The organism is Shewanella psychropiezotolerans, assembly GCF_007197555.1.
GTDB lineage: Bacteria > Pseudomonadota > Gammaproteobacteria > Enterobacterales > Shewanellaceae > Shewanella > Shewanella psychropiezotolerans.
In genome coordinates this window covers 2,590,145-2,647,815 of record NZ_CP041614.1, presented here as the reverse complement: position 1 = coordinate 2,647,815, position 57,671 = coordinate 2,590,145, and the positions used below count along the sequence as shown (strand labels likewise).

The following is a 57,671-nucleotide window of genomic DNA, read 5'->3' as shown; positions in this document are numbered from 1 at the left end:
TTCGGTGGCAATACCTACCTGGTATATCGGCGCTTATCTGTTTGGCCAATATGCGGGCAAGAAGTTTAATATTCCTCTCTCTAAAGCCTTCTTTAACACAGACACCATCATAGATGAGTCAAGACTGCCAAAATTCTCGACAGTTATAAGTATCTTGCTGTTACCACTCGCGCTGATATTCATGGATACCGGTCTAAATACACTCGCTGTAGCTGGCATACTCGACAGCTCATCACCTTGGGTTGAGATTTTGAGGATGTTAGGCAAAACCCCGATAGCCCTAATGATCACCCTGTTAGTCTGCCTAGCCATCTTCGCTAAAGATTTCGGCATGGCGAAACTAGAAAAACTCTGCGGTGATTCATTAGCCCCTATCTGTGCGGTTATTCTGGTGACAGGTGCAGGCGGTATGTTCGGTGGCGTGCTTCGTGCGAGCGGTATTGGTGATGCACTGGCTGGTGTCCTCTCAGATACTGGCATGCCTGTGATTCTGGCAGCCTTCGTTATCGCCACTTGTCTTCGTGTCGCTCAAGGTTCCGCCACGGTAGCCCTGACCACAACAGCGGCATTGATCGCCCCCGTCGTTGCGGCTACCTCAGGTCTGTCTGAGCTGGATCTGTGTTTCATCGTTATCGCTATCGCAGGCGGTGCGACCGTATTGTCACATTTCAATGACTCTGGATTCTGGCTGGTATCAAGACTATTGGAAATGGATGAGAAAACCACCCTGAAAACCTGGACTGTGATGGAAACTCTCTTGGGCACAATTGCCTTCATCATAGTCGCCGTGCTGAGCATGATTCTTTAAGCGACCGGTCCTGGGTGCACTCTTGTAGCTCTCACGTGATCATTAGATTTAAACAGGGATGTTTAAATCTAAAACCACCAGCTTACCTCCTCGCAACCACACTATGCAGTCTCAGATTTTTTGATGCCTATCTAGTTAACACTAATAAAAATTTAACAACCCTGACACAGGGGGACTCGCCGCGGTGAGGATTTAAGTGCCGAAAGAGTGCTTGATGTACGTCGGCCATAAAGACAGCTGATTTCCTCAATAATAAGCGCTGAAAATGGCATCAGGTAAGAGTTTTGAAATTCTCAAAACATTATAGAGCACCCAAACTTTCGAAATCGAAGAAGATTATCAAGTGAAGTTAAAAAAGCTGCTCATAAAGCATGGGAGCGTCTGAACTACGATCGTTAAAAGCCATGAAAATTATAAATTGAAAAGGCTTTGCTATTTATAGGAGAGCCTTTTGTCACTAGCAATCACCCCGCCCCCCCTTAAAGCCTAGTAATCCTTTCTTCAATACAATCCCCAACACAGAGCAAAGAACACGACATTACCACATGAAAATACATACATTTATTCTCACAACAAAAACAGAACAGTTTATAACCTACTCGCCTTTTACTAATGGACAAAGTGATGTTATCTAAAAGTTTAATCATAGCGTTACCACTATTGGTCGCAACTAACGCAAATGCCCATAGTGAATCGTTCGAGACTTATGGCGATATTGGTCAAATAGCTATCCCATTAACGGCACTGTTTATTGCTTGGTCAAAAGATGACACGGATGGAATGTGGCAACTAAGTAAGGGATGGGCTTACACACAAGGTATCACCCATACCCTGAAACACACTATAAAAGTACAACGTCCTAACTGTAGTGATTTCAACAGTTTCCCGAGTGGTCATACTTCGAGTGCTTTCAGTGGAGCAGCATTTTTACACCATAGATACGGTCTAAAGTATGGGTTACCTGCTTATATAGCTGCTACAGCCGTAGGTGCATCTAGAGTTGATGCTAGCAAGCACTGGGAAACTGATGTCCTCATGGGAGCAGCAATTGCATACACGGTGAGCTATTTCGTTACTTCAGTATATGAAAATCCTGATCTAATCATTGCACCAGCCATGATGGGTAAAGACGCCCACGGCGTTATCGTGAGTTATAGGTTTTAATCAAATGAAAACACAATGACAAAACTAATCGTTGTACTAGTCAACACCTAATCTCTAACTGGAGATGCATTCACTCACAGTGTTTTCGAATGGGATACAAATTCGAGAGCAGATGAAATGGAAGACATTACAGAGTGGTAAATTCCGATGAAAGAACTTCAGTCCCCCCAAAGCTTATCAACTAAAAGTCTTCCCGACGCATACAAGGCCATCTGATGATGGCCTTTCTTATATCTACCTAATACTAATCCCACTTTTGATGTCTAGTTATGAACGAAATGAAACAATGATCTCATTGATACGCATCAATATCACAAACGGCCAGATGTGAAATGCGTGAATTAAACGTACAAACTGATCCTGGCTAGGTTTCAACTCACCCAATCTATGCAAGCCATTAAAAATAGAGGGTTTATGAAAAAGTTAATTATCGCTTTATCAGTTTTACTCGTAACTTCTTTTGTTGCGCAAGCTACAACGCTGCACACTCCAGACCAAGAGTTTATCGACCTCGCAGGCCAATATGGTGTTACTCAAGAAAATTGGGATTCAGGTAAAAATGCTAAACTTACCATGCAAAATGCTTATCGCTTCACAAGCTATGTAGAAATGGAAAATGGCGCATTCATACACGACATGGGCAAAGCCTCAGGTCTAGATCTTAGTCGCATCTACGGCCATGATATTGATGGTCCAATAGCAATGGATATCCTCATCCGTGATCGTTTAAACCAAGAAGCTTTAGTTATTCTTAAAGACGGGAAACTAGTCGATGAGTATTACTGGAATGGGATGAGCAAATATTCTACGCACCTTATGATGTCAATCACCAAATCATTTACTTCTATGACGCTACAAACTCTAGTTGCTGAAGGTAAAGTGAAAATGGAAAACTCAATCACTGACTATTTACCAGAGTTAACATCATCCCCTTCTTTCTCTAAAGCAACTGTCCAAGAAGTTGCTGATATGCGTTCAGGTATCAAAATAGTCTTTGCTAAAGGCAAGATGTGGGATGACCGTATGACCAATGTCCAAGAGTGGAATGGTCAAAATAAGTATCCAGAACTTAAATCAATTTTAGATTTCGGCGAACTAGTTGGCAAGCGTACTGACTTCGATACTGGCGAAATGTATGACTACCAATGCACTAACACTGAAATGCTCGGTATGATCATTGCTAAAGTTACTGGCAAGCCATTAGCAGAAGCAATGGAAAATCGACTTTGGAAGAAAGTAGGTTTTTCAAGTAATGCAAAAATCCAATCAAACTCAAATGGTGAAGCTGTTGGTTCTGGTGGTTTGAATGCTACACCAAGAGATGTAGCTTTAATGATGGATGTATTAGTTAATGATGGCAAAAACCGCAATGGCGATCAAATCGTACCTAAAGCGTTTGTTGAAAGTTTACTAGCTGGCAACAAAGACGTCCGTTCAGCATGGTCTAAAGGCTCTGAATCTAAACTTGCTCCTAACCGTTGGTATAAAGACCAAATCAGAACTTTTGATATTAAAGGTCATAAATTCTTAGCTTTTGTAGGCATTCACGGTCAACTAACAATTGGAGAGCCATCTACTGGAACAGTTTTACACTTCAACGGCGCACAAGATGAAATGCAAGCTAAACGAACAGTTGCTTTGACATTCTTAAGTACCATACCGATCTTATTAGATGCAGTTAACGCTAAGTAAGTAATCAAAAGGGACTCTTTCGAGTCCTTTAATTTTTATACAAAAGACAGGACATTATGAGAAAAGTAATCGTAGCTTCATTAGTAGCTTCATTAGTATCAGTAAGCGGATGCACGATCATTAATATGGCTAAAGCAGGTGGACTAATGATGGACTATAACTTGCTCGCCGTAGGTGATGCTATCTATAACGCTAAAGACGGCAATCAATACCTAGTACCGCCAGCACAATCCAGCAATACTGAAAAGATGCTTGTGTGTTATCAAACATCAGGTTTGTTTAGTGACACCGATGAACAACCATTACGTTTGGTTGCTGATGAGATACTTAAAATTAAAAACTCATACGCTGGAGAAGGTAAAAACCGCTCTGGAGTTTGGGAGTCTCGAACTTGCTATGAATTCACGATCCAACATGATGAACAAACCTTACAACCAATTGGCGCTTATCTTGATGAGAGTACTGGAAAGGTAGTTATTGTCGGCGAAAACAACACCAACTAAGCATCTGAACAGAATAAAGGCCAATCTAGCGATCAATGTAGATCGTTTAAGAACACTTGAACAATCTTGCAGATGATTAATAATCCCTACCAGTATTCTGGTGGGGATTTTTTATGTTTGCGCAAGAGCTAGTTAGTTTATGAGTCTGTTGAAGAAAGTGAGTCCTATGACTTACAATCTCATTCGCTTAAAAATGACAGCGATAGCAAAGGAAACCGAAGCAAATGCGAGCCGATATAAAACACTTTATCCTTCCAGATAAAAGAAAGCACCAAACGTATCCACGTTCAGTGCTCTATATACCTAGCCGCTATCCACTTAAATATAAGCAATAATGCTTATCCGAGTGGCATTAATCTATAGCGGATGGCATTTTTACTTGCATCACTAAGGGCGCATGTGTGGCTTAATTATAAGTGCCTGTATAAAGTATTATCGACTCTTGTAAACATGTTCTCGCATGACAAGGCTCTCTGACTGCCAAGGACGGCAACCCTCCTATCTATATCATCACATTCAATTTATCACCCCTGACTTACCAGTAATCTTAGTGGTGTCTAGTAAAGATATACCCAATATTATGGCGTTCTCGCTGCCCGATTAGCGATATTAACAAGCAATTTTACACTCAGAGAGACACAAGAGAACATTATGAAAAAAGTATTATTGGCATGTGCCTTAACTTCAATCGTTGCTATATCTTCAATCGCTACAGCTAACGCAAGCGAGTTCACCATCAATCCTATGATTGGTGCATCACATAGCAAAGCGGGCGGCGTTAATTCTGCTATCGGTCTAGAAGCTGGTTACGGCGACTTCCTTTTCGGTTATACCTACACTGGTAACAGCAATGATTTTAGCATTAGTCATAGCGAAGATGAGCTAAATCCAGTCCCATTTGCTGATAAAGATTATTCAGCAAGTGTATATAGCAACGATAAATTCAATGCTCACGCTCTATACGTTGGTTATCAGTTTGATATGGGTTCAGGTCATCTTGCAGTTAAAGCTGGTGTAGAGCTTTCAAAGTTCAAGCAAAAGGCTGGCATGAGCTCTTCTATGGTAATTGATACCGATGGCGGCATTGGCAGAGACATAAATAGCGTTAACTTCACGAGCGAAAGTAACTACGAATACGCCCCTATGGTTGGTGTAGGTTACTACATGAACAACGGCCTAAACTTCAACCTTCATTACACTTGGCAGAACGGTACCAGAGACATGAAGAACTCTGCTCAAGGCACTTTCAATGGTGTTCAAGACAGCAAGAAGTTTGCTAATAGTGAAGTTGCTAACAAAGATTTCAGCACTGTAATGTTCACCGTCGGTTACAGATTCTAAGAATCTAATTACTCCCTGCAGAATAATGCCGATCAGTTAAGAAAAATATGATCGATTGACCGATCTTTAAAAGGCTTCAAAATCCAGTACAGACTATTGTTTGCACTGGTTTTTTTATGGAGCTCTCTGAAACTTTGGTGCGTACCTTTATTCATCGTCTCACCGAGTTTGATAGTCTTGGTAAACTTATCTGTCCTGACTTGATTCAAAGCAGCCTAAAATCCAATGATGTCGCTACACTTGTTCAATCGGATTGAGTTCTGGTGAATAGGGAGGGAGTTTGATCATCGTCAGATTATCAAAATCATCATCTAGATCCTTACTATGCCAAAATGCTTAAAAAAATATTCATTAATGTCATGACCAGATAACCTCCCGCCTGTTTCGGAGAGACTAAGTTCCTCAATAAATGTTGAAAGTTGCCTAGATTGAGCAGCGCTCAAGGCGGGAGATCGGCCTGGCGGTGTTTTGTGCTCAAGCCCAACCAAGCCTTGCTCCAGGAAGTCACTCACCCACTTATTTACACTGGTACGGCTCACCTTAAGTATATTGGTTATCTCAGAGCGATTATGTCCTCCACAGAAGTGGGCCAAGGCTAAAAGACGGATCCGCTTTTGTACATTTTTCTCTAGGCGTGCCAGACATCGGTGTTCGTGCATACTTCTAAGTTAAATCATTAATAAATTTAAGAAAGGGAGCCTGATGGCTCCCTTTCTAGCATTCACAACAATCGAATCAAATGCCTAGTTAAAGAGCGGTTGCTATTCTATATACATAAAATAAAATCAAGTTAAACCCAATGGTAAAGCCTTAAATAATCTCACTTTCATTGAAAACACTTGTTTACGCCTACGACCCGTTTTATAGAATAGGTCTAAGTTAAAAACTTAACTTAATCACTTATTCCGAAAGGGGAATTTATGGCGCAAATGATATTGAGTTTGATGTCAAAGGTTATCAAGATAATTTATTTGGCTCATGGGAAGTCACCGATAACGGTGGATGAAAATTTCGCATGCTTAAACTCGAAACTAATGCCAATATTACTCACATTGGTAATCATATTTATTTAGTCGATAATGACAATTTATTCGAAGTCGCATTTTCTTATTATTTCTAGTTTTTAAACTACGGTTCTAACAGTTTTTAGAGCCATTTTTGGTTGAGTGTTATGAAACGAAGAACATTTTTAACAGCAGCAATAGCCACAGTAATTTCAACTAAAGCTTTCGCTACTAACTTTATCGCTAATGAAGTTAAACCTTTCTCGGAGAGTAAGTTCAAAATACTAGCTCTAGTCTTCGATGATTATGAGACATTGGATTTGCATGGACCAATTGAAATGCTCGGTCATATGAAAGACGTTGAAATAAAGTTAATTGGCGCTACTGATATTGTTCCTTCTTATCAAGGACCGAGAGTTTTAACGAATCTTCCTTTAGTTATTACTGAATGCGACCTACTGATAATTCCTGGTGGTCTAGGCACTCGTAAAGAAATTGATAACGTTATCCTATTGGATTGGCTTAAAAGCCAAACAGAGGTATCAACCAAGGTCTTCTCGATATGCACAGGCTCAGTATTGCTAGCTAAAGCTGGCATCTTGGACGGCTTGAATGCTACCACCAATAAAATGGCTTATAGGTGGGTAACTAGCATTTCAAATAAAGTTAAATGGCATTCAAAATCTCGATGGGTAGATGATGGGAAATTCTTAACGTCATCAGGTGTATCTGCTGGAACTGATGCCGCCTTATACTTTATTAGCCAATTACGAGGGTTAGATGAAGCTAACCGAATAGAACGTTTAGCTGAATATAGTTGGAACTCTGACCGATTAAACGACCCATACTCAGTTAAAGAATAAAATAACAGCAGTAGCAAGTATAGTTGTTTGTTTATTAGCTTATTGGTACTGATAAACCAAGCCCATCAGCATTACCGATCCCACCATAGCCAGTGGTTGAAACTACTGACGGGTTTTACTTTACTGACTTGTCACTTATAGACGATCACCTTTTTATACGTGCAAAATAATTACTATTTACGCGTTCTGGGTTTTAGATTTTAATTTTCTTACTGTATTAATTCGCTCAAGATTAATTTAACCTCATGCAACTGGAGATCTTTCAATACAACATCGGTGGTTTTATACTCACGCTTGATGTCATAGGTCATTTGGTGGTTCACATAAATGCTTGCATTGAACTTTGGCACTACAACATCAAAATCAGTTGTGTCATTTCTGTTAACTCTACTCATACTTTCTTCTGTCAATTTGTTAGTGAAGCAATTATCATAATCGGGTAATTACTAGTCATTACTAATGGGTGTTGCTATGAATAATGAAGCACAGATTCAACTCGGTAAGCTTCTGATAAATCAAGAAAAACTTTTGGACCTACTCGCTCAGAATCCGTCTGCTCTAGATGAGTATCCAGATCTCCAATCTCATGTAATAAAGAAACACCCAAACATTATTGCTTATAATAAAATGTCTAAAGAGCAACAATCTGATTTCTATGAAGCATTTGATGAGAGATTAGCATGGTTGGCTTTTGAATTAGCACAAGATTTGAAAATTGACTTTTTGACCCAAAGAGCTGCATTGTTATGTGGTGGTAATATCCAGAAAGTATCCAGTTTAACGATATCTGAAATCGGTTATGAACCATTAGCGAAGTATTTGAACATGCTTTCTGGTGCTGTTCAAGGCCACTTAGAGCCTAAACCAAGTTATCCATTTTTGGCTGAAAAAGGTCGATTAGACCATCAGTTTTGGAAAAATGCAGATAAAGCATTTGATGCATTTATGGATGGTTATGGGTCTCATTACAAATTATCGCTCTGGTGTGAAACGAACATAGGTACAAGAGCACCACAGTCAGCGCCTAAGTTCTTTAAAACATTTAGTGATCCAAGGAACATCCCTGAATGGATTGAATACTCAGGTAAGTAAAAAAAGGGGCTCAAAATGAGTCCCTACATTAACTCGCTAAATAGACCCACTCTTGACCTCATTTTGCAATACACTTTTCGTTATCAGCAGACTCGCTAGAAGGGCTTACAACCTGCTGTAAACAGCGTTAATCCTCTAGCCAATACCACTAGCCATTGCAATTCTCCTAACCAAATTTAGTAAAAATCATTGTAATCACAGTGAATTTGGCTTTATATGGATTAAATGACGTTAGCTAAAATTCCTTTGTATACCGAGATTGATAAATGAAAAATATTATTTGCGACATCGACGGTGTTCTGCTTCACAACAACGAGTTAATCCCCGGCAGCGACAAATTCATTCACCGGGTGCTGGAACAAGGTAACCCTTTGGTTATTTTGACTAACTATCCGGTTCAAACCGGCAAAGATTTACAAAACAGACTCGGCGCGGCGGGGATAAATGTTCCTGAAGAGTGTTTTTATACATCGGCCATGGCGACGGCAGATTTCCTCAAGCACCAAACAGGCAGCAAGGCTTATGTGATCGGCGAAGGTGCCCTCACCCACGAGCTCTACAAGGCAGGCTTTACCATAACAGATATCAACCCGGACTTTGTTATCGTTGGCGAAACCCGTTCTTATAACTGGGAAATGATCCATAAGGCGGCTCGCTTCGTCGTCGAGGGCGCACGCTTTATCGCCACCAACCCTGATACCCATGGTCCAGCGCATAGTCCCGCTTGTGGTGCCTTGTGTGCCCCAATCGAACGTATCAGTGGCCGCATGCCTTTCTATGTTGGCAAACCTAGTTCATGGATCATTCGCTCGGCGCTTAACCATATTGATGGCCACTCGGACAATACAGTGATCATCGGCGATAACATGAAGACCGATATACTTGCAGGCTTTCAGGCTGGTCTGGAAACGATTCTGGTCACCAGCGGCGTGAGTCAGCTCAGCGATGTCGATAAGGAGCCTTTCCGTCCTAACCATGTGTTCGCCTGCGCTGGAGACATAGATATCGTTTAAGGCTTTCTTATGCGGTAAATATTACGAAACACATTTCCCTGAATTAAAAACAAAGCCCACTTGTCAAAGTGGGCTTTGTTCATTCATGATGTGTCACACAAATTTCGTCTATAACAATAACTATAAATAGGACAATCAATGCGATTACTGCCTCCGGTATGTGCGCTAGCACTGCTTAGTGCCTGCAGCCAACAGCCAGCTAACACTCCAACCACTGTAACACCTGAAGTTAAAACAGCCGCCAACAGCTTGGCAAACACCCCCGTGAGTTTCGATGAAGCTCGCTTCAGACAAGATATCAAAACTCTTTCTTCCGATGAGTTTGAAGGCCGCGCTCCAACCACCAAAGGTGAAACACTCACCTTAAACTTCCTAACCCAGGCCTTTAAGGAGATGGGATTGGTTGGTGCTAATCATGGCGATTACCTGCAAGCCGTGCCGATGGTGACCTATACGGCCTCAGAGCAGCAAACTATCAGCTTCGGTGCTTTGGCACTGGAACACAGAAAAGATATCGTTTTGGGTAGCCGTCACGACAATGGCGGCGTCGATATTGCTAACGCGCCTCTGGTCTTCGTCGGCTATGGCATCAATGCGCCTGAATACGACTGGAACGACTACCAAGACATAGATATGCATGGCAAGGTTGCGGTTATTTTAGTCAATGACCCCGGATTTGCTTTACCCGACTCTGGTAAGTTTAACGGTAAGGCGATGACCTACTATGGCCGCTGGGACTATAAGTTCAGTGAAGCAAGTAAACAGGGAGCTCTAGGTGCCATCATTGTTCACGATACCGCCCCGGCCTCTTATCCCTGGTCCGTGGTTGAGAACAGCTGGACAGGCCCTCAGCAAGACCTGGTGGTCGACAAAGCTGAACAAGATAAGCATATAGAAGTTGAAGGCTGGATCACCCTGGATGTGGCAACCAAGGTCTTTGAAAAATCAGGTTTAACCTTATCAGATCTTATGAATAGAGCGGCCAGTGGCCCAATGAATATTCCTCTGAAACAGACGGCTAATATTCAATTTTCCAATACGGCCAGCTATGCCAACAGTTTTAATGTTGTCGCCACCCTTCCGGGAAAAGATCGACCCGATGAACAAGTGTTATTTAGCGCCCACTGGGATCATATCGGCAAAGATGAGAGTAAAGACGGCGATCAAATTTACAACGGTGCCCTCGATAACGCCTCGGGCACCGCAGGTATACTCGAAATAGCGCGTCAGTTTGCCAATCAAGCCAAGCTAGGCCAACCTCTTTCTCGCTCGGTCACTTTCATCGCCACCACAGGTGAGGAGCAAGGCCTACTTGGCTCGCGTTTCTATGCTGCCAACCCAATTTATCCCATCGATAAATCCGTAGCCGTATTCAACTTAGACAGTACCAACATATACGGCCGCACCTTGGATTACACGATCGTCGGCAAAGGAAAATCTGAATTAGAAAATTACCTTGTAGACGCATTGAAAACACAAAACCGTGTGGCAAAGGGCGAGAGTCGACCAGAATCTGGCGGATTCTTCCGCTCAGACCATTTCAGTTTCGCTAAGCTCGGCATTCCGGCAGTATTTGCCGGCGGTGGCAATGAACCCATCGATGAGGCTACGGCCCAGTACAAGGTCATGATGAAGGAAAAAATGAAGGGCTGTTACCACAACACCTGCGATGAATACCGGGAAGATTGGGATCTTAGCGGCGCCTTACAAGATCTGGCCATCTATTACAGTGCAGCAGAAACCTTAGCCAACAGCCAAGATTGGCCTGGATACTTTGCCGGAACTGAGTTTCACTCTCTTCGAGGAGCAAACACTAAGGCCTTGAGTGAATAATACCATTCCGAGTAAGTATCTGATCATTCAGCGGGAGTTCAAAGCACTGTAGGCAAGGCGAATGTTTGAAGCTAATAGTTATTCTCGGCAACAAGCTCCTGCGTTGCTCTACCTCCTGCATCCATGCAGTCGTATATCGAAAACATTCAACGTAGCATAAATGGCTTTGAAACCCGCACTGCGTGAGGCTCTCAGTGTTTACACTTCTGTGTTACATTGACTTAAAGGGGAATAACCATTTCCTCATCAATGTGCCTTGAATTGAAAAAACTGAGAGTCTCTGAACTGACCAGATACTTATATGGAATGGTATAATACCTTAACGCCAGAGACTAGCCACCAAGTTCATGGGTCACTTAGCTTCTCTATTTCATGATGATTTAAGAATGGCTCCCGCTTTCAGGGAGCCATTGTATTAGATGTCTCTATGCCTGTTTTAACGAGGGAAAAACAACAGTTAACTCAGATACAGAGTAAAATGATATTAAGCAATTTCCACTGATAAAAAATCAATTTCAGCCACCCACCACATAGTGAAAACAAATTATCCACAACAAAAACTAACATTCACTAAATAAATCTTATTTTATTGACGGGATTAGTGAGTTAACAACCCTAAAAAACGCAATTTATCTCATGTTTTATCAATTTAGAGTTTGGCAAAAGCGTTAATTACTGGCACAGTAATACCCATTGAGATTTACAGCGATTTGTAGGAGCTAGAATATGTGTTCAATTTTTGCCATTTTAGATATTAAGTCAGACGCAACACAGCTGCGACAGGTCGCGCTGGAAATGTCGAAGTTGATGCGTCACCGTGGACCGGATTGGTCAGGGATCTACAGCTGCGACAAAGCCGTACTCGCTCATGAACGTCTTGCCATCGTCGATATCGATAACGGTGCCCAACCTCTGCTTAGTAGCGATGGAAACATTATTCTTGCGGTCAACGGTGAGATCTATAACCACAAAGAGCTTAAGGCCAAGCTAGGCGATAAATACGCTTACCAGACTCACTCGGACTGTGAAGTGATCCTATCCCTCTATCAAGAGTATGGTGTCGACTTCCTCGATAAGTTGAACGGAATATTTGCCTTCGTGCTCTACGATAAGACTAAAGACCTGTATCTGATTGGCCGAGATCACATGGGGATTATTCCTCTATACACAGGCCTAGACGCTGAAGGGAACTTCTACATAGCCTCAGAAATGAAAGCCTTGATGCCTGTGTGTAAGACCGTCGATGTATTTAAGCCGGGCCACTATTTATGTAATAAGGCGAGCACCACTGACGACGGTTATGTTCAATATTATCAACGTGAATGGCGTGATTTTGCGGCCGTGCAAGATAACCCAGCCAGTATAGATGAGATTAGAGATGCACTGGAAGCCGCGGTTAAACGTCAGCTTATGTCTGATGTACCTTATGGTGTACTGCTATCGGGTGGACTGGATTCATCGGTTATCTCGGCTATCACACAAACTTATGCTAAACGCCGTATCGAAGATGATGGCCAGAGCAATGCATGGTGGCCACAGCTTCACTCTTTTGCCGTTGGTCTTGAAGGTGCCCCTGATTTGATTGCGGCGAAAAAAGTCGCCGACGCCATAGGCACAATCCACCATGAGATCATCTTTACCTTCCAGGACGGTATCGATGCGATTAAAGATGTGATTTATCATCTGGAAACCTATGATGTCACCACCATTCGTGCCGCTACCCCTATGTACCTTATGGCGAGAAAAATTAAAGCCATGGGTATTAAGATGGTGCTATCGGGTGAAGGTGCAGATGAACTATTCGGTGGCTACTTATACTTCCATAAGGCCCCTAATGCACAGGCCTTCCATGAAGAGTTAGTGCGTAAACTGGACAAGCTGTTCATGTTCGATTGTCTTCGTGCCAACAAGTCGATGGCAGCATGGGGACTCGAGGCACGCGTGCCCTTCCTCGATAAAGAATTTATGGATGTGGCGATGCGCATCAACCCAGAAGCCAAGATGTCTAAAGATGGTCGTATCGAGAAGCATATTCTACGTCAGGCGTTCGAGCACAAATTACCCAAAGAAGTGACATGGCGTCAGAAGGAACAGTTCAGTGATGGCGTAGGCTACTCATGGATCGATGGTTTAAAGGAGCTAGCAGCCGAGAAAGTTGATGACCTTCAGCTGGCCAATGCCAAGTTTAGGTTCCCTTATAACACGCCTGATACCAAAGAAGGCTACTACTACCGCTGTTTCTTTGAAGAGCAATTTCCACTGGATACTGCCGCAAAAACCGTTCCTGGCGGCAAATCGGTGGCTTGCTCGACTCCGGAAGCACTTGCTTGGGATAAGAGCCTCCAGGATGTCATTGACCCATCGGGCCGAGCAGTACAATCGGTTCACACCAGTGCCTATTGATCCGCTGACGATTCGCTGAGTGAGTCATTTGATTTTTACCATGCCGTGAACTGCAATTCACGGCATTTTTTTATGCAGGCCGAATCCTTAATACTACTCTGAATATGCGCTGATAACCTCTTCAATATCTTTGAAAATCTATCACAAATCACTCGAAAAATACCTAATACCACTCCAGATGTTCGCTGGTAAACTCTTCAATTTTTTTGATAAATAACCCGTCTTCATAAGCTGCCTCGACTGTAGTCGAAAGCATATCAGGCTCAATAGCCAGCTGATGCTTACGGCTAAAACCGAAATAGATAATGCGCTGCGGCTTAAATCTATAGGGGTGCACCTTAAACAGACTATTAAACTGAGCAAAGTCACGCCTGATACTCGGTAAAGTCATCTCAGGTACAATCAAGAGATCGAAGCGCCGTTTTGCCAGCATTACAATCGCAGTCTTGAGATCGTTAACTACCATCTTACGTAGATCGGGATCTTGATCGAATCGGTCAAAATAATGAGTATGGCGGGACACAGCGATTGTGTAGTCAGCTAACTGCTCGTAATGCTCAATATCAATATCGGGATCACGGCTAATAAACAGATAATGGCTGTCTTCCCGATAAGGAAGAAAGCTGGCATAAGCTTGCCTTTTCGGCTTCAAAATCAAACCAGCGACCACATCCACCTGACCAACTTCAAGCATGCGAAGGCATCTGGCAAAATTGGGGCTGGTCTTGATCACCAACTCATGTCCGATAAGTTTAGCCAACAAGTTCAAAGCCACCAGACTTTCTCCCGTGATCCCATCATCAGATATAATCTGAAACGGAGGATAATGATCGATGCAGGCTCGCATAGAAGGCGCAGCCCAGACAGGTAAGCCGAACATAAGAATAAAACACAGCCAACGTCGCATTTAGCTTACTTCCAGTTAGCGATTCACAGTACTAGTATAAGCCCGATTCAGGGAGTACAACGATCTCTGTCACCTAAGTTAGTGCCAATGCCTTGAAATAGTTTTGACGATCGATATCGAGAACTTCCATCGTCACACTATTTACGCCCGCAGTGAGTGTTGAGACCTTGCTATAAACCTGCTCCAGAAGCACCGTTTTCTGCTCATGGCTGCGACCCGGCATGATAGACAGACGAATATGAATGAAGCTGTTTTTAGGGTCATCGCCAATCAAAAAGTCATCGCATCTGTGGGCTCGGGTCTTGATTGCCGAAGTTTCAAACAGGCCTGAGTCTACAGCGCCTTGGTGGGTTGCTTTGACTAGCTTAGATATATCTATCTGCTCGGCGAGGGGCGCCGAATATTCGATCACGCAATGGGGCATAAATACTTCTCTGCAAAAATGGGGAAATAACGTTTGAAAGCGCGATTATTCTGACCAGATGGCAAATTCGTTACCGCTTGGGTCTTTAAAATGAAAACGTCTTCCGCCAGGGAATGAGAATATGGCTTTAGACACCTCTCCACCAGCACCTTCGACTCTTGCCATAGAAGCCTCAAGCTGAGAAGAGTACAACACCACTAATGGTGTTCCCTTAGCCAGATCGAAAATCTGTTCAGACAAATAGAAACCACCGGCGATACCAGCGTTAGTGAAACAGGTATATTCAGGACCATAATCGACAAACTCCCAGTCAAATACCTGTTCAAAAAACTGCTTAGTGGCAGAAATATCGGCCACGGGCATCTCTATGTAGTTAATCGCATGATGCGCATTCATGGTAATGTCCTGATCTAAGTACAGAGATTGCTAAGTTAGCAAATTCCCTTAATGATTGTCTACAGGCAAGATAATGGGAGCCTATTAGCTCCCATTATCTTAAAATTAAATCTTGATAATTACGCCTGCACAAGGGCTGCTATCAAACCGATAACACCACCAAAAACGCCGCCCCACACCACGAGCCAACCTAAGTGTTCTCTGATCATCTCTTGAATGATGTCCTTCACCAACTCAGGGGTCAACTCGTTTAACCTCTGACTGACGATCTCATTGATCTTGGTCTTCATGTCGGCCAACACATCGGGCTGCTCGAGCTCATTCTTAAGTAAGGTATAAAACTCTTCACTCTGAGAAATCTCGACCAAAGAGGCCTTCATCTTCTCGATAAATGGCTCTTTTAGCGGGGTGATTGCGTCTGTACCGCCAACCATGGCCAGCATTCCACCAAAAGATGACTGCTCAACTGTGGTCACCAGGGCATCAAATGCCGGTGTCATATCAACTTGCTCGATAACCGGTTGTAGATTAATAGGAGATTGGCTGCCACCTTGATCCGACAGGAAGCGATCGATATTCTCATCGGTAAAAAACTGCTTCATCATCAGATGTGAGATGCCGGCTTTGAACTCCTCGAAACGAGATGGAATAACGCCAGAGCCATACAAGCCTGGGACTTTTTCAAATAACATATGGATGGCCAGCCAGTTTGTCAGTGCACCGGACAGCGCAAATAATCCTATGCTCAAGACGATAGCCGATGAAAAATAATAGCCTAATGCCAGCAAGAGGGCCGCGATTAGGTTTGTGATCACACTCTTATTCAATCTGTTGCTCCAAAAATTAAAACAGCTACAAAACTCCTTATGATACCAATCCCACTAATAATGTGATCTTTCAGCGGGAGTTCAAAGCGCTGTAGGCAAGGCGGATGCTTGAAGCTAATAGTTATTCTATATCGAAAGCATCTAACGCAGTATAAAGTGCTTTGAAACCCGCACTATGTGAGCCTCTCAGGCATTCCACTTCTGCGTTGCATTAACTTAAAAGGGAACAACCATTTCCTCATCAATGCGCCTTGAATTGAAAAGCCTGAATGGCTCTGAACTGAGCACCTATTTAGTGAGATTGGCATAATATCATAGCCAGCTGAGTTTTCAGTAATTATGGAGGCACATTATTTCCGACAGGGCAACAGATAGCAGAGTGAATAGCGGACGTGCTGACTCAACAAATTTAATGACTTTATACTTGAATATCACAAATACCGAACCTACAGAGTAGAAAGAAGTAAGGACTCTATAGCTTAGACTCAAATAGAGCCAGAGTATCTATAGGCAAAAATCCATCGCCTTCTATCTTCTCCCGGCGAACCGCCAACACTTGAGTCTCATCGGCAAGCTCCTTAGCTTTTTTAACCAGTTCTGTGCCTATACCTCTTTTTCTATAGGGCTCAGCTACAAACAGATCGTCAAAATACCAGAGTGATTTAAGTAATAATGATGAAAATGAGGGGTAGAGTTGAATAAATCCGACGGGAACATCCACCAAAAAGGCAATAAATATCACGGAATCATTTTCTTGTAATCGGTATTCGATAAACTCTTTACAGGCAGCTAATCGAGAGTCCTGACCTAAGCTTTTCCTGTACTCATCAAATAACGGTGTCAATGACTGTAGATCTTCATCAGTGGCGATTCTAATGTGCATTTTCATTCCTTGAAATAATGTCTATTTATATGACTTACCGAATAATGACATGGATAACTTGTCATCAACTTCCCTTTCAGTTACATAACCTTAACACATAAATATAAATATGATCGATGAATTTTTTATAACTTAGAATATTTAAAAACCACAAGCTGAACTACACTTGGAACTTAATCTTTAATAAGAAAATATTTAACAAAGGACATTCCAATGGGCTCACCATTTAAGACTACGGGTACCTTGAGTTGGCATGAGTTGACATCAAACAATTGCAAAGATTCAATGGGCTTCTACGGGGAGATTTTCGGTTGGACATTTAAAAAAATGGACATGCCACAAGGCCCTTACTACATTATAGAGAATCAGGGGACCAGTATAGGTGGGATAGCCCCGAATCCCAGCCCCAATCTGCCGAGCCACTGGACGGGATACATCACAGTAACGGATGTGGACGAGGTTGCCATCAAAGCGAAAACCTTAGGAGGAGACTTACTATACGGACCCGAAGATATTCCCAATATCGGTCGTTTTTGCTGGATACAAGATCCTGCTGGAGCCATCATAGCCGCAATCACTTATCAAAAAGTCGACAAGTAATAGAATCAAATTTCATAAACTTCTGGACATACTTCTCAGGTCTTTATAATCAAATGAAAGCACATGGATCCTATTCAGAGGCACACCATTTAGAAATACCGACGCCTGGCCTCTCATAACGAAGTCAGGTTCTCCACAGAGATACACTCGATGTCGACTCTTGTTACCAGGCAGTGTCTTCACAGGAAAGTGCATCATAGCGATGTCAAAAGGGTCACCTTGCTGTACCCGGCTCATGGGCTGAGCGTCATTTTTCTGTAATGTGGAGACACATCCGTGATAAGTAAAGTTTCTATGCTCTAACATGAGTTGTAACAGGCTTGAATGCTGATATAGGTCGGCATGATTTCTGGCACCATGATACAAGTTTATCTTTCCTCTATGGCCACTCTTAAGTGCATCGAGTGCAATTCCATATACAGGCCCTAGGCCAGTACCACAGGCAATCAAGCTGATGTCATCTTCAATATAAGCCTTAGAATAACAGCAGTGTCCCCAAGGTCCCTGTAGCAACAGTCCTTCTCCAACACTGGCATGATTAAATAACCAATCGCTGAACTGGCCATTATATTTCCTTTTAACATGAAGCTCGATAAACTCCCCAAAGGGATCATTGGTAATCGCATAACTCCGGGTTAACCCATCGAATCGGCGTAAATTGATGTATTGACCGGCACAATGATTGATCGTCTCAGATAACTTCAACTTAAGTTTTACCACAGAGTCTGATAAATATTGCTTCGAGTGAATTTGAGCCGAGATAAACAGGTCTTGCGCCAAAACAGATTTGAGTTTTAATCCTGATGTGGGCTTACATTGACACGCACAGAGATAATGATCCCGTTTCAAGGTTAAGGTTAATCCTCGCTGTGAACCTGTGGAAAGTTTACCATCCACATGCTTCACCAGACACGTTTTACATGACCCCTTCTTACATGAGTAATTAACTTGATGTCCTTCTCTGATCAAGGTGTCTAAAACTGTCTCATCAGATTGGGCATCGAAACCTTGACCATCGAAATAAAATCTTGTCATCCGTTCACTCTATATCCATTTTGGCTTACAGGGCTCAATTAGAGAGCAATAGTTTAAAACATTTATATAACACAGCCATCAAGTTAGCTAAAATACCTATTAACTGGAATATTCTTCGTGCAACTAAGTCAATAGGCCTCAAATGTCAAAACCATTCACCCAATTGGCAGTCAAATTTCGCCATCTCCCTAAGTATCAACGATACCTGGCTATTTTGTTGACTATTTACCTTATTTTCACCGCTGTACTCGGACTCTTGGTCCCCTATGTTGCTCATAAACAATTGCCCCAAGAATTATCGGCCGTGCTCAAGCGCCCGGTTATGCTTGAAGATGTCTCCATCAACCCATTAACTCTCAAGGTATCGCTGACTGGTTTTAGTGTTCAAGAGAAAGATAAGAGTAACTTCATCGGCTTCGGTAAACTGACCTTCCAGCTGGATTTCTGGCGTTCTATTATCAACGCAGCCCTCAGTGTGGATCATGTGACTCTGGACAAACCTTATGCCTTACTGGAGCGCCTCAACAAGCCTGATTCATTCACTTTTAATTTTTCAGACATCATCCAAGAACTTGCGAATAGTGGAGTCAATGAGACGGACATCGATCAACCAGAAACACCGAGCGGCCTCCCTCATATCAAGGTTAAAGATCTGTCCATCCTAGATGCTGAGCTGCTCTACACTGATAAGGTCACCGATAGCCGCCTCCACTATCCCGCCATGACTCTTCATTTGAAAGCGTTCGACACCCTAAAAAGTTTTGATAGTAATGGAAACGGCAGTAACCAATTTTCAATACGCTTTGTAGGCAAAGATGGGGGAGAAATTGCCACTCAAGGTAAGCTGCAGCTATCTCCGTTAAACATCATAGGTGAACTGCAACTCACGGCAATTCAATTGCCACAATTTTGGTCATTCATTGCCGATGATGTCCAAGCTAGGCTAGATAGCGGTCAGTTTAGTTTTAACACCCATTTCGAAGTCCTAGCTCAAGCAGATCTGGCCCTTCAACTGCTCACCCAAGATGGCCAATTCTCTTTGGAGAATATCTCTTTCGTCGATGATCAAAGCCCATTGCTGTCACTTCCTCTATTGAGCTTAAATGGCATCAGTCTCAACTTAGCCGATAAGCAGGTCAAAATTGCCAGTGTGGAGACAGAGAAATTATCTCTTAACGCTAGCCTGACAACAGAGGGGCTGGATATTCTTCCCCTATTTATGCCTGTTAACTCAGGCGAGAAGCGCTCCCCTAAGTCGTCACAATCTTACGTACAAGAAAAAACAGGCCAAGACTCTGAGGACAAACAGGCCGCCTTAGACTGGTCTGCGATCATTACCAGTGTAGCGGTTAAAGACTACGATCTAAACTTGGTAGATAATCGACTCACAGACAATACCCCTTGGCGAATATTCCCGTTCAATCTGAGCACAGGCGAGATACGCTCAAATCTCGAATCTCCTATAGAATTCCGCTTAGACTTGGCCATAAACAACAGAGGCACATTGCAATCATCTGGCTCGGTGGATGCCAAGCAAGAGACATTGAAAGCCGACATCGCCTTGTCTAAATTTGATCTTAGTCAGATCCAAGCCTACCTGCAGCCATACATTAATATCGACTTAAAGCAGGGGGAACTTAATACCAAGGGCAGCCTCACAGCTGGATCAGATAAAGCGATCTATTTCTCCGGCGATATTAAGGTCGACGAGTTATTGGTGAAAGATAATCTGCACAAAAAAACCTTAGTCAAGTGGCAATCTATGTCAGTAAATCGACTCATTCTAGATCAAGGAAAAAATAAATTATCCATAGAGAGCGTCGATTTCACCAAACCTTACGGGCGCATCATCATTGCCGAAGACAAGAGCACCAATATCCAAGCCCTGCTGGTAAAATCTTCTTCTGAACAATCAGCTAATATACCAAATAAACCAGCGTCAGAGTCTCAAGCGCCTCTCGAAATAAACATAGGCCAGATACGTTTCAATCAAGGCTCTACCTTCTTCGCCGATAACTCTTTAACACCTAACTTCGCCGCCAGTATTGAGCAATTAGAGGGCAGCATAGACAAGTTATCATCCACCGCTAAGCGTCCCGCCTCGGTGGACATCAAAGGCAAGATAGATAAGTATGCCCCGGTCACACTCAAGGGAGATCTTAACCCTCTACTGGAGATGCCCTATCTGGATCTTGCACTCAATTTCAGCAATGTTGAGCTGACATCGGTTAACCCCTATTCCGGCACCTATGCCGGTTACTATATTGATAAGGGGCAAATGTCTCTATCACTGAACTATCAACTGGAGAACAATAAGCTCAAAGGCAGTAATCACCTGGTGGTGGACCAACTCAAACTGGGCAAGCCCAGCGACAGCAGCCTGGCAACCACCCTGCCAGTCACCTTAGCCATCGCTCTACTGCAGGATAGACACGGAGTCATAGATCTAGGCTTAGATGTCTCTGGCGATCTAGACTCGCCGAGTTTCAGCTTTGGCAGCATCATCATGACGGCATTTACCAATGTGATCACTAAAGCCGTCACCGCTCCTTTCAGCTTACTGGCGGGCCTCTTTGGTGATGATGAACAGCTAGATAAGATAGCGTTTGAACCGGGTCAGACGCAGATCTCAGCCGATGAGCAAGAGAAGCTTGCCATACTGGCCAAAGCCCTACTCGACCGACCTAAATTAACCCTGAGCATAGAAGGAGCCATCGATGCAGTTACTGATGCCCGGATCCTCAAGGAGCAAATTTTACGCCAAAAACTGGCGAATTTAAGCCAAACAGAGATAGAGTCTCTGCCAAGTGACCTCTCGGCCAGTAACTTCCCAACAGAAGGGTCACTATCAGATGCACTGATAAGCCTGTATAAAAATGAGACAGGCTTGAGCGCGAGTGAACTAAAACTCAGTATTGAAAAGGAACACACAAAAGAGGCTGAACTTGACCAAGAGAAGCTGCAGACGCTATGGCACATCGCCTTATATAACTTCAGTTTAAACAAACAAGTTGTCGATGATGACATGTTAGGGACCTTGGCCAGTTCTAGAGCAAGCGCGGTAAAAACACATCTGGTCGAGATCAATAAAATACCGCCGTCGCGAATTTTCCTCCTGGACAGCCGAATCGATATTAACCACGGGGCACAGGAAGCCCTGCTTACATTAGGTGCCGATTAAACAAAGATTCAATATTGAGCAGACATGAGTTACACTCTTGCCGTTTTCAGACTTTATCAGAGGTAGCTCATGTTTGTTGTTCGTTGGCTTTTAGGCCGTATCATACTTACTCTTAATTTTATCTTCACTCCCAAGAAACGTAAGCGTCCTTCGGATGAGCAAGCAAAAATTGATAATGAAACTGAGTTGCTGACCCTGTATCAATACAAGGCTTGTCCATTTTGCGTGAAAGTTCGCCGCGCCGTGCGTCGCCAGGGCCTGAATATTGCCACAATTGATGCTAAGCAAAATGACCATCAGCAAACTCTCGTCGATCAAGGTGGTAAGGCTAAGGTGCCCTGTTTACGAATCGAAGAAAATGGTGAAACACGTTGGATGTATGAGTCTTCGGATATTATCAATTATCTAGATACCCGTTTCGCATAACCTACGGCTTCACTATCTCTTAGGCAGTAACATCATTTCAGATTGAGTTACTGCCTTAATTTTTCTCCCCCACATACCTATCAAGCTTTCTCAGCATTTAACTCACCAGTCTTAGATATTGTCCATCGCTTAAGGTCACGAGTCGCTAACGTAAAAAAGTGTATATCATGCTGCGCCCTCGGCATAATTACGCTATTCTGCCTTAACAGCTTGCTCCGCGGCTTAAATTTCTACCTTGTTTATGGATTAAGAAATCAAATATTGCCGCCGAGAAATCATACTAATAAGAACACATAAATCTGATGCGAAAATGCCTAATAAAAACCTTGTCCACCTTGTTTATCTTGAGTGTTATCGCCGGATGCGCAGGAAAAAAAACTGACCCCAGTGACTTTGAAGGCAAAGTCAAAGATAGATTAAAAACAGATATACGAAGTAACGGTACCAAGTTATTTACTTATAAAGCCAAGCTCGCCTCCTCAAGTGACTCTATCGACCAAATGCCCCATCAACAAAGAGTGGAGCAAGCCAAATGGAGTAAACGATCTCGCTCTCGTCCCTACGAAGTCGATCTGACTGATTGGACCCAACAGATAGAACTCGGCTTATCTAAGACATTAGACATGACAGGCTATTGTCGTGAGGGCTATATGGAATTAAGTCGGCTTATCGAAGCCGATCGCGGCGAAATTCGCGGCGAGTGTAACGAAGGTGCGACCCAAGCAGATAGAGACAAATTTTCCTCTTAGCTACAAGTCACCTCGTTTAAGCTGTAAGACTTCAAGCTTTAGCGGCATAAAGTGAAATGGGGTCAAGCACTATGAATTGACGAGAAACCCGTCTTTTCTAAACAAATAACATAAGTATTGATGCTGTGACTGGATTGGTGATGTAGATTAAGTTAAAATCCGCGTCCGGTTAATATCTGCCACTATGAGTGCCAGATCAGTCAAACAGTTCGGTAGAGAGCAATGAATAAAAAACAAAAGATGATCAAGCTAACGGCAAAACGTGCCAAGGCTCGTAAAAATAAGCACACAGCTCCTACGATTAAGAAATATATATCTAAGTCTGACCGAGCTAAGATGCTAGCCCAAGAGGAAGCTGATTCGGCATTGACAACCACTGCAGATAAGAATCCTGCCTCTAACAAAATAGACGCCACAGAGTCTGATGTTGAAACCCAAACTAAATAAGCGGTATTCACCAACATAGCGTTTACGCATTCATCAAAAAGGGAGCCATGGCTCCCTTTTTGTTTGTCTATAGATTAACTTGCTTTATGATCTGAAACTTTTAGTGCCTCAGTCACTTGATTACTCGCCTCGCAGTCTTGCTCTTCATTAATCTGAGCCATCTGAGCACATGATGATGAGAGAGGATTGGGACTACTCGGAAGTAACTCTTCATCTAACGGGTCTATGCCATTCGCTGATGTTTCGTTACTTATTCCTGTATCATTGAGGCAAGCCTGTTTCACTTTTTCAACCAGAGTATAGGCAGTAATAACACCCAAAATACCGAAAATAACACTACCAATAACCTGTCCTATCAATACCCCTTCGACCCCTCCCCACTTAGCGCCAAAATAGACGAAAGGTATGGTGCCTATCGTAGCCTTCCCCACGTTTAAGAAGGTCGAGTATTTAGCCTTACCCAGATTATTAAACGAAGCATTAGCCACAAAAAGAGCCCCGGAGAACACAAAAAATACCGCTATGTAAGTACAGAAGAAACGAATAAGCTCTGCACTTTCCCCCTGCATACCGAAAACAAAAATAATCTGATCTTGAAGTAACATGAGTATCACGGAAACACTGACCACATAAAGTACGCAAAATTGCAGCGCCTTGGTAAGGCTCTCCCGCACTCGTTCAAATTCATGAGCACCAAAATTCTGACCGATAATAGGCCCTACCGCCCCAGACAGCGCGAATATCATGCCAAATGACACAGGAATAATACGCCCTAATACGGCCCAGCCCGCCACATAACCATCACCGAAATCGGCGATGGCTCGAGTAACGACAGCATTACCTATAGGCGTCGCGACATTGGTCATCATGGCAGGCCCGGCGATGGCAAAAATGGGCTTTAAATCGGCGATAAAGCTATCCAATTCAAACTGACCAAAGAGCTTGTGCTTAACGATAACGCCACGTGCAGCCACCAACATAACCGCCAGCCTAGCCAGCACAGACGCCACAGCCGCGCCCTCAATCCCCATGCTCATGGCGAAGATGAAAATAGGGTCTAACACCAGATTGACACCACCGCCAGCTAAGGTAGACATCATAGATAACTTAGCGTCTCCAACGGCTCTTAGCGCCGCTCCCAGTGCCATGGCCAAACTGATGAAAGGCAATGAAGGCACCAAGGTATACAAGTAATCTGCGGCAAGCTCGGCAGTATGGCCCTTGGCACCAACCAGAGCCAAAAGTTCAGGAATAAAGAAGGTCACCACGGCAGATACGATCACCGATATTATCAGGGTGACAATGGCGCTATTAAGCAATAACCGCTTGGCGACATCCAATTGTTTAGCGCCTATGGAGCGTGATACTAATGCCCCAAGTGCGATGGAAAGTCCTATGCCTATTGATGTGGTAAAGAATGAAATGGTGCCGGCGTATCCCACAGCTGCGGCCAGTTCCAACTCACCCAACAGACTTAAGAAGAAGATATCAATCAAGTCGACCACAAAGAGCGCCGAGATCCCTACGGCCGCGGTGGAACTCATCACCAGAATATGGCGCATGATTGGGCCTTGAACAAATTTAGCTGTGGTCATTTCTATCCTTGATACTGTCTTACCGATATTAAATTAACTGGACTCGTCATTCCCATAGAAATTAAAGCTCTCTTTCTAATTCACCACCGCAGTGATCACAAAATAACGCGTCATTCTCGTGACCATTCTTCAGGCAGTTACTGCAGCGGCGCAGATCTTTGCTGCGGCTTATCTCTTGTGATATTTCGGCGGTTAATATTCCGGTAGGGATCGCAATAATGGAATAACCAAGCAACATGGTCAGGGCTGCTATCGCCTGTCCTAAGTTGGTTCCAGGGGTAATATCGCCATAGCCCACAGTAGTAATGGTCACAATCGTCCAGTAGATCGACTTAGGGATCGAAGTAAACCCGTTCTCGGGTCCCTCGACCACATACATAATGGCACTAAGCACCATGACTATCAGGCTAACTGAGAAAAAGAAGATAAATACTTTACGTCCAGACTGTAGCATAGCTCGAAGCAAAACATTGCCTTCGCTAAGATATCGTAACAATTTTAATACACGGAATATTCTAAATAGTCTTAGTATTCTGATAACCAGAGTAAAACTGGCTCCAGGGAAGAATAATGCCAGGTAACTTGGCATCACAGAGAGCAAGTCCACCACTCCGTAGAAACTTCGTGCATAGCGTACCGGATGAGCGGAGCAATAGAGCCTCAACAGATATTCGAGAGTGAAGATAATGGTAAAACCCCACTCCAGAATACCGATGATCTCGCCATACTGCTCATGAATACTGGCAACAGTATCCAGAAATACCAAGGCCACACTGAGAATGATGCAGACCATTAAGGTAATATCAAAATAGCGCCCAAGTTTAGTATCGGTACCGAATATGATCCGACGAAGTTGATGGCGTATCGAACTGCCATTATCTGATGATTTCTCTTGATACATGTAAACGAACTTTCCTCATCTGCTTAATTTGGATGTGCAGGTAATGATCACGGCGAGCTTTCCTCTGCCTCAATCACGATTATACTTAACTCTGAATAAGCTGAGTATTTTGCCACTTCTTTTTCACAATACCAAACAGATACCTCAAGTCCTGTGCTTATTGCCAGATTAAGGTATTATAAGTCCACGAAACTCAAATAATTGATGAGCTATTATTTTCCGATGCACCTATTTTTTTCTGTAGCGATACTGACACTTTTTGCAGGTATCTCTTTGCCGGCCTCGGCAGTATCTTCGATGCAAAACTCATTATCGAGCTCGACGGTTGTGAACATAGGTAAGATCGATCTCGTCGTAGTGACAAAGTCGACCTCGACCATGGCCTTGATGCGGGACGGAAAAGTGTTACGGCGCTACCACGTAGCTCTGGGAGACAGGCCCCGAGGCCATAAGCTCCAAGAGGGAGACCAAAGAACACCTGAAGGGCGTTATACCTTAGACTATAAAAAGTTGGATAGTGCTTACTACCGAGCCATACATATCTCCTACCCTAACGAAGAAGATCAATTACGTGCCAGTGCCTTAGGTATTCAGCCCGGCGGCCAGATAATGATCCACGGCCAGAATCCAGGGTCTTCTCTCAGCACCGAAGAAGCGCAACAGTACAATTGGACCGATGGTTGTATCGCCATCACTAATCCGCAAATGGATGAATTGTGGCGCGCCATAGACGAAGGCACGCCCATCGAGATCTTGCCTTAACCTATATTGCTATTGGGATCATCACTAAGCATGACAAACGCTATATCTGAGCAGGTCTTAATCGATACCTGGCCAATTTTCTGCGACAGAATAACCACTTTCCTACAGGAGCTTGGACTCAAGCAACTCAAGTTAGCCTGCGACCACACAGCATTAAGAGTCAATACAGTTGAGGCCGCCGAGGCGCTGAGTGTTTATTTCCAACGCCAGGGAAAAGTCATTTCCAACAACATCATCAATGGTCGGCCTATCTTGATTTTTGAGCTTAATACGCCACTCATCATGGGACAGATGAAGATTGATTGCGTGGAGCTTCCTTATCCGGGCAACAAGCAATACCCAATCGAAGGCTGGGAACATATCGAACTGGTATTAGCTTGCACCGCCACAACGTGTGATGAACTTAAACAGCAGCTATTAGACATGGCGCCGCAACTTGCACCTGTGTTATCCGGACAATCAGCTATCAAGGTCAAGATGAGCTCACCTCAGGGAGAACATGAACGCTTGGCAAATCCTACCATCGCCTTCAAGAAAGATGATATCTGTATCAAGATTCATCCCCACGGTATCAAGGCAGTTATCGAGTCTGAGCGTCAATAGAGTCTGGCAGGTCGTTTTAAAAATAAAGAGGTGAGCCATTGGCCCACCTCTTTATTTCACTCACTTTAATGTATCACTAACGGCTAGAACCTGTAGTGCACTGACGCCTTGATAGCACGACCGTCGCCAAACATGGCGCTGTTGTTACAGCCACCCCTGAGATAATCGGCATCAAACAGATTATCGACATTCACTCGCAAAATCGCTTCATGCTCATTGGCAAGACTAAAGGTATGGCTATAGCCCATATCGACTTTCACATAGGCTTGTTTCAAGAAGTCATTAGGTGTATCCCCATAACGCTCGCCCACATAAACGGCCCCAATGGACAGTTGGCTGCTTTCGGTCACATCGAAGTTAAACCAAGTACTGGCACTGAATTGGGGGGTATCTTTGGCTCGCTTGCCTGCATAAAGAGGATCATCGACAATCTTGGCATCGAGATACATCATAGAGGTGAGTACCGACAGTCGTGTCGTCAGCTTGCCTTCGGCCGAAAACTCTATTCCCTGGTGACGGGCCTTACCATTTTGAGTAGTAATAGGCGGCTTCCCCTTCCCATTCTTGACAGTAACCACCTTGTTACTCTTCTCAATAGAAAATAGCGCAGCAGAAAGAAACAGGCTAGCATCGAAAAACTCACCCTTAGCGCCAATTTCGAAAGACTGACCACGCTCGGCATCCAGCTTTTTTCCGTAATTGATATCGTCTGTATTAGAGACAGGATCTTTAGGCTCGAAGCTTTCACTGTATGTCGTATATATGGATGTATTCTCACTGGGATGATAAATCAAACCCAATTTCGGCAAGAGATTGTTGTGTGTAGCCTCCTGAGTCTGCTCCCTGTCAAACCTCACACCCGCTAACAGGTGCCAGCGATCACTAAACTCAATCATATCTTGTACATAAACCCCATAGGTTTTCCGCTGCACCCGGGTCAGGGCATCGCCATTTCGATAATCCAATTCATCGGGCCTGCGAATGATCTGCTCATCGTTCATACTGATCCTACCAGCTATCTTCATTTTCTTTTGTTTACCAGAGCGATCGTAATCCACCATGCTAGTTCCCATCAACAGCCTATGGTGAATATTTCCGGTATAAAATTCGCCTTTGAGATCGAAGAATGCCGTCGACACATCAAACTTCTCATAGGTATCTCGCCCACGCAGTTCATAGGTCCCTTCCGCCAAATCCATTTTCTGTATCTTGCCATAGAGACTCTCCAGGCTTTGTCTTTCATGGCGTTGCTGGTTATAGCCCATCTGTATCGACCAATCATCGTCAAGATGAGAATTTAAGCTAAAGCCCATGTTCTCAACGGTCGACTCTCGCGCGGACCAGGGCATATCCCAGATATAACCTCGTTTCCCGGCGAGTTCATACTTACCCGTTTGCTCATTTTTAAGGTGCTGGGGTCCCATGTCTAATGCGCCTTCATCTCGAGTGCGGTCGTAATTAAGACTGAGAGTGGTATCCTCGCTGAGGTCGGCCTCCAACATCAGAGCACCGACAAAGCGTTCCTGGCCCGCATAGCTGCCATCTTTGTATTTGCGCCAGCCATCTTGGGAAGACTTAGACAAAATTGCTCTCGAACGTATACTTCCTGATGCATTCAAGGCCCCGCCCACATCGAGTATTGATTGATTGAATCCAAACGAGCCAAACTCCTGCTGAAAACTAAATTGCAGTTCTTCTTGGGCCTTTTTTGTCACCATATTGATCATGCCACCGGGAGTCGACTTACCATAGAGCAAGGCTGAAGGGCCTTTCAGAACTTCGATACGCTCATATAACTCTATGGGTTGAGCGTAACGTGACAGATGAAACTGCCCATCTCGCAGATAACTTTGATCTGGCTCTAATATAAAGCCTCGCATATAGAAGCGCTCACGATTACGACGAACATTCCCAGAGGACACACTGGCATCATTTTTTAAAACTTGCCCTAAGCTTGTAGCACGCTGCGCCTCAATTAACTCCTTACTATACACAGAGATTGAGCCTGGAGTCTCCAGTTGGCTGATGTCCATCTTCATGGCCGAGCTGTTCGTAGCAATAGGCTGTTTAGTTCCCATGACGCTAATAACTTCAATATTCTGATGATCTTGATGTGCGTAGAGATAAAAAGGGCTGACTGCTGCAATTACAGCCCAAAATGACTTATTTTTAGGGAACATGAAGGAACCGTCTGTCTAGTAATGCTTATCATTCTAACTAAGCGGAAATCACTAAGCCTTTGTAGACGTCTTACAAATGCTTAGTAAAAACAGCTTAAATAGACTGCTCCCATAAACACTTTATGAAACTACATTTTATGAAACCACAGGCCATAAATACGACCATACGTAGATGTCTTATTACCTTGCTATGTTTTTCAATTTTTTACTTACTCACTCATGCACCGGCTTTCGCCAGCCCACTGGTACACTGGGACAGCCATGAAGGAATAGATAGACTCGAAAAATCTGCAGTGAAGAATGATTTTTTTGCGTTAGCGACCCATTTCGAAGGCCAGCAAAATAAGGTCTATTGTGGCGTTGCCTCTATGACAGTGATCTTAAATGCCCTGCGTGTCGGCAGAGATGAGCATGTGATCACCCCAGATGAGTCCATCATAGCGCCGCAAGACAGAGGTTATTTCCCACAAAACAACTGGAGCCCGTTATTCGAGCGATATACCCAAAATACAGTGGTTGACCTCAGCCCTAAAACCAAACTCGAAATCATGGGTAAACCCAGAAAAGAAAAAGAGAAAGAACAAGCCAGCGATTATGGACTGGGGTTATCCGATTTAGCGGGCCTAGCTAAAAACCATGGTCTCACAGCCCACGCTTATTTTGTGAAAAACGCAGTCACACATGCGGAGCAAAAGGCGAGTCTTATCGACGCACTTGCGAGTCAAGATACCTACGCCATCGTCAACTATTCACGTGTAGTATTGGACCAAGCTGGTAGCGGTCATTTCTCACCGGTGGTGGCCTACCATAAAGCTTCAGACTCATTCCTTATCATGGATGTATCTAACACCTTCCAAACCTGGGTATGGGTAGATTCAGATAAGATCTTTGAAGCTATGAGCATAAAAGATAATGGTAATTCAAGAGGATTCCTAGTGGTGTCGGAGGCTTAATAACCTTACCACTGCAGGCTATGTAACTGAGATCATAAGGTAAAGGTAAGCTGAAAATCGCGTACTGATTATCGAGTTTTGAATAATAGCCCTATTAAGTCATAAAAAATGAGCTTGCCAACAGGCAAGCTCAGACTCAATTTTACACCGCTAACCAGGGCGATAATGGAATGTCTAATCCAGGATCTAATAGCTGAGGTAATTTTTCTCGCCATTGTTTTCCTTGCTGAACAAAACCATTCACTAAGTTACAAAAACGTACACCATTCATGTCCGTGATCGCACGTTGAGTGCATAACTTTAGAGAATTATGCTCCAAAGCAAACCAACAGCCTTTCATATCACTAATGGAGAAATTTTTCGTCATTATATGTTGATACGCCTCGATAGTAAGACCCTCATTCATACTGAGCAGCTCGCAATGAAGGATTATCATCTCACTATTTTTAGGTATTTCAATAATGGCGGCCTCTTGACCATCATGATCATAGAGAGCACAAATGCCAGTTTTTATATCCAAATGACTTCCTACTGAATCACTTAATTCAGAAAAGAGTTCTTTTATCTTAGTTTCAGTATGATGCATTAACTTACTTCTTATTTAGGCTTATTGATTTACTTTTATCGCTTATATTACGCTCTGCTTTCAGTCACAATTTCCCATAAGTGGTGATTTATACTTTCACTCGTTCATGGAGATTTAGAGCTTTTTTAATTTTAGTGCCCAGATTTAGTCCTGAATCGGCAGTTTGCACGAAAGGCAGGTCGGTCCAAGAACTCATATGGTCTTCCCACCATGGGAGTGTTTGTTTCTCAAGAAACTCATTAAAATACGCTTTTGCGGAATTGAGTTTATCTTCACTAGTTGGATCCGCGTCATAATTGCTCATGGCTTGATTAAATTCATCAAATAATGACTGAGCCTTGATTTTATTAGATTCATCAGGGGCTTTATCGACCAACTCACTCAAGAAATGCTGCGCTTCTTTATGGATCTTATGTGCTGGGTCTCCAAGATGGCGGAATATTTTTTGATACTCGACTTTATTTTTACTTTCAAAAGCTTGCCATTCTTTATTGGCTGGGTCTTTGCCTGAATTACGGAAGAATCGATTGTAACGTACCATGCTATAAGTGAGATCTTCAGTGCCTAACGTTTCACTGGATACTGTGGTTTTACTGTAATTGACACCGAGATTAGCTCCGACATTGACCCCAGGTACCACCATTGCTGCAGCGCCTAATCCAGCCCCTGCCGAAACGGAACTTAAATGACGAATAAATTGACGTCGATAACCTGTATCTCCTTCAAACTCAGCTCCTTTTGCGTAGTTAGGTTTAAAGAAACGAATCAGCACAGTTCCCGATTTACCACCACTTAAATCAGGAGAAAAATCAAATTCTTGAGGCAACTGCACTCCCTCTTTTGCCGCAGCTTCATTAATTTTTGCAGTAATGCTGGCTTTATCAATAACGCCTTGTAAGGAGCCAGATACCGTCCATGTTAGATTGAGATCGACATAGCTACCTGCACGTATTCGACTAGGGTGAATACGTTCACGTTGCAATACATCTAACTGAGCAGAAAAGGGGCCAGCCGACACATTGATCCCTGTTTTACTGTCTGTGATTTTTAAATAAATTTGCTGTTTAAATGTCGCAATTTTATCTAAACGTTGCTTGGAATATTCTATTGATGGAGACTGGGTTTTCATTGCAACATTAGCAATTAACTCCATTTTACTCGTTTGTTGTTCAGTGGTTAATGCCTTTGACTGAGGATCATCTGCCATTGCTTTATGCGCTAAATAAGCATGAGATGCGTTAGCAAATTGCAAAAACTGATGACGTCCAATGGCTCCCCAACGGTTTTCAATCGTATGTTTGTCTATTCTGTGTTGCTTAAGGACGCTTGAGTCTGCATTTTTTTCTGATTTCAAATAATCATATTGTTGTACTGTTTTATAATAGCTATCAATATCTTGTGATAAAAGTTTCAAACCTTTAGTCGCACCGTTTGAACTTGAAGAATAAGCGGTGATCGCCTTTGCATGCTGAGTCAGATTGGCGGGTAATTCTTTCAATTTATCTGCATTATTTTTAATGACATCATAAAACTGACTAGGCACAAACTCATAAATATTGGTGACTGATTTTTTATGGCTTACCGTCGCCCCAGCAGCGAGTTTTAATCCCGCCTCCCCAATATTGACAGTCATCCCTGCATTAGCCTCTAATTTAACTTCTCCCGTCCAGGTATTATAATGTCCCATCAGTGGCTTACTTCTTTCAGGGGGGTGGCGTTCACGTTTGTTTTTATATCTAACACCGTTTCGAGTAAGTCATTTAAACGATGCTGACTATTTACCGCTTGTTGGCGCTCGTATTTTATATTTTTTAATTCGGATCCTAAATTAAAAGGAAGATGACTTTTAACAAAATTTTCTACCTTATGGTTTTTAGAGCTATCAATATATTCACGACGATTAGCCCGATTAAGCTGATGTCCTTTTCTATCGACGTATTGTTCGACACTATCATATTCTTTAAATTGAGTATTAGTGTGACTAAATTGAGCATTGGCTCCCAATTTTGCACCGATTTGGTCGGTGAGCTTTACTTTTGCACCCGCTGCAACACTGACGTGACTGCCCGTTGTTGAATCTTTAAAAAAAAGCGTCTCGTCGTCAGCCGATAAACCTGTTGTTCTTTGGCCTCCGACAGATAACTCAGCATAAGGGCCAACAGACCCGGTTCCCCCCAAGGCAGGCAACAAACTTACCCCAGAGCTTACGCCAACTGAAAGGCTTAGGGTTTCTGATGCTCCCGGGGTCCCCAAAGGCGCTAATTGTTGTTTTTTTTCTGCGTTTAACTCTTGATTTTTTAGTGTTATCCAGCCACTTTTCATATTTTGGCCGAGTAAGGAACAAATTTCTTTTATATCACCTTTAGGTAATGTTTTTGCCAATTTTTCAAGTTGATAGGATAACTTTGCGGTATCATCTATAGATACAATCCCTGTCGGCTGCGGGGGGTTACCCATGATAGTTAATATTGATGAAAGTGGCTTGTTCGTCGCAGTGTTTACAAGGTTTGAACTAGTGATATTCTCATGTAACTTATTAATAATATTAGCTAGTTTTTCGGTAATCAGCCTGCCATCTGCGTGTAAATCACTAGCCAATGTTGAAGACGTTAACCCAGTTAAATGCTGTTCTTGCATCCCACTTTGTTCTAGTGTTGAACTAGTGGATTGTATCGAAGCAAGTGAAAGTGGCTTTTGAAGTACCCCTGATATTTTTAGCGTACTAGCAGGCAATGCATCATGAGATGTGACACTGGTTCCAGCAGTTCCAGTTATGGTGTGCAGATTATTAGTTATATTTATAGGCATTAGCGTCTCTTCCTCCAGGTATCCGTCTTTTTTAATGATATATAACTAAAATCATGTCATTTATTGCATACAGAGCAAGAAAACAAATAAGCAACAATGAATAACACGCAAGTTATTATTTAATCACAACCCCTTTATATTTGTTTTTTTGCGGAGGGATAATCTATCAATAAAAGTTTTATATTTTTATGTTTCACATACCTGTTTATAATAAAACTGACAATACAACGAAGAGTTTACCTAGCCTTACTCAGCACTAACGACAGATACATAAGGTCCTATACTTATATTTTTAGATGCTGATAAGATTAAGTCTCAGTACACAGAAATGACACTAGGTGTTTTGTGGATCAGAAAAAAGGATTGGCAATACTTCATCGGACTCTCACTTATCAAGTATCCCATACAAAACAGGATGAGACAGACCATGATAAGCGAGTATCACTGCACCGACATTGACTCAATTTCCAGCGACTGGCCCTTTAAACCTAAATTTAAGCAAAACTAAGCCAATTAATGTCAAACTTAGCACTAAGTAATTAACGTATTAGATAACAGATGAATGGCCAAGCTTAAACATACCAGTAAACAGATTATAGATACCCAGCTGGCTATATTCGCTTTTGACATCATGACACCAACCCTTTGGGAAATAGCAAAGTCTGCTCCTCCCCAGCTACGTAACTTCAAGTCAAAGCATAAGCTCAAAAACAGTAGGTGACTGGCTGTTACTATACGGGCATGAAAGAAGTCGTCAGCCATGACAGCAACAATAAATGATGCCATATGCACCAACAAAATAGTGAGTTTAGGCAGTATATGGCGATATTCACTCAAAATAACTTGAGCAAGCCAAGCAAGATAGATACCTTTTAATTGCCAAGGTACTTGTGAGCCAAAAATCAACAAGTTCCCATCACCTAAAAGCTCGGTTTGATTGCCATTGAATATCCACACAGCAATAGCGACTGATAGGCACAGTGAACTCGGTAATGAGTGAAAGGCTTTCTTTTTAATTTGAACGGCAATAAAACCGCCAGCTTGAAGGATAAAGAAGACGACAAACAATATATCTGTCGCTCCTTGAGAGATGGATTGAGTCAGAGCAAGCACACAGATAACGTTGAAGCAGGACTCTAACATTAGGATACGTTTGATTTCTTGGTGGTTTTCTACCGTCCTGGTAAGCGGCCAAAATAAGACAGGCAAAAATAAGGTAATTAAGACTGTTATGACCACCGAAGACTGTGCAAGTTGATAGAATCCAGTTGCATAGATCAAACACAGCAATAAAAATAATCCACTGGAAAACAGGTGCGTGCGAGAAATGTGAGTCATCGCGAGTGACTCACGGTTTCTATGCGTGCACTCAGTCGCTCATGACATAAAATTGCAGTTTCAATGGTACGTTCTAATGTGGCTGGTACACGCCACGTTTGTTTGGCATCGACAATACATTCACCAGTGAAAAACAAATTGTAAAACTCGTCAGAATGAAAATCCATTTTGTTCTGATAGGTAGGATGCGCCAGAGAATGTTGCATAACCCAACAAGACCCTTTTCCATTTTCATCAAAAAACGTATTACCTTTATACCAATCGTTATACTCTGCATGTTCTGCGTCAAGTAGAGACACAAGCTTTGCTCCAGGACCAATATGGAATGACACGAAATGTGGGTCATCAAGAAGCTGTGTGTTGCCTGTGAGTTGGCTTGATAGTTCAATCAGTGTTTCCTCTTGGGTACAAAGAAATAGAGGTTTGTCGTATACACTGCCACGAGCAGTATCCATATTGGTTGCCGTGATCGACAAGCAAACCAGTCTGCTTTGTTGCTCTTTACACTCAGGATAAGTGATGCAGTAACTCAGCCCCCAAGGCGAGTCAATAACAATGCCGACCGTCTTTTCTTTAAGTGCTTCAGGTAACTGATTGAAGTGCAGTTGAAAACCATGGCTAAACACCTGGTGTAGGGCTAAATTCCCGCTAAACTTACTTGATAGTTTTTGTTGGATAACATGTGCTGGTATCGCTAATACAAAGTAGTCGGCTTGTAGCTTTTCACCATTATTGAGCCAAATATTGGCATTAGCAGGTATCTCTTCATTTTCAAGAATATTCCCCACTTCATGATTAAAATTAAATTTCACACCTAAGGTTTTAAGATATTGATACCATGGCTCAATCACGCTTTGTGAAATAGGAGCGGTGAAACCTAAGCTGTAACCATGGGGATGATCCGGGTGAAATGTTCCCTCTTTATTTCTTAATAAATCTAATACTGAAATCGCAGGAGTATCATCCGTCGCACCAATCCATGCTGTTAGCATAGGTCGTAAAAAGTTAGCAAGCTGCGGTCGTTTCCCATATTGAAAATATTCGCTAACAGGTATGTGAATGTATGAATCATTTATCTCAGCTGATAAAGCCTGTCGTTTGAACCAGTAGATATCATGCAAAGATACTTTTGCATAGAGCATCGAATAGGCAGATTTGGCGTTATCGATCCATTTTTCAATGGTCGAAAAATAGCTACGCTGAAACTGCATCGTTTTATCCGTTTTCGCCCAATGAAATTGCACTTTATTTTGCGGGTGAATATGGTCTAAACATGTACCTGTCTCGGTTGGAATATCCTTTAAAAGAGAGAGCAGACACTTATTTTTAGAGAATATTTGTCGGTGAGTCAGTTCGTGTACTTTACCATCGATAACATGACCAATACATTTTCCGCCAGCAGAAGACTCCTTCTCATAAACAGAGACTCGATAGCCCTGTTTGATGCACTGATGCGCAATAGTGAGTCCAGAGATCCCTGCACCAATCACGGCGATATGAGGCTGTTTTTGACTGTGTTCTTTTTGAGTTTTAATCATAATGACTACTTCTAAAAAATGAGCCAGAGACTGCTCTGGCTTACTAAGCATATTAATAAAACGAATGCTGGTATGTTGTGAATAAACGCTAACTTAGGCTTTAATATGTGCAGGTTATGCTAGTTAAAGGCACATCAGACTGCTACGACGAGATATCACTTCTTCACCACTAAAACTGTCATACACGCGAACATCCGGATCCGCTCGTAAGTAACGACTTGGTTTTTTGATCTCTCTGAGTTTGATAAAATTTTGATTACGAGAGTGGCGATTTATCGCCTCAATACGGTAATACGTATTAGGTTTAGCTAAGATCTCGGCTTCATAAGCTTTAAAGGTATATGCATTGATCGCTCGCCCCGCCGATTTAAGTGAGATTTTAAACTGTGCTGCCGACGCACCTTCGTATGCAGCGCTGGCTGAAAAAGTGCGAGCATAGCTCGGGATCCTTGAGGTAGAGAGAAATGCTCTCTCATGCAGAATGTCACCCACATTAATTTTCTCTAGCAGCACATTTTTGATGGTTGAGCCTCGATAAACTGTCCCCTTGTAATTGGGCAGTTTATTCAAAGCCGATTTAATGTTTTTTACACTGCGTTGTGGGGCATCGCCAAAGAGTCCGCCCAGAAAGTCTTTCGGCTCGCCAGCACGTAGGAATTCATTGATCACATCATGATCAACACGCCCATAGCGTTTGATGGCGTTATACTCTTCCGGCAACATTCTTTGCTCAGCTTTCACATGGTGAGCAACACTCCAATCCATCAATGCATCGGCTATGTTTTCTTCTTGCTGTGGACTCAGTGCGCGTCCGGTGAACTCAGTAAAGTCTTCTGCCCACGTAAACGTAGTAAAGACAATCAGTAATACTGATATCAATGTTTTTAACATGATAACTCCGTTGTCAATGTGACTCTCTCGTGGTTAAGTGACGAGAGCATCTCTGTATGTATTAAATGAAATGGCTAACGACAAAATAAGCGCTGCCATCGTGATGACGATACTTCTTCTCCTGAGAACAAATTAAAAACTCGACTGGTGTTTGAAGGCGCTCCAGCCAAGGTATCCATTGCAATGAAGTTGCCCTTTGCCGTTTTTTCAAGCGCTGTGACACGAAAGAAACGCTTAGGTGCAAGCAATACTTCTGCTTCCGGACTGTATTCTGATACCCCGCCCAAGGTATAACTGCCATGTTGTGCATTGATCTCAAAAAAGGCTTTTTCCATTGGCAAGGCTGAAGTAGGTGGTGCAACAGAGAAGCGTATTGCTATTTCAGGTAGGGTGCTGGTTGACATAAATGCCGGATCAAGTAGTACATCACCCACGTTAAGTTTCTGCGCTAATGATTTTTTCATCCAACTGCCGCGAAAAACAGTGCCTTTATAGCGTGGTAATTTCACGAGCCCTCTGCGCACCAGACGAATGTATTTTTGTGCATCACGCGCAGCTGCGCCCCATTCTGCACCATCACTGGCACGTAAATAGTCATTCGCCGTGATGTAGCCCGACACTGAAAAATCCTCAAGTGCACTTTTTTCAGTTGCGGTCAGCAGCTTATGACGCCAGCTCGTTGCTGCTACAGACCAGTCTTTGAACTGTTCTGACAGCTGCGCTAACTCTTGTTGTGTACGCATTGGTTGCTTCAGAGCATCCAATGGCAATGCGAGTAAAATTTGGGAATAAAGGCTGAACGTCAAACTGACGATAAGTGTAATGATGTACTTCATAATTTTGCCCTACATTGTCTTAGACACATTAGAAATAGCGCGAATTATTGGGACTCAACTGGCAACGAAGATGGTTATTGGCTTGTTGTTGAGCCCCCAGTTAATCACCGCCTGCAAACGCAACTGTTCACGCGTTAAGCTGTCGACCCAATCTGACATTGGATATAACCACATCAAGGTGTCGTTGCCTGATAAGTTCAGTAAGCTTTGTTTCAGGTCGGTGTAATCAATGTCACATGCCCGCCCAATCTGAGCGGCTACTGCGTCTTGCGCAGCGCTGACCTCAGTAATACGCTGGCCCAGTGATGAGCTTGGCGTATACATAGCATCGATTGATGCTCTCAGCGTACCGTCATAACCTGCGGGTAAATTGGAGATACCAGGCACCTCGGAAATGCTATAGCGCAGCAGATATGCTGGCAGAGGTTGAGAAAACAGAGTGTTATGATCGGCTTGAGCTGGGGCGTAATGACCTGTTGTCGTATGCTGAGCATGGACAATGGCAGCATAACGTTGGAAGTCCCCAATTTGTGCATTGAGCCACTCGTTGCCTCTAGTCTCAGATTGAACCATCGCATCCATAATCTTGGTCTTCACAATGCGCTTAAACACTGGCATCACCTTGTCTGATTGCGCGGGATTAACCAGTGCTGAAAAATTCAGTCCTGCACCTTTTAATGCACTATCAATCAAGGGAGCATATTGCTCAATATTGAAACTGTTTGGGTAAGCATAGCTGTGATAGCTGTGACTAAGAGCGGCTTGCCACTCACTCTCTAATGCGCGAGGCAACTCGACCTTGAGCTTGGCTAGGCGATTCTTATGCACATAACTATTTGGACTTGGGTACGCCGCCAGCCATTTAGCAATATCGGCCAATGATGAATTGTGTGACAAATTTTCTTTAGCCAAGTAGTCTTGGCTCCACCCTGCACAAGCATTATTACCACTACATTCATTGCCGAGCGAAGCAAATAGCCAGCGCTGTACTAAGAGCTTATTATCACGGGATTGTTGCTTGGTGGTTTGTTGTCTGGCGTAGTCTTTCAGTTGTGTTTCTAACCATTCATCTTCGTTATTGGCATCCCAGCCATGGGTTACTAATTGCTGCATGGCATCATCAAAGTGGCTGATGTATGTCTGCTTGCTGGGTAGGCGAATCGCGTTTACCACATCATCTTTAGTCTGATCAAACGTGCGGGTTTCCGCGGGGATCCACGTTTCCTCCAAGCACATTGGAATTTGAGGATTACGCCGTGAAACGCCAAAGTAAGTACATTTTGAGTAACCAGGCTGCAAAACTAAAGTTTTAGTGCTGAGCTCGCGACCCGTGGCAGGGCGATAAAGCACGCTGCGTGCCATTTCATCCACCGCATAGCGGCTGGCTTGCTCTTTGAAAAATTGCGTGCTTTGTTGGATGCTACCTGATGCGAATAAGGCATCAATAGTGTCATGTCCCGCTTTACGCATCTCCTGACGTAACTTTTGTTGGATCAGACTCAAGTGATTGTCGGTGGTGTCGACAATCTGTTTTTTTGCTTCTAAGGCTCTGCGATACAGATAGTGCACGGCTGGTTGCGATAATCCATCACGCTGACCTTTACTTAGCTCATCCAGCACGGCGAAAGCCGATTGCTGTAACGCAAACTGACACTGTTGCAAGCTCGAGAGGGCCCGGTTTGCCTCCTTAGTTGAAGGTAGGCGTTGTGGGGCATTGTTGTTTTCTTGGTACGCAGGATAGAGTGCTTCAAGCGCGGTCACTTGAGTTTGGCATGCACTTGAAAAGTCACTGGCAAACAGACGGGTATCTTCCCAATCAAACGCAAAATGCGTACTCAGAGTTTTGCGCACTTCCAGATCGATCGCATTAAGCAAAGTTTCCGCCATCTCAGTCTGTGCTTTCACCGCTTCTTGATAATGCAATTGGTATTTGAGGGCAAGATCTGTGGCATAACCGTTAACCACCTGCGTTAACATCGCATCTTGATTGGCTGCCAGCGCCGCCCAATGTACTTTATTGCGTACGTCTTGCTGAGTCACTAAATCATTGTGTACAGAAAAACTATAATGATCACCTGCGGCTATAGCAGCCCAACGCTTGCTCAAAATATGGCGGTCAATTTCACGTTCTGGCAACTTCAATACGCCGAACCAATCGATTAACCCCATAACCGACGTAAAGCGATCGTAACTGGTGCGTGATTCATCTTGGAAGGTATTAGCGACATCGCGTGCCCATAACCCCACGACAGCAGCATCACCAATCGGCCCCAAAGCTTCGAGTGCCCCTTTGGCTAATCCGCTGGTTGTACGACCCAAAGTTCTCATCAAACGTGCCGCTTCACCACTTTCGATAGCCAAGGTCGAGGCTGGCCCAGTTTCCAATAATAACGAGGTGCGCGCAAATATCCCCTCAGTATCGGGTAACGAAGGCTTTAGTTCAGGCAAATGTTCAGGGGCGGTCGTGAATAAGGTATCAGCAGTGATGTCTTCACTGAAGGTCTGATAATTATCTCGTTGAACGGTATTGAAAGATTCTTTGTCGAGTACCGACAGTTCATCACTCAATTGGCAGATTTCATAAGCATGCGCACTGCTTGTTATCAACGCACAAGCACATGCAAAATAGCTCATTTTCATTATCATTTCCTTGTATAATCTGTATATAGAACACTAATAGAGGATTAGAGCGGCCGAGTTTTTAGTCACGCCACTCTAAGATCCAACTGCTGCATAAAAACGGCTAGATTAAGAGGTTTTTGTAAGAAGGTAATATCGGGATAAGCATCGGCGTTGGGGATCTCACTTTTATCATTAGCCGATAAAATAAAATAGTGAACCTCACCGGTCTGAACTTGCTGCATCTCTCCTATTAAGCTGATCCCATCAGCTTTAGCTAACCGGTAATCCATAACGACAACCTGAGGCTGAGATGCTTTAAAGGCTTTGAAAGCCTGGTCTTCATCTTGAAGTGCTCTGACCACAAAACCGCAGGCCTTCAGTACGCTGCCGCATATTTGTAAATTAAATTCATCATCATCAACCAACAATAATGAGATATCGGTCCAAGGCCCACTTGGGTTAGCATGCAATTCAATCTTTTTTTTACTGTAAGCCATCTCAGAAGCCTGGCGATATGGGAAACGAAACAGGACTAATGTGCCTTTATTTTCCTTACTGCGTATACGTATGCTGCCGCCGACCTCTTCTATCACTTTCTTGCAAGTATAGAGACCTATCCCGATCCCCGATTGAATGGCCGGCTTAACATTAGGATCGGTATTGAAAGGATGGGTGATGGCTTTCTTCGACTCGACAGACATACCTTTTCCGGTATCTTTGATCGCCACACGCACAAAGTGCTGACCGGACACGGACTTTAAACTGATATCGAACACGACTTCACTGCTATTACTGTATTTAAAGGCGTTATTGATAAAATTGGTCGTTAACTGAAAAAACTTAGTGCTGTCCAGGCCAATATGTTCTGGCATGTCTGCTTGCACCTGCATCACCAGACGCTTCTCGTGAGTTTGACTAAAGTCGTTGTAATAATCATCTATGGCATTGAGTTCATCCATAAAATGGACATCCCGATAGTCTAAGCTCAGGTGCCCTGCCTCGGCTTTTGAAAAATTCAGGGTGTTTTCTGCAACACTATTGAGTAGATTTGCCGACCAGATGATCTTATCCAGTGTTTTTCGTCCGGATACATCACAGTAATCACTGTCTTTTAGCATTTGGCTGTAGCCTAGCACTGCATTGATAGGCGTGCGGATCTCATGGTTTATGCTGGACAGCAAGGCAAACTTTGACTTAGTCTCTATGGTCATCTGAATGAGACGTGTATGATTACGGATCTTAAGGTACAGGAGTGCCGATAGGCTACCTCCCATGGCTGTGATAAAGAACACCAACAGATACAGTTCGTAAGTCTGGACAGCAGGTGCAATAGACCAGGCCGAGATGCTGTATTGTTTATTGTACTCAGGCAAGTCGATAGTATCGGTACCTTGATACTTTAAAAAAGAGGTCACCCAATTAGCGGCTTCTTTATTGCAATATGCATTGTTAAACTCAGTGCCATCTAAAGTCAGTCGGGCACAGACCCCCTTATATTCATCTAACCTTTTTTGCACCCCCTGATGTGAAATGGCATACACCAGATACGGCATTTGTTGCTGTTCAATGCTAACGATGATGCTGGAAAAATTTTTCATCTGATATTCCAGCTTATCATCCTTATTAAGCTGTACCTTACCAGCTAATATCTCGGACAGAAAAACCGGATCAGATATGTATTTAACTTGGTAGTTATCGTCCAGAGTAAATGCAACCGCAGATTTTATCTTTAACAGCTCCTCGGAGAAAATATTAAATTCTTCCTTTGTAACTATATCAGAGGCATTAAATAAGGAGCGTAATGCGCTGAGCATGATTTTATGTTGCAACAACATATCGTGGGTCGAATTAAAAAATAGATCTTCTTTTCGCTGATAATCATCTTCATACGTTTTATAAAAGTGATGTAGCAGGGTCAAATTGACCAGTAAGATGGTCAACAAGCCAATGATAATACAAAGCAAGGCCGAGGTACTGGATTTCACAATTAACAACCTTAATTTAATTTTTAATCATTAAAATAATAAAAGACAAAATATAACCGCTACTAACTTAAAACAGTTAAATAAATGCACATTTTGTAAACACTTAAAGAGAAGACCACTCCACACAAAAGTGACCGCCCGATACATTAGCTACCATAAGATAGGTGAGTGTTAACTAAATCGATGTTTATCACTCAAAATAAAACAAAACGTTCACCTTAAAAAGTTAGGGCGCAGATAATGTAGAATCATCACAACCAAAACAACTGCCCAACTGGACAGCTAGCAATGAATAATAAAAATAAACTTACAAATGTTTAGTTTATGAGTTTTAATTTATGGGTTTTAATTATTTATAATAATCACTACACCTTAATCACATGAGTCGTCGGTTTTATTCCACTAGCGGACATTTTTAATACCGACCATATTTGCGGATTTATAATATCTTGTGATGGGTCAGTGGCTAAATCTAAGCCTATCTCTGCATAAAACAACACGTTATACATATCCTCACAAGATTAAAAATAACGCTATGAGAAGACTAACAATTTATATATTGCGGCACCTAGCCCCCATAAAGGATAAAACCAAATAAAACAATCAGTTGACACAAACTAAAATAATGCAAACTTGTGATTTATACATTGACCAAAATAATTTACAAAAAATAAGCCAGAGGCTATTCTGGCTTATGGGTCATATTAATAAAACAAATAAATAGTCTTACAAACCGAGGTTTACGACGTTTGCGACTTCGAGCTGGTCTAAAATGTATGTCGGTGTATTGTGAATAAACTCTGTCAGGTCAACTGAAAACGGACCAGTAAAACCGGCACGGCACATAGTGGCTGGATACGCACCGACAATAACAAGTTGAGGTGTTGCCCCGTTCCAATGTAATTTAGCTTCAATCTCAAGATCACTGATGTTAATACCACAGTTGTACGTCCTTGATGTCAAAACACCTTGCTCAATTTGATAGCCACCAACAAGTGGAACTGGTGTTTTTTCTTGTGGGAAAGTGATAGAGGCTTCTGTTACTGATGCATCACTAGTACCAGGAAATACAATTACATTGTTTGCAGATACTGTCGCTGTTGCCAAAAGAGCCACTAAGCCAATTACGTTAATTTTATTCATTATTACTCCATTTAAATTTAAATACCTCAAATGAGAATGAGAACTTATACCATGTAGGGTTTATTCACAAGAAATGAAAGCCTGATTATTTTATAAATCAACCATATTACACAGTCGAATGTATATATTTCCTCACCTCAATAACAAAAACACCAGAGAACTGTAAAGAACCTAATCGTCGTCAATTCAAAACACGAAAAAATACAATACTAAAACTATCAACAACTTACAGGAAGCAACTCGATAAAAATCTCATTTAAAATATAAAAAAAAAGAGGTGGCACTCTTATTGTAAAGAAATAGCCGACTATAAATAAGGGGGAGATGAGAGGAACAAATATAATAATTAATTTACATAAACAACCATCGATTAATACCAACTCCCTCTATTTAAATGAGTAAATACCAGACATAATCTTTCACCACAGATGAGCTAGAGGCTTAAACGACAAGAATCAGAGTATCAAATTGAATTATATTTCAGTAAACAACCTATTATTAAGCCAATATAGTCATCATAACTAAATAGCATCTCACCCCATAATATTCTCAGACATTATATATATAAAACTATGTTATTCCTCTGTTCTATGTCCCGCCAATTTTAAAAGTAGAGAATATATTTCATTTAATTTTATCTATACCATCTTGTAGTATATGCAGACCAAAGAAGTATCTCGAGTGTGTAACTATGGGTTATGAATGCAAGTGTAGCCAAACTACGCCAATGTACCCCATTAATGCTAGCTGTCTCAGGTGTAATATCCCCGCAAATAACCGAAATACTACTTGCCCATGATGCCAACAGCCGATCGGCTACACGAGAGTGACATTTAAAATAAACGGAAAGGATGATGCTCAAAGCTTAGCGCTGGAAGTATAAGGAGAATGGCAGCTATCTTGAAAAAAATAGCCGAGAAAGGTTAAATGCAACTCACTGATACAATGTAAATTTATTGATTTACATTGTTAATGGGTGCCATAGCTAGCGAAAGAGAGTCACTGACTACCACACCCTACAGATCGAATTCTACTTATTAAAGAGTCTTTTAGAGGTACAACTTCTAACTAGTTTCGATTTGCTCTCTATGGTAAAGAGTACACTCGGGATAGGGTGAAGAGTACACTCGGGATAGGGTGAAAGATTCTCGGTTCTAACATTAACAGAACACTACATTTTCTCTAATCGCTCATCTATGCATTCATTTGATCCCATGCCAAACTCTCGACAAACCCAGGGTCTATTTTCATAGATAGAACACAGTAATGTATCTCGGTCTAAAGCAGAACACCAGCCATCATCTAATCGCAACATAGATTCATTCCCATGCACATCAACATAAATATGCTGATCAGGAACACCTGTATCGGAAATAATAATGACTTCTGAACTACAACAGCATGCTTGGCAGTTTGAACATTTGACTTCGGAGACGAGTAAATTTTTTACGCTAATGGTCATAAACAACAACAATAAATTTAATGACCAATAGGATACTCTATACTGGAAGTTTTCTCGAATTTATAGAGCCCTAACGCCATTTCAAGCTGCTAATAATCATTAGTTATAATCTAAAACGAAGTAAAAACAAGCCAACGACCATGAGCCAGACTTAAAAATACTTTTAAATTTAATGACTTTCCCCAAGATGGCACGGCAGACCCCGCCCGTGTTCAATCTCAATCATTTCCTTGAGTGAGAGTGTTTATGGAAAAATATCCTACAAGCTTGCAAAACCTAACCTGCATTCATCGGCTGATAACAGGGCTAAAATAGTGGGGCTCGAACGCCAGCCAACTGTTAGCGGCCAGATTAAAAATGCTTTGATAGAGGTAGGATTACCGAACACCATGAATTATAAAGGAAAAAACAAATACACTAAACGCACAAACTAACCTTACAGCCCAAACTGGTAATGTATCAGTGATATATATGATTATGGCTTCCAGTCTACTAGTACCCAAAACCATTATCGCTATTACAGCCACCAATGAAAGATAACCTAAGATAGTAAATATTAAAGGAAATATTGCAGTTTCTGCTGATAAAACTAATGACCCCCCAAAAAATATTCTAATTGTAATATCACTACATTTTGCCAGTTTTGAGTTTACGAGATACGGCATTCCATGAATTAGCTTTTGCGGAAAAAGGACACAAAAAGAACTGAGTAACACCATTCCCAATGCGATAATAACGATAATCAACTGCCAAACTGTATAGTCCACTCCTATTTACCTCTCACGCGCTGCTAGTAAGTGAATCATGTGCGGGCGGTTGATTTATAGAATTAGGCGAACCACACCATCGACAACTGAAAAACCCACTGACCCCTTTATATGCATTCCTTCTCCCAGGGAAAGGTAACCCACCGCACTTGTTGGAAGCCCTGATTTTTTACCTATCAATCTCCCCTTTACTAAGTGGTGCACTGAAACATACTCATTTGAGAAGTCTTGTCCAGCTCTGGGAGCGGGGTCATGAATAATCAACTTGCCATGATTGTAGCCAACAACCGTCACCCAATGGCCCCCTTTTCGGATATAACTCATGCTGTCTTTATCATATTTATACCAGCCAATATTGAGCCAAACTGCAGATTCACGCCCAATACTATCTTTAATCCATTCTAGCCGTGGAATTGTTACCCCAGTAGAAAAACTAGGTGGGTGTTTTCGCCATCCCTGATACTCAAGCTTGCTGTAGTGGCCAAATAACTCCCTAGATATTTTATCTATCCCCTTAAGAAAACCACTCGTGCCAGTTCCATTCTTAAGATGAGTATTCATGTATTCACGAGAAGCAAGTTTGAGAATCAAAGAGTTTTGCTCAATTGTTTGACCTGATAGCCAAATTAGTGAATTAGAAGCCGCTACTGGAGCACAGAATTGTTGACCATTTCCAGTGTTATACCCTTTAACATGAGTCTGTGTAAAATCTGGAATTTGATTGATATGTGTATCATTTGCAGTAGAGTGAAAGCTGAACAACAAAATGCATAATAACGGAATTTTCTTCATATTAACTTTAATGACTCAATTAACCACATCACGCTCTTCTCTGGGGGCTCCAGAGAATCTATTTTGTTTTCAAAATCTAAATTCGCACGGTGCTATTTAATCTAATTAATTTCGTCAAAAACAAACCAGATAACAACACTATGCACGATATTAAGGTACTACATGATTCACTCGTAAATCAATGCCCTCAAATTCACAAGAAACGCCTTAAATCTCTTATGATTGCAACCGAATCACTACTCGATGGTAATAGTTAGGCCACAACATTCAAGGTAATAAGAACGGTTTGTCACCACGCTCCTCTGCAACCCTACTATCACTAGAGTACAGCCAAAACCAATGTTAAAATTGCTCATCAAATAATCGATAACCTATTGAATATTATTAGACACACTTCAGTTATAAAACTCATATTTCCCAACGAAGCTAATGTACTGCCATGCCATCGGTGGTAATCGATTGATTTTATTTCCCTTATTTTTCGCAAAACCAACCGGAGGCATTAGCGGTGATCACCATTCCTGCCATAGCCAATCACAATATTGATTTACAATAAAGTGGAGGCAATGATTTGTACAATAAATGAACTATTCTTTAGGGTGAATAAAAAAAATTCGGATAGATTATGAGATTAGACAACATTTCAATTGCCAAAAAAATATCAATATCACCCACGATTTTAATTGCGATACTCATGATTGTGGCCATCGTGAGTTCCAATTTACTAGACAGTTTGTCGGATGATATGAAGAAAATATCATTCGATTTAGCTCCCGATACTGAATTAGCGGCGGAAATAACAGATAGTGTCTATGGATTACGTTTAACCGTTAAAAACTTTATAAAAACGGGTAAATCGATATATATTGATAAATTTAATCAACAAGCTAATGAATGGACCGCGGATATGACCCGCGCTTATCAAGAAATTCAACATCCAGAACGAGTAAAAATGCTGAAGTCTATTGATGAGATGAAATCCCTTTATTTATCTACGTTTACAACCATCGTTGTCACGAACATGAACAGCCGCAATAGTATCGTTAATGATACCTTGAATGTGAATGGCCCCCATATAGAACAAAAGCTGACACTCGTCATGAGCACAGCAAAGAGAGATGGGGATGTCATTGCGGCTTATCGTGCTGGATTGGCTATTCGCGCACTACTACTGGCACGCTTATACGTCTCTAAATTTTTAGTAGAAAACCTCTCATCCCAAGTCGAGCGATTCAACACTGAATTTAATACCGCAGCAGTAGAGATCGATGTTTTACTCGAAAATCTGGAAAATTTTGAGCGAAGAAAATTGGCTAGTGAAGCTCAAATATCATTAGAACAATACAAAATGGCTGCAAACAAGGTTGCAACTATCATTAGTAAGCGCAATGCGGGGATAAACACGTTAGATACTGTAGGCCCCAAAATAGCTACAGCTATCGCCACGTTACGAGCTTCCATCAGCAATTCGATGGAGCAAGCAGCAACCACAGCACAAGAGCATACAGATACTTCTATTTCTCTTATCATGGGAATGACCGTGGTGGCTGGTCTGATTGGTGTTGTCGTATCATTTACCGTGACCCAAGCCATCATGTCTAAACTAAATAATACCAATAGAGTGCTGGCTGATATAGCGCAAGGTGAGGGAGATTTAACGATTAGAATTCCTGTCTCTGGCAGTGATGAGTTAGCGATATTAGCAACCAACTACAATACATTTGCTGAAAAATTACAAGGAACCGTTCACCACTTAAATACAGCATCGTCTAGCATGCTTGAGTCTGCGATGGAATTGACTCAAAAAGCCAGCAGTACACAACAAGAAGTTCGTGAGCAACAATCTCAAGCACAGCTGGCAGCTTCTGCAATGACTGAAATGTCGGCTAGCGCTCAGGAAGTGAGTCAAAGTGCGAGTCAAGCTGCGGAATTATCGCAATCCACGACTAGCGCAACTACGCAAGGGACTCTGGTAGTCGTTGAAGCGGCTAACTCAATGCAAAGTCTTTCACAACAAATCTCTGATGCGAGTGACACTGTAGAGCTAGTTAGAACTGATAGTGAGCAAATTGGAACGGTTCTCGATGTGATCAGGAGTATAGCAGAACAAACTAATTTGTTAGCGCTTAACGCTGCAATAGAAGCCGCACGAGCGGGTGAGCAAGGGCGCGGTTTTGCTGTTGTTGCAGACGAAGTTCGTTCATTAGCCTCCAGAACTCAAGAGTCAACATCTGAAATTAACAATATCATCAAAATCTTGCAGCAGCGTTCTGAAGCAGCCAGTCAAGCGATGGTACAAAGCAGGAGTAGCGCGGAAAAAACAGCGGCGCTGGTTCATTCAACGGAAGAAACCTTAACATCTATAGAAGGATTCATTACTCAAATCAACGATTCGATTGAGCATATTTCAACAGCAGCCAAGCAGCAAGCAGAGGCCGCTGACGAAGTGAGTATGAACGTCAATACGATGTCAGAGATATCCGATAGAACCTTGTCTGAATCAATGGAAACTACGGCCTCAGCGGAAAAGTTAAACCAACTGGGTACTGAAGTGAATACACTTCTTAGGCAATTTCGAATTTAGTTAAAGAAGGGGCCTTTGACTACACTAACGGATTGATAGCACTGTCTTCTGTAACCAGTGCTATCAATAACCGACTGTAAAAAATACGATGTTAGACAGTGCTTCTCCACAACAGTGATCTTATACTCAGCTATTGCGAGCTTTTCTAAGCGATGATAGCGCCCACAGCACTGGCAATCACCCTTTGCTGATTGATCACTAAATTGCATGTTAACAGCGCCGACAATGATCAAGAGATTGAAAAGTGATGACGCTCGTCTCTGGTAGGGATTGAACCTTTACCCAATCCAGCCACGAGCACGCGGCCGATTGATGCTGCACACGCCCGGCAATGAATGCGCATCCCAGAAGCGAGAAGCGAATTTAAAGACAACCGAACAGCAATGCTTTGACTGATATGAAAATTCAATACTGTCATGACTCACAGAGTAAGTTGTCACCAGGCATAGCCGTCCAAAGCGCCCATATTACCAACCACTAAGCACCACAACCTTTCAACACTCTTTATCGCCCTCACCCATGAGTCAAGCGCGATAACATCCTCATTAGTGACCGAACTTTACGCCTAAGGCCGGTTAGACTCTAGTCGCATCCCACAATGGTACATTCAGAAATTCAGACAAAATTTGGCCATCAGATTGGATAAAATCATGCTCACGGTGACTAACAATGTTTATTCTGGAACCATCCTTGAACACCAGATTTAACTCATAGCCACAAGTGACTTGTCGCCCCTCGCCTGCATAGGTTTTGTATATGTATTTCTGCAACAACTGTATAGCGTGGATATCTGCAAGCTGACAATGTTGCTTGCTGCCAATGACAGACTGTTGATTGCGGCTGGTATGATAATCACCGGATTGTAGATCAAAGATATGCACGATGGACCATTGGTGCAGCAGTTTAGTCCCCATCACCAAGGCGATAATACCAACGACAGTCCCAATTAAGAGTGTGCCATCGCCGTGGGTTAACGCGGAAAAAGAAAAGCCAAGGATGACAACAGTGCCAACCAACATCAGTAATGGGGCAAGTATTAGCGGGATCATACGCGGTCTGAACTTTACGCGTGTAGCTGAAACACACTTGGCCTTATGGGAGCAAAAAGATGCATTGTCAGGCACTAACGCTGACCATTGGGTTATCGTAGCAACCAGATCATCGAGTGATGCCGGTTCAAATACTGACGCATGGTGATCTTGTCTGCCTAACATATCTTTGAATTGTCGTAAGAGGCTCATAGGGGCTGTACTACACAGGGGAAAATCCCATTCATTTTATCACGATTTGGATCGAGACAAGATAGAGGTTGATTTAACAGAGACACCCGAGAATGATCAATCTATTTCCGACTTCAATTCGAAACCTTCACAGTGTAAACCACATCCTTTTGCCGAAACTCTCTGCAGCCTTTACATCGACTCTGGTTCCGAGATCAACGCCTTACTGAGCTCGGCTAATCAGACAAGCTAACAAGCTTATGGACCGAAAGAAGCTAAAGCCGGGCCATGGTGAAGCTCCAAACACCCGGGATACAGCAAGCGCTGAGTGAGGCTAGATACCTCTGGCTACCCGATTAGGTAGTACGTGGCACGACACTTGGTTTTTCTCTTGAAAGAACATGAATCCAATCGTCAGCTGTTTGAATGCAATAATGAACAATATCGTCATCTTGAGCTGTAACTTTGAACAAACACGTATGTTCTTTTAAATACCTGAGTAGAGATGAATCCTTGAAGGTAATTATATTACCACTTTCCTCGATTTCATCTTTACTAAAGTCGTTCGCGCTTTCGCCTATTACTTGATAATAAACAGTATCATCAAAATGAATGTCATAACCTAGTGAATTGTCATGCACCTCGATTCTTCGAAGGTCTTTAACCGTATTACCCACATTAATTGTAAGGCTTTCTTTTTCAGTAGATAAAGCTGCTTGGCTAAGCGAAACAATAAGTTCACCGTCGCTAAAATTTACCGAATCCAAGAAAAGGTAATAAAAAGGTATATCGGCTAACTCAGACTTCACTATGTAACACCTAACGCCGTTGTAACTGACTAAAAATAGTTAACTAAAATTTGTGAGGCACGAACAAAGCCAACTGTTTTTTGTCCGCGTTTACAACTTTGTTAGTTGCCAATTACGACGATGGTAATTGCAACAATGACAAAGAAAATAATTATACCAATATTTGATCTTGGCTTGTTTAAATTTCCATTGAAATCTTCATCTTGTGCCTTAACAGAATCGTAGTCTAACCTGTCAATGGCGATCTCTACCCCGGTATAAATAACGACTTCCATTGCACCTGCACCATGTCCTAACTCACGAAATGCTCGTTTTTCGATCATCGTTAAGCCACCTTCAATTTTTTCCATCGGGTGAATGATGATTTTTGGTGAAGCACTTACAAATGCTTTTCCATGTAGGGTTTTAATTACATGTTGAAGTACTTTTTCAGCAACATAGAAATCTGAGAACAAACACCTTGGATGAGAAAAGGGATTAACAACTTTAATTGTGGATGAATTGCCCATATCGGCACTATTACCGACAGCCTTAACTATTTTTGCACCATCTGATTTAGTCTCTATGGCGAGATAAGGCTTTTCATCAAAGCAATTTCCCGTATCAACATCCGTAACCTTAATTCTCTTTTCCCAGATCTGGATATAAAACGTTTTCTGAAAATAGCTGAGTATTCGTTGAAACATAAAACTCCACTGGCAACTAACGCCGCAATCTAGGGAATCCCCAAATAATTTCTTTTATTTTCAAAAACTAGACACGCATGGTGCTATTTGATCTAATTAATTTCGCCAAAACAAACCAGATAACAACACCATGCGCGATATTAAGATACTACACGAGTCACTCGCAGATCAATGCCCTCAAATTCATAAGAAACGCCTTAATTCTCTTATGGTTGCAACTGAGTCCCTACTCGATGGTAATCAACTATCACTGACTCAATTAGACCGCAACATTCAAGGTAAAGTGAGGGCTAAACACAGCATCAAACGTATCGATAGGCTATTGGGTAATCCGCACCTTAGAACTGATAGACTCGATATTTATCGCTGGCATGCAATACACCTATGTGCGCTAACCCTATGCCTATCGTGCTGGTTGACTGGGCTGATGTACGGGAACAACTTCGTTTAATGACGCTCAGAGCCTCCATCTCTGTTCAAGGCCGCTCAGTGACACTTTATGAACGCACCTTTTTATTTGAAGACTATAATGCCCCTCGAAGCCACAATGTATTCTTAGCTAAGCTCGCTCAAATTCTCCCTAAAAATTCCTGTCCTTTGATTGTTACTGATGCAGGTTATCGTAATACCTGGTTCCAACAAGTCGCCAGTCACGGCTGGCTGGCTCGGTCGAGTTCGTGGCGATGTGAGGTTCCAGCACCATGGTCAGGGCCTGTGGCAATCAAATAAATCGCTTTATCCAGCCGCAAACAATAAAGCCAAGTATATAGGTGCCGTCTATCTCGCTAAGAAAAGTCCATTAAGCTGCCATATCCATCTGTACAAGGAGAAGCCGAAACATCGAAAAGACCGTCGCTCATCAAAAGCAGGACGTAATCATACTGCTCAAAAAGCTATCGTACTGGTAGTAAAGAGCCTTGGTTACTGGCAACCAACTTGCCACCTGAAACATTTACCGCCGCTAAAGTTACCCAGTTATAGCCAAGCGCATGCAGATAGAAAAGTCCTCAATATGGCATGGGGCTTAGGCACTGCAAGAGTCGATGCCCTAGACGATTAGATGTTCTATTACTTATCGCTATGTTGGCTGAAATTGTACTTTGGCTCATTGGTATCATCGCTAATCACCTAGGCTAGGAACGTCATTTCCAAGCGAATACTATCCGACATAGGCCTGTACTATCGATCGTAAGGCTGGGGAAGGAAGTTAGAAAGCGAAAAAGCTACAAGATCACAGAGCAACATTTACATTGGGCAATGGTTGAATACATTAAGAAAGTTCACTGTGCTGGGATGCCTCAATTATGAGGGGATCCCCCAGCGCCCTGCTAATAAGTAACCAATACTGGCGGGCGATTTGCACAGCAAATGGCGTGACAGCTTTGACGAATCTTCATTCAGCAGCTTGTTATAAGCCGTCAAAATCTTTAAATACCCTGCTTGCATCATCGTTTAATTTTAAGAGACGCATCAATTGTTCCAGAAGTCGCTTTGACGATAGCATCTTCCCAATCCTGCCAAGCCGCAGGGTCAGCCGTATGTCCATCTTGTAGCAATGACATACTGCCCAAGAGGCCACCAATATCGTCAGACCCCGTCAACTTGTACATATTTTCAAGAAAAGCATACATAGCAAGGTACGCTTCTTTTTTCGATAAATTATCCATAGTTTATGGCTTATAACAGCGTATTAGCGTGAATTCCGATAAACACTCCACAGACTTATAAAAACGAAAACAGTAAAGTGCAAACTATTCACAATGATTTTAGTAAGTTATCAGTATGACTTCTGTGAAGCAATAACCATTTTTGCTGGAGAAAGCGAGAATTTAGATAATCGAGAACCGATCTGGGTCGTTATGAACTCTTTAAGTAAGAATTACCAATATAAAATCATTACATTTTCAACAAGATAGAATTGTTCGTTAGGTGAAACCGAGAATTATTCCTTTTACATAACGAGAAGCAACATTTGCATTTAGGCAAATCTGAATTATAACTGTATAAATAAACAGTTATAATGTGAAGAGATTGAGATGTCTACATCACCGTTTTGGGGGTCCGTTCGGACTGTACTACGTACTCGACACTAGAACATACAAACAGGCATAAAAACTGAGAAGGTTTATCTGTATTGGATCAAAATCTTCATCATTTTTAATGATAAAAAGCATCCCCAGGATATGGGTAACCAAGAGATTGAGCATTTTTAAATCATCTAGCAGTGAGCTGGCAAGTGAGTGGAGCGACTCAAATCCCCAAACAAGTGAAAGCCCATGCTTTCAGACATTCATTTGCTACTCAGTTGTTACAACATGGTTCGGATATTAGAACGGTTCAAGAGTTACTCGGCCATACCGATTTAAAAACTACTGAGTTATACACTCATGTTATCGGTACTCGCTTTAGTCACACCATAAGCCCAATGGACAGGTTAAACCCAAGTGACACTTTTATCCATTTGTATTCATTATATTTTCCAAAGCAACACAGTATAAAGCTAATGGTCCCTCGAGCATCTCCATATTCAGCGTAGATTGGCTGTCTTTGCTGTTGCAGTCTTTCCCATTGCAACTCAATGCCAGTGCATAGCCATGAAGATAGTCAACCAAGAGATCCAATCCATTCTTTGCCGATTCAACGTCTAAATGTAACGGTTCAATCACGATATTGAAACGTGCAGCAAAGACTTCAGCCGGGCTTATTGTGCTCATCGACAGGAAGGTTTCTAACAATCCAGGATAATGACTGAGTAGTGACAAATAACTAGTGCATAACTTATTTAATTCAAGTTTCCAATTATCTCTCGTGTTGAAATTACCCTCTTCAGGCAGATAAATCTCTTCTATCAATGATGTCGTAATGGCTTCTAACAGCGCATTTTTATTACTGAAATAATGATAGATTGCCATTGCATCAACGTTTAAACATCTTGCAAGCTTACGAATACTTGGTACTTTTCCTTGTTCTCGCATCAAGGACTTTGACATATCCATGATGATTTGGGCGCTAAGTTGGTTGGCCGCTCCACTTGGTCGCCCACGTTTTTTCCCCTTGACAGTCATTCACGCCTCTCGTTACACTACTTTTATTTCTACAGTGTAGAATATTTATATGAAATGTTCAGTATTTATTGCAACCAGTGTTGATGGTTTTATTGCTAAAGAAGATGGCAGTGTCGATTGGTTACACACAGCAGGCAAACCCGAAGCTGATATGGGCAAACAAGCAGATATGGGGATGCTGGACTACATGGCTTCTGTTGACTGTATGATCATGGGCCGCAAGTGTATGGACATGATTTCAAGCATGAATTTGACTACTGAACAGTGGCCCTATGGTGCCACTCGCATTATAGTGCTCAGCAACAGCCTAAATGAAGCTCCTACGAATATGAAAGGTAAGGTAGAGATGTATTCAGGCGATCTTCTAGCCTTAGTGTCCCGGCTTGAAAGTGAAGGACACAAGCATGCCTATATTGACGGTGGCACAACCATTCAGGCTTTTATCAATCTTCAGCTTATCAATGAAATGACAATAACACGCGCACCTGTGTTATTAGGCGAAGGTAAATCATTATTCGGCAAGGTATTCAAAGATATCAAGCTGCAACAAGCTGAGGCTACAGCCTTCCCTAACGACTTCGTTCAAGTTAAGTACAAGATAAGCTATTAGTCTCTAGCGCAGCTAGTAACGCGCAGGCTTAAGCCGAGTTAAACTCTGGCTCATCTTATCTGTTTTATCGAGGTGATTTTTTATCGAGGTACAGTTACTTCTTAAGCACTTCTGCCATATTCGGTACTATCGTCACAGGATCGAGGCGCATCTGATACCAGTTAACACGCCAGTCTAAATGTGGGCCCGTAACCCTGCCCGTCGCGCCGACTTCGGCGATAGCTTGGCCCTGCTTGATAACCTCGCCATCTTTGACATACAGCTTGCTTAAATGTAGAAAGCTCGAACTGACACCGTATCCATGGTCGAGAATAATCGTTCCGCCGGAATAAAACATATCCGCTACGGATAAACTAATGACACCATCGGCAGGTGCGACTACTACAGTACCGGTTTTCGCGGCGACATCGACGCCATAATGAGGATTTCCCGGCTTGCCGTTATAAACACGCTGACTGCCGTAGACACCTGAAATACGCCCCGTCAATGGCCAAATAAAATCTTGAGTGAAAGACTCAATTTCTGAAAACTGACTTCTGGCGGCTCTGACTTGCTTGCTGTCTTTTCTCGAGCGTTCTACCGCTTTGGGATCAGGCTTCATGATCTTTTTACTGATCCCATTCACTCTGTCTATCTTGTATTCTTTGGTCTTGATGCTCAGTGGTTTAATCTGAGTCAAGCCATCAGGATAAACAAGTTTCAATTCTTGCTTTAGCTCGGCCTCGCGGGAAAAACCAAATGCAAAAGCACCTTCTGGGGTCACCTTAAGCGCTTTACCGTTGAGATATACTTGAGTACCGGGTTCGACCATAGCTCGGATCAGGGCGCCCTGCTCCATCTTCCCCGTCAGCTGAATTTGCGCCGATGCGTTAACGGTAAATAAGAGTGTTAACGCTGCCAGTGGGGTGACTATCTTAGATAATAGAGACATTAATTTTCCAGTTATATGTTTTTGACTGAGATAGCCCCTTTACCAACCCCTTCATAGGCGATCACTTTAAACTCACTCTGAGGCGATTTCTCAACCAGAGTATTAGCAATAAACTCTGCCAACAGCTCTACCGTAGTATCATGTGGAATGATCTCACATCGAGACTTTGGCATGGCGAGTTGGAACTCTCCCTGAGGTGCCTGATAGCAGAAGCCATAGTGAGTCTCTTCGCTCACCTTAGCCTGAGGAGAAAGGGTTAATTCGCTCAAATTAACCACATCTTCTTCGGTACCGAGATAGATGTCTTTCCAACGCTTAGCCCAATATTCATCCCACTTAGGTGCCGCAATACCGTTTTCGAAGATATTGATTGGGCTACGATGACCATGAGCAATCCGCTGACAGTTACCATC

At 42.5% G+C, this 57,671-nt stretch carries 50 protein-coding genes and 3 pseudogenes (2 of these 53 running past the window's edge); 23 read left to right on the top strand and 30 right to left on the bottom strand.

All coding sequences use genetic code 11. The annotated features are described in order from the left end of the window. The 5 genes from FM037_RS11760 to FM037_RS11740 all read left to right on the top strand — a co-directional run. A protein-coding gene (locus tag FM037_RS11760; protein ID WP_144046162.1) for a GntP family permease crosses the window boundary here: on the top strand, nucleotides 1-808 show its 3' portion. 569 nt of this gene lie to the left of the window's left edge; 808 of the gene's 1,377 nt are visible here — the last part of the coding sequence; the start codon falls outside the window, past its left edge; the stop codon is at nucleotides 806-808. A gap of 624 nt (nucleotides 809-1,432) precedes the next feature. Continuing rightward, nucleotides 1,433-1,972 (top strand): phosphatase PAP2 family protein, encoded by a 540-nt coding sequence (locus FM037_RS11755; RefSeq protein ID WP_144046161.1) that lies wholly within the window; start codon nucleotides 1,433-1,435, stop codon nucleotides 1,970-1,972. Nucleotides 1,973-2,386: 414 nt separating this feature from the next. Continuing rightward, nucleotides 2,387-3,664 (top strand): serine hydrolase domain-containing protein, encoded by a 1,278-nt coding sequence (locus tag FM037_RS11750; RefSeq protein WP_144046160.1) that lies wholly within the window; start codon nucleotides 2,387-2,389, stop codon nucleotides 3,662-3,664. A 56-nt stretch (nucleotides 3,665-3,720) separates the two neighbouring features. After that, nucleotides 3,721-4,167 (top strand): hypothetical protein, encoded by a 447-nt coding sequence (locus tag FM037_RS11745; protein WP_144046159.1) that lies wholly within the window; start codon nucleotides 3,721-3,723, stop codon nucleotides 4,165-4,167. Between the two features lie 651 nt (nucleotides 4,168-4,818). Beyond that, nucleotides 4,819-5,508: an outer membrane beta-barrel protein gene (locus tag FM037_RS11740; RefSeq protein WP_144046158.1), complete on the top strand. Its 690-nt coding sequence runs from the start codon at nucleotides 4,819-4,821 to the stop codon at nucleotides 5,506-5,508. Between the two features lie 237 nt (nucleotides 5,509-5,745). On the opposite strand, the pseudogene FM037_RS30535 reads toward FM037_RS11740, so the two are convergent. Further along, nucleotides 5,746-5,844: pseudogene (locus FM037_RS30535) on the bottom strand (transposase); the annotation flags it as partial. Continuing rightward, entirely contained in the window at nucleotides 5,820-6,167 is a 348-nt protein-coding gene (locus FM037_RS30530) for a helix-turn-helix domain-containing protein (RefSeq protein WP_144046157.1), read from the bottom strand. The pseudogene FM037_RS30535 and the gene FM037_RS30530, both read right to left, overlap by 25 nt. 512 nt (nucleotides 6,168-6,679) lie before the next feature. Here FM037_RS30530 and FM037_RS11725 point away from each other — a divergent pair. From FM037_RS11725 to asnB, 5 genes are all read left to right on the top strand, one after another. Further along, nucleotides 6,680-7,375, top strand: coding sequence for a DJ-1/PfpI family protein (locus FM037_RS11725; RefSeq protein ID WP_144046156.1), 696 nt, complete (start codon nucleotides 6,680-6,682; stop codon nucleotides 7,373-7,375). 471 nt (nucleotides 7,376-7,846) lie between these two features. Continuing rightward, on the top strand, nucleotides 7,847-8,467 hold the full coding sequence (locus FM037_RS11715) for a hypothetical protein (protein WP_144046154.1): 621 nt from the start codon (nucleotides 7,847-7,849) through the stop codon (nucleotides 8,465-8,467). 266 nt (nucleotides 8,468-8,733) lie between these two features. Next, nucleotides 8,734-9,480: an HAD-IIA family hydrolase gene (locus FM037_RS11710; protein WP_144046153.1), complete on the top strand. Its 747-nt coding sequence runs from the start codon at nucleotides 8,734-8,736 to the stop codon at nucleotides 9,478-9,480. 138 nt (nucleotides 9,481-9,618) lie between these two features. Further along, a complete protein-coding gene (locus tag FM037_RS11705; protein WP_144046152.1) occupies nucleotides 9,619-11,313 on the top strand; it encodes a M28 family metallopeptidase in 1,695 nt (564 codons plus the stop codon). 726 nt (nucleotides 11,314-12,039) lie between these two features. Beyond that, entirely contained in the window at nucleotides 12,040-13,716 is a 1,677-nt protein-coding gene (asnB, locus tag FM037_RS11700) for an asparagine synthase B (RefSeq protein ID WP_144046151.1), read from the top strand. Between the two features lie 163 nt (nucleotides 13,717-13,879). On the opposite strand, the gene FM037_RS11695 is transcribed toward asnB, so the two are convergent. From FM037_RS11695 to FM037_RS11675, 5 genes are all read right to left on the bottom strand, one after another. Next, nucleotides 13,880-14,623 carry a substrate-binding periplasmic protein gene (locus tag FM037_RS11695; protein ID WP_144046150.1) on the bottom strand — a complete coding sequence of 248 codons (744 nt, stop codon included), beginning with the start codon at nucleotides 14,621-14,623 and terminating at the stop codon, nucleotides 13,880-13,882. Nucleotides 14,624-14,696: 73 nt separating this feature from the next. Further along, on the bottom strand, nucleotides 14,697-15,047 hold the full coding sequence (locus tag FM037_RS11690) for a 5-carboxymethyl-2-hydroxymuconate Delta-isomerase (protein WP_144046149.1): 351 nt from the start codon (nucleotides 15,045-15,047) through the stop codon (nucleotides 14,697-14,699). Between the two features lie 45 nt (nucleotides 15,048-15,092). Next, complete coding sequence (locus FM037_RS11685; protein WP_144046148.1) at nucleotides 15,093-15,443, bottom strand: VOC family protein; 351 nt, start codon at nucleotides 15,441-15,443, stop codon at nucleotides 15,093-15,095. A 119-nt stretch (nucleotides 15,444-15,562) separates the two neighbouring features. Next, nucleotides 15,563-16,270, bottom strand: coding sequence for a DUF445 domain-containing protein (locus tag FM037_RS11680; protein WP_144046147.1), 708 nt, complete (start codon nucleotides 16,268-16,270; stop codon nucleotides 15,563-15,565). 472 nt (nucleotides 16,271-16,742) lie between these two features. Continuing rightward, nucleotides 16,743-17,153, bottom strand: a complete 411-nt coding sequence (locus FM037_RS11675) for a GNAT family N-acetyltransferase (RefSeq protein ID WP_144046146.1) — start codon at nucleotides 17,151-17,153, stop codon at nucleotides 16,743-16,745. A 213-nt stretch (nucleotides 17,154-17,366) separates the two neighbouring features. Here FM037_RS11675 and FM037_RS11670 point away from each other — a divergent pair, with 213 nt between their 5' ends. Further along, a complete protein-coding gene (locus tag FM037_RS11670; RefSeq protein WP_144046145.1) occupies nucleotides 17,367-17,753 on the top strand; it encodes a VOC family protein in 387 nt (128 codons plus the stop codon). Nucleotides 17,754-17,765: 12 nt separating this feature from the next. Here the strand turns inward: FM037_RS11670 and FM037_RS11665 are convergent, their stop codons facing one another. Continuing rightward, complete coding sequence (locus FM037_RS11665) at nucleotides 17,766-18,788, bottom strand: 2Fe-2S iron-sulfur cluster-binding protein (RefSeq protein ID WP_144046144.1); 1,023 nt, start codon at nucleotides 18,786-18,788, stop codon at nucleotides 17,766-17,768. Nucleotides 18,789-18,930: 142 nt separating this feature from the next. Between FM037_RS11665 and FM037_RS11660 the strand changes: the two genes are divergently transcribed. The 4 genes from FM037_RS11660 (at nucleotide 18,931) to FM037_RS11645 (ending at nucleotide 23,591) form a co-directional block, all read left to right on the top strand. Then, nucleotides 18,931-21,969 carry a DUF748 domain-containing protein gene (locus tag FM037_RS11660; protein ID WP_144046143.1) on the top strand — a complete coding sequence of 1,013 codons (3,039 nt, stop codon included), beginning with the start codon at nucleotides 18,931-18,933 and terminating at the stop codon, nucleotides 21,967-21,969. A gap of 69 nt (nucleotides 21,970-22,038) precedes the next feature. Then, nucleotides 22,039-22,395 (top strand): glutathione S-transferase N-terminal domain-containing protein, encoded by a 357-nt coding sequence (locus FM037_RS11655; RefSeq protein ID WP_144046142.1) that lies wholly within the window; start codon nucleotides 22,039-22,041, stop codon nucleotides 22,393-22,395. A 302-nt stretch (nucleotides 22,396-22,697) separates the two neighbouring features. Then, a complete protein-coding gene (locus tag FM037_RS11650; protein ID WP_144046141.1) occupies nucleotides 22,698-23,144 on the top strand; it encodes a hypothetical protein in 447 nt (148 codons plus the stop codon). Between the two features lie 222 nt (nucleotides 23,145-23,366). Further along, the gene (locus FM037_RS11645) at nucleotides 23,367-23,591 is read left to right on the top strand and encodes a DUF2986 domain-containing protein (protein WP_144046140.1); all 225 of its coding nucleotides are present in this window, start codon (nucleotides 23,367-23,369) and stop codon (nucleotides 23,589-23,591) included. 74 nt (nucleotides 23,592-23,665) lie between these two features. Here the strand turns inward: FM037_RS11645 and FM037_RS11640 are convergent, their stop codons facing one another. Together FM037_RS11640 and FM037_RS11635 are read right to left on the bottom strand one after the other, a co-directional pair. Further along, the gene (locus tag FM037_RS11640; protein ID WP_144046139.1) at nucleotides 23,666-25,186 is read right to left on the bottom strand and encodes an MATE family efflux transporter; all 1,521 of its coding nucleotides are present in this window, start codon (nucleotides 25,184-25,186) and stop codon (nucleotides 23,666-23,668) included. A gap of 61 nt (nucleotides 25,187-25,247) precedes the next feature. After that, nucleotides 25,248-26,087, bottom strand: coding sequence for an ion transporter (locus FM037_RS11635; protein ID WP_144046138.1), 840 nt, complete (start codon nucleotides 26,085-26,087; stop codon nucleotides 25,248-25,250). A 222-nt stretch (nucleotides 26,088-26,309) separates the two neighbouring features. On the opposite strand from FM037_RS11635, the gene FM037_RS11630 reads away from it, so the two are divergent. Beyond that, on the top strand, nucleotides 26,310-26,849 hold the full coding sequence (locus FM037_RS11630; RefSeq protein WP_407695639.1) for a L,D-transpeptidase family protein: 540 nt from the start codon (nucleotides 26,310-26,312) through the stop codon (nucleotides 26,847-26,849). A gap of 30 nt (nucleotides 26,850-26,879) precedes the next feature. Next, complete coding sequence (locus FM037_RS11625) at nucleotides 26,880-27,452, top strand: VOC family protein (protein WP_144046136.1); 573 nt, start codon at nucleotides 26,880-26,882, stop codon at nucleotides 27,450-27,452. An 83-nt stretch (nucleotides 27,453-27,535) separates the two neighbouring features. On the opposite strand, the gene FM037_RS11620 is transcribed toward FM037_RS11625, so the two are convergent. Continuing rightward, entirely contained in the window at nucleotides 27,536-29,632 is a 2,097-nt protein-coding gene (locus tag FM037_RS11620; RefSeq protein ID WP_144046135.1) for a TonB-dependent siderophore receptor, read from the bottom strand. Nucleotides 29,633-29,769: 137 nt separating this feature from the next. On the opposite strand from FM037_RS11620, the gene FM037_RS11615 reads away from it, so the two are divergent. After that, nucleotides 29,770-30,585, top strand: a complete 816-nt coding sequence (locus tag FM037_RS11615) for a phytochelatin synthase family protein (protein WP_144046134.1) — start codon at nucleotides 29,770-29,772, stop codon at nucleotides 30,583-30,585. 142 nt (nucleotides 30,586-30,727) lie between these two features. On the opposite strand, the gene FM037_RS11610 is transcribed toward FM037_RS11615, so the two are convergent. From FM037_RS11610 to FM037_RS11555, 12 genes are all read right to left on the bottom strand, one after another. Further along, complete coding sequence (locus tag FM037_RS11610; RefSeq protein WP_144046133.1) at nucleotides 30,728-31,171, bottom strand: type III secretion system chaperone; 444 nt, start codon at nucleotides 31,169-31,171, stop codon at nucleotides 30,728-30,730. Between the two features lie 88 nt (nucleotides 31,172-31,259). Continuing rightward, a complete protein-coding gene (locus FM037_RS11605) occupies nucleotides 31,260-32,858 on the bottom strand; it encodes a hypothetical protein (protein WP_144046132.1) in 1,599 nt (532 codons plus the stop codon). Continuing rightward, the gene (locus tag FM037_RS11600; protein WP_144046131.1) at nucleotides 32,858-33,979 is read right to left on the bottom strand and encodes a hypothetical protein; all 1,122 of its coding nucleotides are present in this window, start codon (nucleotides 33,977-33,979) and stop codon (nucleotides 32,858-32,860) included. The genes FM037_RS11605 and FM037_RS11600 overlap by 1 nt, the downstream gene beginning before the upstream one ends. A gap of 531 nt (nucleotides 33,980-34,510) precedes the next feature. Next, a complete protein-coding gene (locus FM037_RS11595) occupies nucleotides 34,511-35,122 on the bottom strand; it encodes a hypothetical protein (protein ID WP_221937499.1) in 612 nt (203 codons plus the stop codon). A 191-nt stretch (nucleotides 35,123-35,313) separates the two neighbouring features. Next, nucleotides 35,314-36,855: an NAD(P)/FAD-dependent oxidoreductase gene (locus FM037_RS11590; RefSeq protein WP_144046129.1), complete on the bottom strand. Its 1,542-nt coding sequence runs from the start codon at nucleotides 36,853-36,855 to the stop codon at nucleotides 35,314-35,316. 123 nt (nucleotides 36,856-36,978) lie between these two features. Beyond that, nucleotides 36,979-37,746: an ADP-ribosyltransferase gene (locus FM037_RS11585; protein WP_144046128.1), complete on the bottom strand. Its 768-nt coding sequence runs from the start codon at nucleotides 37,744-37,746 to the stop codon at nucleotides 36,979-36,981. Nucleotides 37,747-37,820: 74 nt separating this feature from the next. After that, nucleotides 37,821-38,582 carry an ADP-ribosyltransferase gene (locus tag FM037_RS11580; RefSeq protein ID WP_144046127.1) on the bottom strand — a complete coding sequence of 254 codons (762 nt, stop codon included), beginning with the start codon at nucleotides 38,580-38,582 and terminating at the stop codon, nucleotides 37,821-37,823. Between the two features lie 54 nt (nucleotides 38,583-38,636). Beyond that, a complete protein-coding gene (locus FM037_RS11575) occupies nucleotides 38,637-41,222 on the bottom strand; it encodes a hypothetical protein (protein WP_221937498.1) in 2,586 nt (861 codons plus the stop codon). A 65-nt stretch (nucleotides 41,223-41,287) separates the two neighbouring features. Beyond that, on the bottom strand, nucleotides 41,288-43,189 hold the full coding sequence (locus tag FM037_RS11570) for a hybrid sensor histidine kinase/response regulator (protein WP_144046126.1): 1,902 nt from the start codon (nucleotides 43,187-43,189) through the stop codon (nucleotides 41,288-41,290). Nucleotides 43,190-43,915: 726 nt separating this feature from the next. Then, nucleotides 43,916-44,332, bottom strand: coding sequence for a hypothetical protein (locus FM037_RS11565; RefSeq protein ID WP_144046125.1), 417 nt, complete (start codon nucleotides 44,330-44,332; stop codon nucleotides 43,916-43,918). A gap of 1,171 nt (nucleotides 44,333-45,503) precedes the next feature. Further along, nucleotides 45,504-45,794, bottom strand: coding sequence for a YkgJ family cysteine cluster protein (locus FM037_RS11560; RefSeq protein ID WP_144046124.1), 291 nt, complete (start codon nucleotides 45,792-45,794; stop codon nucleotides 45,504-45,506). A gap of 821 nt (nucleotides 45,795-46,615) precedes the next feature. Beyond that, on the bottom strand, nucleotides 46,616-47,353 hold the full coding sequence (locus FM037_RS11555; protein WP_144046123.1) for a C39 family peptidase: 738 nt from the start codon (nucleotides 47,351-47,353) through the stop codon (nucleotides 46,616-46,618). A 625-nt stretch (nucleotides 47,354-47,978) separates the two neighbouring features. On the opposite strand from FM037_RS11555, the gene FM037_RS11550 reads away from it, so the two are divergent. Further along, complete coding sequence (locus FM037_RS11550) at nucleotides 47,979-49,937, top strand: methyl-accepting chemotaxis protein (RefSeq protein ID WP_144046122.1); 1,959 nt, start codon at nucleotides 47,979-47,981, stop codon at nucleotides 49,935-49,937. Nucleotides 49,938-50,512: 575 nt separating this feature from the next. Here FM037_RS11550 and FM037_RS11545 read toward each other — a convergent pair. The 3 genes from FM037_RS11545 to FM037_RS11535 form a co-directional block, all read right to left on the bottom strand. Next, entirely contained in the window at nucleotides 50,513-51,178 is a 666-nt protein-coding gene (locus tag FM037_RS11545) for a hypothetical protein (protein WP_144046121.1), read from the bottom strand. Nucleotides 51,179-51,513: 335 nt separating this feature from the next. Then, on the bottom strand, nucleotides 51,514-51,966 hold the full coding sequence (locus FM037_RS11540; RefSeq protein WP_144046120.1) for a hypothetical protein: 453 nt from the start codon (nucleotides 51,964-51,966) through the stop codon (nucleotides 51,514-51,516). Nucleotides 51,967-52,067: 101 nt separating this feature from the next. Next, entirely contained in the window at nucleotides 52,068-52,652 is a 585-nt protein-coding gene (locus FM037_RS11535; RefSeq protein WP_144046119.1) for a rod shape-determining protein, read from the bottom strand. A gap of 130 nt (nucleotides 52,653-52,782) precedes the next feature. Between FM037_RS11535 and FM037_RS11530 the strand changes: the two are divergent. Continuing rightward, nucleotides 52,783-53,960 (top strand): annotated as a pseudogene (locus FM037_RS11530) (IS4 family transposase). Between the two features lie 137 nt (nucleotides 53,961-54,097). Here FM037_RS11530 and FM037_RS11525 read toward each other — a convergent pair. Beyond that, the gene (locus tag FM037_RS11525) at nucleotides 54,098-54,319 is read right to left on the bottom strand and encodes a hypothetical protein (RefSeq protein WP_144046118.1); all 222 of its coding nucleotides are present in this window, start codon (nucleotides 54,317-54,319) and stop codon (nucleotides 54,098-54,100) included. Between the two features lie 429 nt (nucleotides 54,320-54,748). On the opposite strand from FM037_RS11525, the gene FM037_RS30400 reads away from it, so the two are divergent. Beyond that, entirely contained in the window at nucleotides 54,749-54,865 is a 117-nt protein-coding gene (locus tag FM037_RS30400) for a phage integrase N-terminal SAM-like domain-containing protein (RefSeq protein ID WP_407695661.1), read from the top strand. A 38-nt stretch (nucleotides 54,866-54,903) separates the two neighbouring features. Then, nucleotides 54,904-55,089: pseudogene (locus FM037_RS30395) on the top strand (tyrosine-type recombinase/integrase); the annotation flags it as partial. 16 nt (nucleotides 55,090-55,105) lie between these two features. Here FM037_RS30395 and FM037_RS11515 read toward each other — a convergent pair. After that, nucleotides 55,106-55,717, bottom strand: a complete 612-nt coding sequence (locus FM037_RS11515) for a TetR/AcrR family transcriptional regulator (RefSeq protein ID WP_144046117.1) — start codon at nucleotides 55,715-55,717, stop codon at nucleotides 55,106-55,108. Nucleotides 55,718-55,766: 49 nt separating this feature from the next. Here FM037_RS11515 and FM037_RS11510 point away from each other — a divergent pair, with 49 nt between their 5' ends. Further along, the gene (locus FM037_RS11510; protein WP_144046116.1) at nucleotides 55,767-56,327 is read left to right on the top strand and encodes a dihydrofolate reductase family protein; all 561 of its coding nucleotides are present in this window, start codon (nucleotides 55,767-55,769) and stop codon (nucleotides 56,325-56,327) included. Nucleotides 56,328-56,421: 94 nt separating this feature from the next. On the opposite strand, the gene FM037_RS11505 is transcribed toward FM037_RS11510, so the two are convergent. Then, nucleotides 56,422-57,258 carry a M23 family metallopeptidase gene (locus FM037_RS11505; protein ID WP_144046115.1) on the bottom strand — a complete coding sequence of 279 codons (837 nt, stop codon included), beginning with the start codon at nucleotides 57,256-57,258 and terminating at the stop codon, nucleotides 56,422-56,424. Between the two features lie 11 nt (nucleotides 57,259-57,269). Next, nucleotides 57,270-57,671: the final stretch of a 6-carboxytetrahydropterin synthase gene (locus FM037_RS11500; protein WP_144046114.1), read on the bottom strand. Its footprint extends 474 nt past the window's final position; 402 of the gene's 876 nt are visible here — the last part of the coding sequence; its start codon lies off the right edge, out of view; the stop codon is at nucleotides 57,270-57,272.

Bases quoted from the DNA above. Each gene is read 5' to 3' on its own strand.
- FM037_RS11755 (WP_144046161.1), top strand. From the start codon at position 1,433: ATGTTATCTAAAAGTTTAATCATAGCGTTACCACTATTGGTCGCAACT.
- FM037_RS11750 (WP_144046160.1), top strand. From the start codon at position 2,387: ATGAAAAAGTTAATTATCGCTTTATCAGTTTTACTCGTAACTTCTTTT.
- FM037_RS11745 (WP_144046159.1), top strand. From the start codon at position 3,721: ATGAGAAAAGTAATCGTAGCTTCATTAGTAGCTTCATTAGTATCAGTA.
- FM037_RS11740 (WP_144046158.1), top strand. From the start codon at position 4,819: ATGAAAAAAGTATTATTGGCATGTGCCTTAACTTCAATCGTTGCTATA.
- FM037_RS30530 (WP_144046157.1), bottom strand. From the start codon at position 6,167: ATGCACGAACACCGATGTCTGGCACGCCTAGAGAAAAATGTACAAAAG.
- FM037_RS11725 (WP_144046156.1), top strand. From the start codon at position 6,680: ATGAAACGAAGAACATTTTTAACAGCAGCAATAGCCACAGTAATTTCA.
- FM037_RS11715 (WP_144046154.1), top strand. From the start codon at position 7,847: ATGAATAATGAAGCACAGATTCAACTCGGTAAGCTTCTGATAAATCAA.
- FM037_RS11710 (WP_144046153.1), top strand. From the start codon at position 8,734: ATGAAAAATATTATTTGCGACATCGACGGTGTTCTGCTTCACAACAAC.
- FM037_RS11705 (WP_144046152.1), top strand. From the start codon at position 9,619: ATGCGATTACTGCCTCCGGTATGTGCGCTAGCACTGCTTAGTGCCTGC.
- asnB (WP_144046151.1), top strand. From the start codon at position 12,040: ATGTGTTCAATTTTTGCCATTTTAGATATTAAGTCAGACGCAACACAG.
- FM037_RS11695 (WP_144046150.1), bottom strand. From the start codon at position 14,623: ATGCGACGTTGGCTGTGTTTTATTCTTATGTTCGGCTTACCTGTCTGG.
- FM037_RS11690 (WP_144046149.1), bottom strand. From the start codon at position 15,047: ATGCCCCATTGCGTGATCGAATATTCGGCGCCCCTCGCCGAGCAGATA.
- FM037_RS11685 (WP_144046148.1), bottom strand. From the start codon at position 15,443: ATGAATGCGCATCATGCGATTAACTACATAGAGATGCCCGTGGCCGAT.
- FM037_RS11675 (WP_144046146.1), bottom strand. From the start codon at position 17,153: ATGCACATTAGAATCGCCACTGATGAAGATCTACAGTCATTGACACCG.
- FM037_RS11670 (WP_144046145.1), top strand. From the start codon at position 17,367: ATGGGCTCACCATTTAAGACTACGGGTACCTTGAGTTGGCATGAGTTG.
- FM037_RS11665 (WP_144046144.1), bottom strand. From the start codon at position 18,788: ATGACAAGATTTTATTTCGATGGTCAAGGTTTCGATGCCCAATCTGAT.
- FM037_RS11660 (WP_144046143.1), top strand. From the start codon at position 18,931: ATGTCAAAACCATTCACCCAATTGGCAGTCAAATTTCGCCATCTCCCT.
- FM037_RS11655 (WP_144046142.1), top strand. From the start codon at position 22,039: ATGTTTGTTGTTCGTTGGCTTTTAGGCCGTATCATACTTACTCTTAAT.
- FM037_RS11650 (WP_144046141.1), top strand. From the start codon at position 22,698: ATGCGAAAATGCCTAATAAAAACCTTGTCCACCTTGTTTATCTTGAGT.
- FM037_RS11645 (WP_144046140.1), top strand. From the start codon at position 23,367: ATGAATAAAAAACAAAAGATGATCAAGCTAACGGCAAAACGTGCCAAG.
- FM037_RS11640 (WP_144046139.1), bottom strand. From the start codon at position 25,186: ATGACCACAGCTAAATTTGTTCAAGGCCCAATCATGCGCCATATTCTG.
- FM037_RS11635 (WP_144046138.1), bottom strand. From the start codon at position 26,087: ATGTATCAAGAGAAATCATCAGATAATGGCAGTTCGATACGCCATCAA.
- FM037_RS11630 (WP_407695639.1), top strand. From the start codon at position 26,310: ATGCACCTATTTTTTTCTGTAGCGATACTGACACTTTTTGCAGGTATC.
- FM037_RS11625 (WP_144046136.1), top strand. From the start codon at position 26,880: ATGACAAACGCTATATCTGAGCAGGTCTTAATCGATACCTGGCCAATT.
- FM037_RS11620 (WP_144046135.1), bottom strand. From the start codon at position 29,632: ATGTTCCCTAAAAATAAGTCATTTTGGGCTGTAATTGCAGCAGTCAGC.
- FM037_RS11615 (WP_144046134.1), top strand. From the start codon at position 29,770: ATGAAACCACAGGCCATAAATACGACCATACGTAGATGTCTTATTACC.
- FM037_RS11610 (WP_144046133.1), bottom strand. From the start codon at position 31,171: ATGCATCATACTGAAACTAAGATAAAAGAACTCTTTTCTGAATTAAGT.
- FM037_RS11605 (WP_144046132.1), bottom strand. From the start codon at position 32,858: ATGGGACATTATAATACCTGGACGGGAGAAGTTAAATTAGAGGCTAAT.
- FM037_RS11600 (WP_144046131.1), bottom strand. From the start codon at position 33,979: ATGCCTATAAATATAACTAATAATCTGCACACCATAACTGGAACTGCT.
- FM037_RS11595 (WP_221937499.1), bottom strand. From the start codon at position 35,122: ATGTTAGAGTCCTGCTTCAACGTTATCTGTGTGCTTGCTCTGACTCAA.
- FM037_RS11590 (WP_144046129.1), bottom strand. From the start codon at position 36,855: ATGATTAAAACTCAAAAAGAACACAGTCAAAAACAGCCTCATATCGCC.
- FM037_RS11585 (WP_144046128.1), bottom strand. From the start codon at position 37,746: ATGTTAAAAACATTGATATCAGTATTACTGATTGTCTTTACTACGTTT.
- FM037_RS11580 (WP_144046127.1), bottom strand. From the start codon at position 38,582: ATGAAGTACATCATTACACTTATCGTCAGTTTGACGTTCAGCCTTTAT.
- FM037_RS11575 (WP_221937498.1), bottom strand. From the start codon at position 41,222: ATGAAAATGAGCTATTTTGCATGTGCTTGTGCGTTGATAACAAGCAGT.
- FM037_RS11565 (WP_144046125.1), bottom strand. From the start codon at position 44,332: ATGAATAAAATTAACGTAATTGGCTTAGTGGCTCTTTTGGCAACAGCG.
- FM037_RS11560 (WP_144046124.1), bottom strand. From the start codon at position 45,794: ATGACCATTAGCGTAAAAAATTTACTCGTCTCCGAAGTCAAATGTTCA.
- FM037_RS11555 (WP_144046123.1), bottom strand. From the start codon at position 47,353: ATGAAGAAAATTCCGTTATTATGCATTTTGTTGTTCAGCTTTCACTCT.
- FM037_RS11550 (WP_144046122.1), top strand. From the start codon at position 47,979: ATGAGATTAGACAACATTTCAATTGCCAAAAAAATATCAATATCACCC.
- FM037_RS11545 (WP_144046121.1), bottom strand. From the start codon at position 51,178: ATGAGCCTCTTACGACAATTCAAAGATATGTTAGGCAGACAAGATCAC.
- FM037_RS11535 (WP_144046119.1), bottom strand. From the start codon at position 52,652: ATGTTTCAACGAATACTCAGCTATTTTCAGAAAACGTTTTATATCCAG.
- FM037_RS11525 (WP_144046118.1), bottom strand. From the start codon at position 54,319: ATGGATAATTTATCGAAAAAAGAAGCGTACCTTGCTATGTATGCTTTT.
- FM037_RS11515 (WP_144046117.1), bottom strand. From the start codon at position 55,717: ATGACTGTCAAGGGGAAAAAACGTGGGCGACCAAGTGGAGCGGCCAAC.
- FM037_RS11510 (WP_144046116.1), top strand. From the start codon at position 55,767: ATGAAATGTTCAGTATTTATTGCAACCAGTGTTGATGGTTTTATTGCT.
- FM037_RS11505 (WP_144046115.1), bottom strand. From the start codon at position 57,258: ATGTCTCTATTATCTAAGATAGTCACCCCACTGGCAGCGTTAACACTC.